Source organism: Streptomyces sp. NPDC002232 (assembly GCF_042890295.1).
Lineage (GTDB): Bacteria > Actinomycetota > Actinomycetes > Streptomycetales > Streptomycetaceae > Streptomyces.
Window position 1 is genome coordinate 1,075,076 of record NZ_JBIARV010000002.1, and the last position, 57,391, is coordinate 1,132,466.

At 73.3% G+C, this 57,391-nt stretch carries 46 protein-coding genes and 4 tRNA genes (1 of these 50 only partly in view); 27 read left to right on the forward strand and 23 right to left on the reverse strand.

What is annotated here, in order from left to right:
• From ACFYXU_RS11590 to ACFYXU_RS11610, 5 genes are all read left to right on the forward strand, one after another.
• On the forward strand, nt 1-395 hold the final stretch of the coding sequence (locus tag ACFYXU_RS11590) for a carboxyl transferase domain-containing protein (protein ID WP_376508061.1). The gene continues 1,213 nt to the left of window position 1, outside the view; the window shows 395 of its 1,608 coding nt (coding positions 1,214-1,608); its start codon lies off the left edge, out of view; its stop codon occupies nt 393-395.
• 23 nt (nt 396-418) lie between these two features.
• A complete protein-coding gene (locus ACFYXU_RS11595) occupies nt 419-2,413 on the forward strand; it encodes a biotin carboxylase N-terminal domain-containing protein (protein ID WP_389457443.1) in 1,995 nt (664 codons plus the stop codon).
• Nucleotides 2,410-3,345 carry a hydroxymethylglutaryl-CoA lyase gene (locus tag ACFYXU_RS11600; protein ID WP_389457445.1) on the forward strand — a complete coding sequence of 312 codons (936 nt, stop codon included), beginning with the start codon at nt 2,410-2,412 and terminating at the stop codon, nt 3,343-3,345. The genes ACFYXU_RS11595 and ACFYXU_RS11600 overlap by 4 nt, the downstream gene beginning before the upstream one ends.
• An 8-nt stretch (nt 3,346-3,353) precedes the next feature.
• A complete protein-coding gene (locus ACFYXU_RS11605) occupies nt 3,354-4,514 on the forward strand; it encodes an acyl-CoA dehydrogenase family protein (protein WP_329850949.1) in 1,161 nt (386 codons plus the stop codon).
• A gap of 200 nt (nt 4,515-4,714) precedes the next feature.
• Nucleotides 4,715-6,484 carry an IucA/IucC family protein gene (locus ACFYXU_RS11610; RefSeq protein ID WP_389457447.1) on the forward strand — a complete coding sequence of 590 codons (1,770 nt, stop codon included), beginning with the start codon at nt 4,715-4,717 and terminating at the stop codon, nt 6,482-6,484.
• A 64-nt stretch (nt 6,485-6,548) separates the two neighbouring features.
• On the opposite strand, the gene ACFYXU_RS11615 is transcribed toward ACFYXU_RS11610, so the two are convergent.
• The gene (locus ACFYXU_RS11615) at nt 6,549-8,189 is read right to left on the reverse strand and encodes a beta-N-acetylhexosaminidase (protein ID WP_389457449.1); all 1,641 of its coding nucleotides are present in this window, start codon (nt 8,187-8,189) and stop codon (nt 6,549-6,551) included.
• A gap of 193 nt (nt 8,190-8,382) precedes the next feature.
• Between ACFYXU_RS11615 and ACFYXU_RS11620 the strand changes: the two genes are divergently transcribed.
• Together ACFYXU_RS11620 and glmS are read left to right on the forward strand one after the other, a co-directional pair.
• Nucleotides 8,383-8,658, forward strand: coding sequence for a hypothetical protein (locus tag ACFYXU_RS11620; protein WP_329850954.1), 276 nt, complete (start codon nt 8,383-8,385; stop codon nt 8,656-8,658).
• Between the two features lie 37 nt (nt 8,659-8,695).
• Nucleotides 8,696-10,513, forward strand: coding sequence for a glutamine--fructose-6-phosphate transaminase (isomerizing) (gene glmS, locus ACFYXU_RS11625; RefSeq protein WP_376508056.1), 1,818 nt, complete (start codon nt 8,696-8,698; stop codon nt 10,511-10,513).
• Between the two features lie 154 nt (nt 10,514-10,667).
• Here the strand turns inward: glmS and ACFYXU_RS11630 are convergent, their stop codons facing one another.
• Nucleotides 10,668-11,234, reverse strand: a complete 567-nt coding sequence (locus tag ACFYXU_RS11630) for a GPR1/FUN34/YaaH family transporter (RefSeq protein WP_329850958.1) — start codon at nt 11,232-11,234, stop codon at nt 10,668-10,670.
• A gap of 174 nt (nt 11,235-11,408) precedes the next feature.
• Nucleotides 11,409-11,930, reverse strand: coding sequence for a universal stress protein (locus ACFYXU_RS11635; protein ID WP_376508055.1), 522 nt, complete (start codon nt 11,928-11,930; stop codon nt 11,409-11,411).
• 342 nt (nt 11,931-12,272) lie between these two features.
• Between ACFYXU_RS11635 and ACFYXU_RS11640 the strand changes: the two genes are divergently transcribed.
• From ACFYXU_RS11640 to ACFYXU_RS11670, 7 genes are all read left to right on the forward strand, one after another.
• Nucleotides 12,273-12,632, forward strand: a complete 360-nt coding sequence (locus tag ACFYXU_RS11640; RefSeq protein ID WP_376508054.1) for a hypothetical protein — start codon at nt 12,273-12,275, stop codon at nt 12,630-12,632.
• Between the two features lie 595 nt (nt 12,633-13,227).
• Nucleotides 13,228-14,391 (forward strand): helix-turn-helix domain-containing protein, encoded by a 1,164-nt coding sequence (locus ACFYXU_RS11645; protein WP_376508053.1) that lies wholly within the window; start codon nt 13,228-13,230, stop codon nt 14,389-14,391.
• 168 nt (nt 14,392-14,559) lie between these two features.
• On the forward strand, nt 14,560-15,162 hold the full coding sequence (orn, locus tag ACFYXU_RS11650) for an oligoribonuclease (RefSeq protein ID WP_361393462.1): 603 nt from the start codon (nt 14,560-14,562) through the stop codon (nt 15,160-15,162).
• 116 nt (nt 15,163-15,278) lie between these two features.
• A tRNA-His gene (locus tag ACFYXU_RS11655) sits at nt 15,279-15,351 on the forward strand.
• A gap of 199 nt (nt 15,352-15,550) precedes the next feature.
• The gene (aspT, locus tag ACFYXU_RS11660; RefSeq protein ID WP_376508051.1) at nt 15,551-17,233 is read left to right on the forward strand and encodes an aspartate-alanine antiporter; all 1,683 of its coding nucleotides are present in this window, start codon (nt 15,551-15,553) and stop codon (nt 17,231-17,233) included.
• Nucleotides 17,234-17,242: 9 nt separating this feature from the next.
• Nucleotides 17,243-18,946 (forward strand): aspartate-alanine antiporter, encoded by a 1,704-nt coding sequence (gene aspT, locus ACFYXU_RS11665; RefSeq protein ID WP_376508050.1) that lies wholly within the window; start codon nt 17,243-17,245, stop codon nt 18,944-18,946.
• Nucleotides 18,947-18,956: 10 nt separating this feature from the next.
• Nucleotides 18,957-20,612, forward strand: coding sequence for a bifunctional aspartate transaminase/aspartate 4-decarboxylase (locus ACFYXU_RS11670; RefSeq protein WP_376508049.1), 1,656 nt, complete (start codon nt 18,957-18,959; stop codon nt 20,610-20,612).
• A 99-nt stretch (nt 20,613-20,711) separates the two neighbouring features.
• Here ACFYXU_RS11670 and ACFYXU_RS11675 read toward each other — a convergent pair whose 3' ends face one another.
• The 3 genes from ACFYXU_RS11675 to ACFYXU_RS11685 form a co-directional block, all read right to left on the reverse strand.
• Nucleotides 20,712-22,241 (reverse strand): cellulose binding domain-containing protein, encoded by a 1,530-nt coding sequence (locus ACFYXU_RS11675; RefSeq protein WP_389457452.1) that lies wholly within the window; start codon nt 22,239-22,241, stop codon nt 20,712-20,714.
• A 320-nt stretch (nt 22,242-22,561) separates the two neighbouring features.
• Nucleotides 22,562-23,935 carry a HAMP domain-containing sensor histidine kinase gene (locus tag ACFYXU_RS11680; protein WP_361393458.1) on the reverse strand — a complete coding sequence of 458 codons (1,374 nt, stop codon included), beginning with the start codon at nt 23,933-23,935 and terminating at the stop codon, nt 22,562-22,564.
• Nucleotides 23,932-24,633: a response regulator transcription factor gene (locus ACFYXU_RS11685; RefSeq protein ID WP_389457454.1), complete on the reverse strand. Its 702-nt coding sequence runs from the start codon at nt 24,631-24,633 to the stop codon at nt 23,932-23,934. The genes ACFYXU_RS11680 and ACFYXU_RS11685 overlap by 4 nt, the downstream gene beginning before the upstream one ends.
• Nucleotides 24,634-24,720: 87 nt before the next feature.
• On the opposite strand from ACFYXU_RS11685, the gene ACFYXU_RS11690 reads away from it, so the two are divergent.
• Nucleotides 24,721-25,296, forward strand: coding sequence for a hypothetical protein (locus tag ACFYXU_RS11690; RefSeq protein ID WP_389457456.1), 576 nt, complete (start codon nt 24,721-24,723; stop codon nt 25,294-25,296).
• 7 nt (nt 25,297-25,303) lie between these two features.
• On the opposite strand, the gene ACFYXU_RS11695 is transcribed toward ACFYXU_RS11690, so the two are convergent.
• Both ACFYXU_RS11695 and ACFYXU_RS11700 read right to left on the reverse strand, forming a co-directional pair.
• Nucleotides 25,304-26,167 (reverse strand): spermidine synthase, encoded by an 864-nt coding sequence (locus ACFYXU_RS11695; RefSeq protein ID WP_389457458.1) that lies wholly within the window; start codon nt 26,165-26,167, stop codon nt 25,304-25,306.
• A 143-nt stretch (nt 26,168-26,310) separates the two neighbouring features.
• Nucleotides 26,311-26,763 (reverse strand): hypothetical protein, encoded by a 453-nt coding sequence (locus ACFYXU_RS11700; RefSeq protein ID WP_376508045.1) that lies wholly within the window; start codon nt 26,761-26,763, stop codon nt 26,311-26,313.
• A 224-nt stretch (nt 26,764-26,987) separates the two neighbouring features.
• Between ACFYXU_RS11700 and ACFYXU_RS11705 the strand changes: the two genes are divergently transcribed.
• Nucleotides 26,988-28,277, forward strand: a complete 1,290-nt coding sequence (locus tag ACFYXU_RS11705; protein ID WP_376508044.1) for a tetratricopeptide repeat protein — start codon at nt 26,988-26,990, stop codon at nt 28,275-28,277.
• Between the two features lie 87 nt (nt 28,278-28,364).
• Here the strand turns inward: ACFYXU_RS11705 and ACFYXU_RS11710 are convergent, their stop codons facing one another.
• Nucleotides 28,365-28,961: a histidine phosphatase family protein gene (locus tag ACFYXU_RS11710; protein WP_389457460.1), complete on the reverse strand. Its 597-nt coding sequence runs from the start codon at nt 28,959-28,961 to the stop codon at nt 28,365-28,367.
• A gap of 140 nt (nt 28,962-29,101) precedes the next feature.
• Between ACFYXU_RS11710 and ACFYXU_RS11715 the strand changes: the two genes are divergently transcribed.
• The 7 genes from ACFYXU_RS11715 to ACFYXU_RS11745 all read left to right on the forward strand — a co-directional run bounded on the left by ACFYXU_RS11715 (nt 29,102) and on the right by ACFYXU_RS11745 (nt 35,313).
• Complete coding sequence (locus tag ACFYXU_RS11715) at nt 29,102-29,941, forward strand: phosphatase PAP2 family protein (RefSeq protein WP_376508043.1); 840 nt, start codon at nt 29,102-29,104, stop codon at nt 29,939-29,941.
• Nucleotides 29,874-30,998 carry a hypothetical protein gene (locus ACFYXU_RS11720; protein ID WP_389457462.1) on the forward strand — a complete coding sequence of 375 codons (1,125 nt, stop codon included), beginning with the start codon at nt 29,874-29,876 and terminating at the stop codon, nt 30,996-30,998. Before ACFYXU_RS11715 ends, ACFYXU_RS11720 begins: the two co-directional genes overlap by 68 nt.
• Nucleotides 30,989-32,578, forward strand: coding sequence for a hypothetical protein (locus tag ACFYXU_RS11725; RefSeq protein ID WP_389457464.1), 1,590 nt, complete (start codon nt 30,989-30,991; stop codon nt 32,576-32,578). Before ACFYXU_RS11720 ends, ACFYXU_RS11725 begins: the two co-directional genes overlap by 10 nt.
• A complete protein-coding gene (locus tag ACFYXU_RS11730; RefSeq protein ID WP_389457466.1) occupies nt 32,575-33,912 on the forward strand; it encodes an AAA family ATPase in 1,338 nt (445 codons plus the stop codon). The genes ACFYXU_RS11725 and ACFYXU_RS11730 overlap by 4 nt, the downstream gene beginning before the upstream one ends.
• 169 nt (nt 33,913-34,081) lie before the next feature.
• On the forward strand, nt 34,082-34,438 hold the full coding sequence (locus ACFYXU_RS11735) for a hypothetical protein (protein ID WP_376508039.1): 357 nt from the start codon (nt 34,082-34,084) through the stop codon (nt 34,436-34,438).
• Nucleotides 34,439-34,619: 181 nt separating this feature from the next.
• On the forward strand, nt 34,620-35,249 hold the full coding sequence (locus tag ACFYXU_RS11740) for a hypothetical protein (RefSeq protein WP_329850985.1): 630 nt from the start codon (nt 34,620-34,622) through the stop codon (nt 35,247-35,249).
• A tRNA-Lys gene (locus ACFYXU_RS11745) sits at nt 35,240-35,313 on the forward strand. Before ACFYXU_RS11740 ends, ACFYXU_RS11745 begins: the two co-directional genes overlap by 10 nt.
• Before the next feature lie 70 nt (nt 35,314-35,383).
• Here the strand turns inward: ACFYXU_RS11745 and ACFYXU_RS11750 are convergent.
• Nucleotides 35,384-36,664: a M6 family metalloprotease domain-containing protein gene (locus tag ACFYXU_RS11750; RefSeq protein WP_376508038.1), complete on the reverse strand. Its 1,281-nt coding sequence runs from the start codon at nt 36,662-36,664 to the stop codon at nt 35,384-35,386.
• A 324-nt stretch (nt 36,665-36,988) separates the two neighbouring features.
• On the opposite strand from ACFYXU_RS11750, the gene ACFYXU_RS11755 reads away from it, so the two are divergent.
• Complete coding sequence (locus ACFYXU_RS11755) at nt 36,989-38,875, forward strand: putative bifunctional diguanylate cyclase/phosphodiesterase (RefSeq protein WP_389457469.1); 1,887 nt, start codon at nt 36,989-36,991, stop codon at nt 38,873-38,875.
• Nucleotides 38,876-38,974: 99 nt separating this feature from the next.
• Here ACFYXU_RS11755 and ACFYXU_RS11760 read toward each other — a convergent pair whose 3' ends face one another.
• Both ACFYXU_RS11760 and ACFYXU_RS11765 read right to left on the reverse strand, forming a co-directional pair.
• Complete coding sequence (locus tag ACFYXU_RS11760) at nt 38,975-40,675, reverse strand: glycosyl hydrolase family 18 protein (RefSeq protein WP_389457471.1); 1,701 nt, start codon at nt 40,673-40,675, stop codon at nt 38,975-38,977.
• A gap of 246 nt (nt 40,676-40,921) precedes the next feature.
• Nucleotides 40,922-42,007: an LLM class flavin-dependent oxidoreductase gene (locus tag ACFYXU_RS11765; RefSeq protein ID WP_376508036.1), complete on the reverse strand. Its 1,086-nt coding sequence runs from the start codon at nt 42,005-42,007 to the stop codon at nt 40,922-40,924.
• A 327-nt stretch (nt 42,008-42,334) separates the two neighbouring features.
• Here ACFYXU_RS11765 and ACFYXU_RS11770 point away from each other — a divergent pair, with 327 nt between their 5' ends.
• Together ACFYXU_RS11770 and ACFYXU_RS11775 are read left to right on the forward strand one after the other, a co-directional pair.
• Entirely contained in the window at nt 42,335-43,093 is a 759-nt protein-coding gene (locus ACFYXU_RS11770) for an IclR family transcriptional regulator C-terminal domain-containing protein (protein WP_361393448.1), read from the forward strand.
• Between the two features lie 105 nt (nt 43,094-43,198).
• Nucleotides 43,199-43,272, forward strand: a tRNA-Lys gene (locus tag ACFYXU_RS11775).
• Between the two features lie 43 nt (nt 43,273-43,315).
• Here the strand turns inward: ACFYXU_RS11775 and ACFYXU_RS11780 are convergent.
• The 6 genes from ACFYXU_RS11780 to ACFYXU_RS11805 form a co-directional block, all read right to left on the reverse strand.
• Nucleotides 43,316-43,978 (reverse strand): response regulator transcription factor, encoded by a 663-nt coding sequence (locus ACFYXU_RS11780; RefSeq protein ID WP_329850992.1) that lies wholly within the window; start codon nt 43,976-43,978, stop codon nt 43,316-43,318.
• Nucleotides 43,909-45,216 (reverse strand): sensor domain-containing protein, encoded by a 1,308-nt coding sequence (locus ACFYXU_RS11785; protein WP_389457473.1) that lies wholly within the window; start codon nt 45,214-45,216, stop codon nt 43,909-43,911. Before ACFYXU_RS11785 ends, ACFYXU_RS11780 begins: the two co-directional genes overlap by 70 nt.
• Nucleotides 45,217-45,843: 627 nt before the next feature.
• Entirely contained in the window at nt 45,844-47,505 is a 1,662-nt protein-coding gene (locus ACFYXU_RS11790; RefSeq protein ID WP_389407122.1) for an AMP-binding protein, read from the reverse strand.
• 53 nt (nt 47,506-47,558) lie between these two features.
• A complete protein-coding gene (locus ACFYXU_RS11795; RefSeq protein ID WP_361393445.1) occupies nt 47,559-48,152 on the reverse strand; it encodes a lytic polysaccharide monooxygenase in 594 nt (197 codons plus the stop codon).
• A gap of 129 nt (nt 48,153-48,281) precedes the next feature.
• Nucleotides 48,282-50,459, reverse strand: coding sequence for an SPFH domain-containing protein (locus ACFYXU_RS11800; RefSeq protein ID WP_389457475.1), 2,178 nt, complete (start codon nt 50,457-50,459; stop codon nt 48,282-48,284).
• A 25-nt stretch (nt 50,460-50,484) separates the two neighbouring features.
• Nucleotides 50,485-51,897, reverse strand: coding sequence for a peptidoglycan-binding protein (locus ACFYXU_RS11805; protein ID WP_389457477.1), 1,413 nt, complete (start codon nt 51,895-51,897; stop codon nt 50,485-50,487).
• Between the two features lie 183 nt (nt 51,898-52,080).
• On the opposite strand from ACFYXU_RS11805, the gene ACFYXU_RS11810 reads away from it, so the two are divergent.
• A tRNA-Lys gene (locus ACFYXU_RS11810) sits at nt 52,081-52,154 on the forward strand.
• Nucleotides 52,155-52,446: 292 nt separating this feature from the next.
• On the opposite strand, the gene ACFYXU_RS11815 is transcribed toward ACFYXU_RS11810, so the two are convergent.
• From ACFYXU_RS11815 to ACFYXU_RS11835, 5 genes are all read right to left on the reverse strand, one after another.
• Complete coding sequence (locus ACFYXU_RS11815) at nt 52,447-53,118, reverse strand: class F sortase (protein WP_389407120.1); 672 nt, start codon at nt 53,116-53,118, stop codon at nt 52,447-52,449.
• Nucleotides 53,115-53,711, reverse strand: coding sequence for a hypothetical protein (locus tag ACFYXU_RS11820; protein WP_389407119.1), 597 nt, complete (start codon nt 53,709-53,711; stop codon nt 53,115-53,117). The genes ACFYXU_RS11815 and ACFYXU_RS11820 overlap by 4 nt, the downstream gene beginning before the upstream one ends.
• 74 nt (nt 53,712-53,785) lie before the next feature.
• On the reverse strand, nt 53,786-54,565 hold the full coding sequence (locus tag ACFYXU_RS11825; RefSeq protein WP_329851004.1) for an HAD-IIA family hydrolase: 780 nt from the start codon (nt 54,563-54,565) through the stop codon (nt 53,786-53,788).
• A gap of 78 nt (nt 54,566-54,643) precedes the next feature.
• The gene (locus ACFYXU_RS11830) at nt 54,644-56,185 is read right to left on the reverse strand and encodes an alkaline phosphatase family protein (RefSeq protein WP_389407118.1); all 1,542 of its coding nucleotides are present in this window, start codon (nt 56,183-56,185) and stop codon (nt 54,644-54,646) included.
• Between the two features lie 131 nt (nt 56,186-56,316).
• A complete protein-coding gene (locus ACFYXU_RS11835; protein ID WP_376508027.1) occupies nt 56,317-57,375 on the reverse strand; it encodes a 2-aminoethylphosphonate ABC transporter substrate-binding protein in 1,059 nt (352 codons plus the stop codon).
• Nucleotides 57,376-57,391 lie beyond the last annotated feature (16 nt).

Consider the following 57,391-nt stretch of genomic DNA (forward strand, 5'->3'; position numbering starts at 1 on the left):
CCACCACCCGGGTGCCCAAGCTCACCGTGGTCGTCGGCGGTTCGTACGGCGCGGGCAACTACTCGATGTGCGGCCGGGCGTACTCCCCCCGCTTCCTGTGGATGTGGCCCAACGCCAAGATCTCGGTCATGGGCGGCGAGCAGGCCGCCTCGGTCCTCGCGACGGTCAAGCGCGACCAGCTCGGCGACGCGTGGAGCGCCGAGGACGAGGAGGCCTTCAAGGCCCCGATCCGCGAGCAGTACGAGACGCAGGGCAGCGCCTACTACGCGACCGCCCGGCTCTGGGACGACGGGGTCATCGACCCGACGGAGACCCGGCAGGTCCTCGGCCTCGCCCTGACCGCCTGTGCCAACGCGCCCCTGGGTGACCCCCAGTTCGGCGTCTTCCGGATGTGAGGGGCCCCCAGGAGATGCAGAGCATGTTCGACACCGTGCTCGTCGCCAACCGCGGCGAGATCGCCGTCCGCGTCATCCGCACCCTGCGGCAGCTGGGCGTGCGCTCGGTCGCCGTGTACAGCGACGCGGACGCCGACGCCCTGCACGTGCGGGAGGCGGACCTCGCGGTACGGATCGGTCCGCCGCCGGCGGCCGAGTCCTACCTGTCCGTGCCGGCGCTGCTCGACGCGGCCCGGCGGACCGGGGCGCAGGCGGTCCACCCCGGCTACGGCTTCCTCGCGGAGAACGCGGGCTTCGCGCGCGCCTGCGCCGAGGCCGGGCTCGTCTTCATCGGGCCCTCCGCCGAGGCGATCGCCCTCATGGGCGACAAGATCCGGGCGAAGGAGACCGTGAAGGCCGCGGGCGTGCCCGTGGTCCCCGGCGCGGCCGACCCCGAGCTCGCGGAGGCGGCCCGTGAGCTGGGCGCGCCCGTCCTGCTGAAGCCCAGCGCCGGCGGCGGCGGCAAGGGCATGCGGCTGGTGCGGGACCTGTCGGTCCTGGACGAGGAGATCGCGGCGGCCCGCCGGGAGGCGCGGGCGTCCTTCGGCGACGACACGCTGCTCGTGGAGCGGTGGATCGACCGGCCCCGGCACATCGAGATCCAGGTCTTGGCCGACACCCACGGGAACGTGGTGCACCTCGGCGAGCGCGAGTGCTCGCTCCAGCGGCGCCACCAGAAGATCATCGAGGAGGCGCCGAGCGTCCTCCTCGACGCGGAGACCCGCGCGGCGATGGGCGCGGCGGCCGTGGAGGCCGCCCGGTCCTGCGGCTATGTCGGCGCGGGCACGGTCGAGTTCATCGTGCCGGGCGGTGACCCGTCCGCGTACTGCTTCATGGAGATGAACACCCGGCTCCAGGTCGAGCACCCCGTGACCGAGCTGATCACGGGACTCGACCTGGTGGAGTGGCAGCTGCGGGTCGCCGCGGGAGAGCCGCTGGGGTTCGCGCAGGAGGACGTCCGGCTGGACGGCTGGGCGGTCGAGGCCCGCATCTGCGCCGAGGACCCCGCGCGCGGTTTCCTGCCCTCGGGCGGCACGGTCCTCGCGCTGAGCGAGCCGCGCGGCGACGGGGTGCGGACCGACTCGGGCCTGGTCGAGGGCAGCGAGGTCTCCTCCCTCTACGACCCGATGCTGTCGAAGGTCATCGTGCACGCGGCCGACCGGCCGGCGGCGCTGCGGAAGCTGCGCGCGGCCCTCGGCGGCCTGGTCACGCTGGGCGTCCCCACCAACGCGGGCTTCCTGCGGAGGCTGCTCGCCCATCCGGACGTCGTCTCGGGCGAGCTGGACACGGGGCTGGTGGAGCGGGACGCGGACGCGCTGGTCGACGCGACGGTCCCGGAGGAGGTGTACGCGGCGGCGGCGCTGCTGCGTCACTTCCCGCGTACCGCCGGCTCCGCCGGGGGGTGGGTCGACCCGTTCGGGTCCCGTGACGGCTGGCGTCTGGGCGGCACCCCGGCCTGGACCCCGCACCACTTCCGCGTGCCCGGCCACGAGCCGGTGCGCGTCGGCGTGCGCGGTACGGCCGGGAGCGCCGAGCTGCTGCGGGACGGCGCTCCCGCCGTCCCCGGCAGGCTGGCGGAGCGGGGCGGGCCCGGGGAGATCGCCCTCGACCTCGGCGGCGTCACCCACCGCTTCACCGTCGTCTCCTCCCCCGAGGGGCTCTGGCTCGGGCGGGACGGGGACTCCTGGCACGTGCTCGACCACGATCCCGTCGAGGCCGCCCTCTCCGGGGCCCGGCACGGCGGGGCCGACACGCTCGCGGCGCCCATGCCGGGGACGGTGACCGTCGTGAAGGTGGCCGTCGGGGACGAGGTGGAGGCCGGACAGAGCCTGCTGGTGGTCGAGGCGATGAAGATGGAGCACGTCATCTCCGCCCCGCACGCCGGCACCGTCACCGAGCTGGACGTCACGCCCGGCAGCACGGTCGCCATGGACCAGATCCTGGCCGTGGTGAAGCCCCGCGACGAGGAGGACGCATGACCACCGGGCTGCCCATGACCGTCCCCGACCCGGCGCTGCCCGCCCGGGTCCGGATCCACGAGGTCGGCGCGCGGGACGGGCTGCAGAACGAGAAGACGGCCGTCCCGACCGGGGTGAAGGCCGAGTTCGTGCGGCGGCTGGCGGCCGCGGGGCTGTCGACGATCGAGGCGACGAGCTTCGTGCACCCCAAGTGGGTGCCGCAGCTCGCCGACGCGGAGGAGCTGTTCCCGCGGGTCCGCGGCCTCCCCGTCCGGCTCCCGGTGCTGGTGCCGAACGAGCGGGGTCTCGACCGGGCGCTCGCCCTCGGGGCCCGTGAGGTCGCCGTGTTCGCCTCGGCGACCGAGTCCTTCGCGAAGGCCAATCTGAACCGGACCGTCGACGAGGCGCTCGCGATGTTCGCGCCGACCGTCACCCGGGCCATAGAGGCCGGGCTGAGGGTGCGCGGCTATCTGTCGATGTGCTTCGGCGACCCCTGGGAGGGCACCGTCCCCGTCGAGCAGGTCGTCCGGGTCACGAAGGCCCTCGCCGACATGGGCTGCGACGAGCTGAGCCTCGGCGACACCATCGGGGTGGCGACCCCGGGGCACGTCCAGGCGCTGCTGACGGCCCTGGGCGAGGGCGGCGTCCCCGTCTCCCGTCTCGCCGTGCACTTCCACGACACCTACGGACAGGCCCTGTCCAACACCCTGGCGGCGCTGCGCCTCGGGGTGACCACCGTCGACGCCTCCGCCGGCGGCCTCGGCGGCTGCCCGTACGCGAAGAGCGCGACGGGCAATCTCGCCACCGAGGACCTCGTGTGGATGCTCGACGGCCTCGGCATCGAGACCGGGGTCGATCTGGCCGCCCTCACCGCCACGAGCGTGTGGATGGCCGAACAGCTGGGCCGGCCCAGCCCCTCCCGTACCGTCCGCGCCCTCTCCCACAAGGAGTGACGAAAACCATGTCCCTCGACCACCGGCTCTCCGCAGAGCACGAGGAACTCCGCCGTACCGTCGAGGCGTTCGCCCACGACGTCGTGGCGCCGAAGATCGGCGACCTGTACGAGCGGCACGAGTTCCCGTACGAGATCGTCCGCGAGATGGGCCGCATGGGCCTGTTCGGGCTGCCGTTCCCCGAGGAGTACGGCGGCATGGGCGGCGACTACCTGGCGCTCGGGATCGCCCTGGAGGAGCTGGCCCGGGTCGACTCCTCGGTGGCCATCACCCTGGAGGCGGGCGTCTCGCTGGGCGCGATGCCGGTCTTCCGGTTCGGTACGGAGGAGCAGAAGCGGGAGTGGCTGCCGCGGCTGTGCGCCGGCGAGGTGCTGGGGGCCTTCGGTCTGACCGAGCCGGGGGCGGGCAGTGACGCCGGCGGCACCCGTACGACCGCCGTCCGGGACGGCGACGAGTGGGTCATCAACGGCTCGAAGTGCTTCATCACGAACTCCGGTACGGACATCACGGGTCTGGTGACGGTCACGGCGGTCACCGGCCGCAAGCCCGACGGGCGTCCGCTGATCTCCTCGATCATCGTGCCGTCCGGCACTCCGGGCTTCACGGTCGCGGCGCCGTACTCGAAGGTCGGCTGGAACGCCTCGGACACGCGTGAGCTCTCCTTCGCCGACGTCCGCGTCCCGGTGGGGAACCTGCTCGGCGAGGAGGGCCGGGGGTACGCGCAGTTCCTGCGGATCCTGGACGAGGGCCGGGTCGCGATCGCGGCGCTCGCGACGGGCCTCGCGCAGGGCTGTGTGGACGAGTCGGTGAAGTACGCGCAGGAACGTCACGCCTTCGGCTCGCCGATCAGCACCTACCAGGCCGTCCAGTTCAAGATCGCCGACATGGAGACGAAGGCGCACATGGCCCGGATCGGGTGGCGGGACGCGGCCTCCCGTCTCGTCCTGGGCGAGCCGTTCAAGAAGGAGGCGGCGATCGCCAAGCTGTACTCCTCCACGGTGGCGGTGGACAACGCCCGCGAGGCGACCCAGATCCACGGCGGCTACGGCTTCATGAACGAGTACCCGGTGGCCCGGATGTGGCGCGACTCGAAGATCCTGGAGATCGGCGAGGGCACCAGCGAGGTCCAGCGGATGCTGATCGCGCGGGAGTTGGGCCTCCCGGCCTGATCCGGTCGATGTGACGGATCGAGCCCGTCGTCCTCCGGGGCGGCGGGCTCCGCCGTGTCCCGGTGCGGTTTGATGAGGTGCACGCGCTCGACGGGGCCGTCGGCCCCGCGCCCGAAGGCGGGATCCACCCGCCGGAGAAGAGGGCCCCGCCGAGCCGTCCGCACCCGCGCCCTGTTCGAGACCGCCGTCGGAGCCGCGCCATGAACCCCGTCGCACACCTCACCCCCGAGCGCTGGGCCGCCGCGAACCGCGCCCTGATCCGCAAGGGCCTCGCCGAGTTCGCCCACGAGCGGCTGCTCGCGCCCCAGGAGCTGGGCGACAGCCGCTACCAGGTCCTCAGCGACGACGGCGGCACCGAGTACCGCTTCACCGCGGACCGCTTCGCGCTCGACCACTGGCAGGTCTACCCGGACTCGATCAGCCGCCACCGGGACGGCGAGCAGCTCCCGCTGGACGCGCTCCGGTTCATCGTCGAGCTGCGCGGCGCCCTCGGCCTGAGCGACGAGGTCCTGCCGGTCTACCTGGAGGAGATCTCCTCCACCCTGGCCGGTGCGGCCTACAAGGCGTCCAAGCCGCCCGTCACCTCCGCCGAGCTGGCCCGCGCCGGTTTCCAGGAGATCGAGACCGGGATGACCGAGGGCCACCCCTGCTTCGTCGCCAACAACGGACGGCTGGGCTTCGGCGTCGACGCCTACCGGGCGTACGCGCCCGAGGCGGCGAGCGGGATCCGGCTCGTCTGGCTGGCCGCGCACCGGGACCGGGCCACCTTCACGGCGGGCGCGGGCATCGAGTACGAGAGCTTCGTCCGGGCGGAGCTGGGGGAGGCGACGGTCGGCGCCTTCGCCGCGGCCCTCGCCGCGCGGGGCCTGGACCCGGCCGACTACCTCCTCGTGCCGGCCCACCCCTGGCAGTGGTGGAACAAGCTGTCCGTGGCCTTCGCCGCCGAGGTGGCGCAGCAACGCCTGGTGTATCTGGGCGAGGGCGACGACACCTATCTGGCGCAGCAGTCGATCCGTACCCTCTTCAACACCTCGGATCCGGCGAAGCACTACGTCAAGACGGCCCTTTCGATCCTCAACATGGGCTTCGTGCGGGGCCTTTCGGCCGCGTACGCGGAGGCGACCCCGGCGATCAACGACTGGCTGCACGGCCTGGTCGAGGCGGACCGGACCCTGAAGGCGGCCCGTTTCTCGATCGTCCGCGAGCGGGCGGCGGTCGGCTACCGGCACCTGGAGTACGAGGCCGCCACCGACCGCTACTCCCCCTACCGCAGGATGCTGGCCGCGCTCTGGCGCGAGTCCCCGGTGCCGGGCCTCGCCGAGGGCGAGCGCCTGGCGACGATGGCCTCGCTGCTCCACGTGGACCACGCGGGCGCGTCCTTCGCGGGCGCGCTGGTCGGGGCGTCGGGCCTGGAGCCGGGGGTGTGGCTGCGCCGCTACCTGGACGCGTACCTCCTCCCGGTCCTGCACTGCTTCTACGCCTACGGCCTGGTCTACATGCCGCACGGGGAGAACGTGGTCCTGGTCCTGGACGGGCGGGGCGCGGTCGACCGGGTGGTCTTCAAGGACATCGCCGAGGAGATCTGTGTGCTGGATCCGTCGGCGGTCCTGCCGCCGGAGGTGGAGCGCGTCCGCGCCGAGGTCCCGGAGGACCGCAGGCTCCTCCCGGTCCTCACGGACGTCTTCGACTGCTTCTTCCGCTTCCTGGGCGCGACCCTGGCGGCGGAGGGCGTGCTGGCGGAGGACGACTTCTGGCGGACGGTGGCGGCGTGCGTGCGGGGCTACCAGGAGGCGAGACCGGAGCTGTCGGACCGCTTCGCGCGCTACGACCTCTTCGCGGAGACCTTCGCCCTGTCGGCGCTGAACCGCCTCCAGCTCCGCGACAACCGGCAGATGGTCGACCTGGCGGACCCGTCGGCGGCGACCCAGCTGGTCGGCGAGCTGGTGAACCCGATCGCCCGGTTCGCCTGACCTCACGGGACGGCCGAGTGCCCCGGCCGGGGCGGCTGCTCCGGCCGGGGCCTCGGCGCGCCTTCTAGGCCGCGGGCCAGGGCACCTCGGGCGAGCGGTACCAGCTGATGCCCAGCGCGTCGAAGCGCGGGGCCTGTTCGGCGAGGCGGACCTTGTACGCGTCCCAGTCGTGGGTCGACTGCGGGGACCAGCCCAGCTCCGCCACGCCCGGCAGGCGCGGGAAGGCCATGACGTCGAGGTCGCCGGTGGAGGCGAGCGTCTCGGTCCACAGCGGGGCCTCGACGCCCTTGACGGCGCTCTCCGGGGCGCCGGGGAGGTAGGTGGCCGGGTTCCAGTCGTAGGAGCGGCGCACCTCGACGTATCCGGCCCAGGCCAGGCCGAGCGGGGTGTCCTTCGTGTACTTCATGTCGAGGTAGGTGCGGTCGGCGGGCGAGAGGATCAGGCCGGTGCCGTTGCGGGCGGCGGCCGCGACCCGCTCCTTCTCCGCGGCGGGGGTGCGGTCGAGGCCCCAGTACTGGACGAGGGCGCCCTTCGCGGGGGTGGCGCCGGTGAGCTGGTGCCAGCCGACGACGGTCTTGCCGTACCGGGCGACGACCGGCTGCACCTTGTCCATGAAGGTCACGTAGTCCGCGTGGCTGGTGGAGTGGGCCTCGTCGCCGCCGATGTGGAGGTAGCGGCCGGGGGTGAGGGCGGCGATCTCCCGTACGACGTCGTCGACGAAGTCGTAGGTGACGGGCTTGGGCACGCACAGGGAGCTGAAGCCGACCTTGGTGCCGGTGTAGAGGGGCGGGGCGACGCCGTCGCAGGTCAGGTCGGCGTAGGAGGCGAGCGCGGCGTTGGTGTGGCCGGGCATATCGATCTCGGGGATCACCTCCTGGTAGCGGGAGGCCGCGTACTCGACGATCTCCCGGTACTGCGCCTTGGTGTAGAAGCCGCCGGGGCCGGCGCCGACCTCGGTGGAGCCGCCGTGGGTGGTGAGCCGGGGCCAGGAGTCGATGGCGATGCGCCAGCCCTGGTCGTCGGAGAGGTGCAGGTGGAGGGTGTTGACCTTGTAGAGGGCGAGCTGGTCGATGTACCGCTTCACCTCGTCGACGGTGAAGAAGTGGCGGGCGACGTCGAGCATGGCGCCCCGGTAGGCGTAGCGGGGGGTGTCGACGACGGTGCCGCCGGCGATCTTCCAGGGTCCGGGCTGGACGCTCTTGCGCTCGACGGCGGCGGGCAGCTGCTGGCGCAGGGTCTGGACGCCGCGGAAGAGGCCGGCGGGTGCGCGGGCGGTGAGGGTGAGGCCCCCGGGGCCGGAGCTGAGGCGGTAGCCCTCGCCGCCGAGGCCGGTCTCGCCGGGGTCGAGGCGGAGGCGGATGCCGCGCCCGGCGGCCGCGTCGTCGACGACGGGCAGCGGGAAGCCGGTGGCGGGGCGGAGGAGTCCGGCGAGGTAGCGGCCGATGGCCCGGGACTCCACGGAGTCCTCGTCGATGCCGATGCGGGTGGCGGCGGTGAGGGTGTAGGGCTCGCCGCCGGGGGCGACGGAGGCGGGTACGGGCACGATCCGGCCGAGCGGGCGGACCTCGGGTTCGGCCGCGGCCCTGCCGGGCGCTTTGGAGTCGACGCCGTCGCCGTCGGCGGCGGCCTCGCCGCAGCCGACTCCGGCGGTCGCGAACAGGAGCAGGGATCCGATCAGGCGCGGAATCGTTCGACGCTGTCTCACAGGCGGGGTCCCCTTCGGGTGATCGACACGTCCGTCGTTCTGTATATCCCCTCGACCACCCTGCGTACCGCTCCCCCTCCTCGGGGTCAAGGTCTGGACCAAGTGGCCGTTTCATCGTGTCGATCATGGCCGCCCTGCCCGAAATCGGGCAGGATTCTTGCGGTGGGCGCGGATGACCCCGCAGTATGCACGGGTGCTCGAACGCCGCCCGTCGCACGACGACCTCATCGACCACCTGGTCCGCAGCACCGCGCTCCAGCGCGGTGAGGCCGCCCGGGTGGTGCTCGACGTGCTGGCGTACTTCGACGAGTCGACCGAGGCGTTCGTCCGCCGCCGCCACCGCGAGTTGCAGTCCGGCGGCGCCGTGAACGCCGAGATCTTCGAACGGATCGCGGCGGAGCTGCCGCACCGGGCGGTGGCACCGCCGGAGCTCTCGCTCCGGCAGCTGCGCCGCATCGTCTACGGCTGAGCGGCAGTCATCACCAACCTGGAGGGGTTACACCTTTATGTGCGGAATTGTCGGTTACATCGGTAAGCGCGACGTGGCTCCGCTGCTCCTGGAGGGCCTGGCCCGCCTGGAGTACCGCGGCTACGACTCGGCCGGCATGGTCATCACCAGCCCGAAGGCCGCCGGCCTGAAGATGGTGAAGGCCAAGGGCCGTGTCCGCGACCTGGAGGCCAAGGTCCCCAAGCGCTTCACCGGCACCACCGGCATCGCCCACACCCGCTGGGCCACGCACGGCGCCCCGAGCGACATCAACTCGCACCCGCACCTCGACCCCGAGAACAAGGTCGCGGTCGTCCACAACGGCATCGTGGACAACGCCCAGGAGCTCCGCGCCAAGCTGGAGGCCGACGGCGTCGTCTTCGCCTCCGAGACGGACACCGAGGTCATCACCCACCTCGTCGCCCGCTCCCAGGCCGAGACGCTGGAGGAGAAGGTCCGCGAGGCGCTCAAGGTCATCGAGGGCACCTACGGCATCGCCGTGATGCACGCCGACTTCAACGACCGCATCGTGGTGGCCCGCAACGGCTCGCCGGTCATCCTCGGCATCGGCGAGAAGGAGATGCTCGTCGCCTCCGACGTCGCCGCCCTGATCGCCCACACCCGCCAGGTCGTCACCCTCGACGACGGCGAGATGGCCACGCTCAAGGCCGACGACTTCCGCACCTACACGACCTCGGGCGCGACCACCACCGCCACCCCCGAGACCGTCGAGTGGGAGGCCGCCTCCTACGACATGGGCGGCCACGACACGTTCATGCACAAGGAGATCTCCGAGCAGCCCGACGCGGTCGACCGCGTGCTGCGCGGCCGGATCGACGACCGCTTCTCCACCGTGCACCTGGGCGGCCTGAACCTGGACCCGCGCGAGGCCCGCACCATCCGCCGCATCAAGATCCTCGGCTGCGGCACCTCGTACCACGCCGGTCTGATCGGCGCCGGGCTCATCGAGTCGATGGCCCGGATCCCCGCCGACGCCGAGCCGGCCTCGGAGTTCCGCTACCGCAACCCGGTCGTGGACCCCGACACCCTCTACATCGCCGTCTCCCAGTCCGGTGAGACCTACGACGTGCTCGCCGCCGTCCAGGAGCTCAAGCGGAAGGGCGCCCGCGTCCTCGGCGTCGTCAACGTCGTCGGCTCGGCCATCGCCCGCGAGGCCGACGGCGGCGTGTACGTCCACGCCGGCCCCGAGGTCTGCGTCGTCTCCACCAAGTGCTTCACCAACACGGTCACCGCCTTCGCGCTGCTCGCCCTGCACCTGGGCCGCATCCGCGACCTGTCCGTCACCGACGGCAAGCGGATCATCGAGGGCCTGCGCAAGCTGCCCGCGCAGATCCAGGAGATCCTGGAGACCGAGGACGAGATCAAGAAGATCGCCGCGGAGTACGCCGGCGCCCAGTCGATGATGTTCATCGGCCGTGTGCGCGGCTACCCGGTCGCCCTGGAGGCCTCCCTCAAGCTGAAGGAGATCTCCTACATCCACGCCGAGGCGTACCCGGCCTCCGAGCTGAAGCACGGCCCGCTCGCCCTCATCGAGCCGGCCCTGCCGACCGTCGCTATCGTCCCCGACGACGACCTGCTGGAGAAGAACCGCGCCGCCCTGGAGGAGATCAAGGCCCGCAGCGGCCGCATCCTCGCCGTCGCGCACCAGCCGCAGGCGAAGGCCGACCACACCATCGTCGTCCCGAAGAACGAGGACGAGCTGGACCCGATCCTCATGGGCATCCCGCTCCAGCTCCTCGCCTACCACACGGCGCTCGCCATGGGCCGTGACATCGACAAGCCGCGCAACCTGGCGAAGTCCGTCACCGTCGAGTAGGCCCCACCCCCAGCCGTCGCGGCCGAGGCGCGCGTCCGGGCCTGTCCCCCGGGCGCCGCGCTCCTCCGGGCCTGTCCCCCGGAACCTCGGCCGGACACATGGCGGTCCCCGTGCACACCTCCCGTGCACGGGGACCGCCGTCTTTCCGGGTGGATCAGCCCGCGGCCGGCGCGCTGCCGCCCGCCGAGCGGCGCACCGCCGTCGGCCAGCCGGCGACCGCGGCCGTGGCGCCGTACCAGGCGGCGAGGCCCGCGACGGCGGCCACCCAGCCGCCCGCCTCGGCGAGCCCGCCGTTGTCGGCGAGGGCGCCGATGCCGAGCAGCACCAGCGCGACGAACAGCAGCCCGTACACGCCCTGACCGAAGAGTCCGCTGCCCGCGGCCGCCACGGTCAGGGTGAGCGCGAGGAGCGCCCACAGGAGCAGGAAGAGCCCCATGGCCTCGGCCGAGGCGTGCCCGCCGGCGCCGCTGCCCCAGGTGAACCAGAAGGCGCCGAGCGCCGCGTACGCCGTGCCCTCGCCCCGGTCGCCCGCGCGCAGGGCGAGCAGTCCGACGAGGAAGAGCGTCACGCCGCCGACCCAGGTGGCGAGACCCGCGGCATCCGCTGCCGCGACGTTGTCGATGACACCGGTTCCGCCCAGGCCGAAGGCCAGCAGGGTCAGTCCGAGTGCCAGGTGTCCGAGCGTGGAGGTGGTGTTTCCCGCGGCGACCTCGTTGTCCACGGCGGGCTCCCTTCAGGTGTGCAGTTGTCCTGCGTGAGCTGCTTGTTCCGGTGACCTTTATGTACCCTTCACAAGCGCACAAATCACCTGAGGAAGGCCGAATTTATGGCCGAATGACGGCAGTTGGGCCGGAGACCTGACGGGGCGCACGGAAGAGGGGTGCGCCCGGGGGCGTTACGGGATGACGATCACGGGCCGCTGGGCGCGGCGCGCGAGGCGGCCGGCGACCGAGCCGAAGATCCGGCCGACGATCCCGTGCGTGGAGCCGACCACGATCGCGTCGGCCGAGTACTCCCGGCCGACCTCCTCCAGCTCGTGGCAGATGTCCCCGCCGCGCTCCACCAGGATCCACGGCACCTCGGCGAGGTGCTCGGCGCAGGCCAGCTCCAGACCGAGGACCTCGGTGCGGTGGTCGGGCACGTCGACGAAGACCGGGGGCTCGCAGCCGGCCCACACCGTGGTGGGCAGCCGGTTGGCGACGTGCACGATGATCAGGCCCGATGCGGAGCGGCGGGCCATGCCGATGGCGTACGCGAGGGCGCGCTCACTGGACATGGAGCCGTCGAAGCCGACGACCACCCCGTGCCGGAAGGCCGGGTCGCAGGCATGACGTGGCTGTTCGACCGCGAGGGGGTCGACCGTGGAGTCGGCGACGCGCTTGCGGTCCGCGGGTTCGGGGAATTCGTGACCGGCCATCGGTGTCTCGGCGAAGAGGGTCCTCGTGGGAAGGGACGGGGAAAGGGGGGACGAACGACGGGTGGCGGCGGAGCTGTGTCCGGGAATCATCTTCCCAAGCCCATACCCCCAAGGGTACGGCGACACTCCTCTCCTGCCCAGAGCCCGCCGTGCCACACCCGGCGTGCCCGCCGCTCGCGCACGGCGTTCCAGGGAGCATGCACGAGGGATTCGGGATCTGGCAATGCCGGATGTGCCCTACAGGCGTCCGTACGGGGGCCAAACGGACGTCGCCGAGAGTGACCGGAACGTTCCGTTCCTCGTTCCCCACAGGTCCGGCCCACCAACGCAGGGAGACCGCCCGTGCCCGCACGACCGCCCGCCGCCGGCCCGACCCCCACCGTCTCCGTCCCCTCCCTCGGCGCGCCCCGCGGCCGTCGCCGGACCCCCGCGCTCCCCCCGCCCCCGGCCGCCGGCGCGGCCCCGGAGCCGGGGACGGCGGCGGGCGCGGACGCGGCGGACGAGGCCGGCGACGTCGTCCGCTGGGCGGCCTTCTGCTGCGTGCTGGTCCCCGTGGTGCTCGTCGCCTACGGCGCCTCGCTCGGCGGGGCCGCCGGGACCGCGCTGGGACTCGTCTCCGTGACGGCGGCCTGCCGGCTGCTGCTGCGCCGCTCGGAGCGCGGGCTGCGCGCGGAGGCGGTCCGGCCGCGGCGCCGGAACTAGGGCGTGTCGTCACACTCCCGTCGTCGCCCGGAGGGCGGCCCCGCGGCGTCTGGTGCGTGCTCTCGGTGCGCCGGGTGGAAGCACGCGTACTGGACGTACTCGGCTTTCGCCCGGTGCGGCGAGAGCGCGTGCCAGGCGTCGCGGGGCAGACGGGAGTGTGACGACACGCCCTAGTCGCGAAGGGGGCGTCGGGTCGCCCCGCCCCTCTTCGAGTTGACAGGTTCGCACACCCGACCCCATACGTTTTCAGCCAACTTCCGGCCATCGGCGCGTCCTTGGCGGAACGGTTGGCCAACCCCGGCGCCGGAGGCCTCGGAAGCCCTGTTCCAGGGGCCCGCACCCCCCGCGTACGGGGACGTTCGTCACGCCGCGCCCCTCCCCGGGGGGCTCCGGGCGCGCGACTTCGCGATCGATCGCTTCACGCCAAGTTGCCTTGTCGACAATCCACCGGATGGAGAACTTGTCACGCCGGCGCCACGGGACACAGTAGATTCGATCATGGGTACCGAAGACTGGGGTCTCGTGCAAAACCGAGGGGAAACGTGCAGGAGCGACACGACCAGGGAGACGCGAACACCGAGGGGGGCTTAGCGTCATGAGCCAGGACTCCGCCGCACCGGAGGTCGCACGGAAGCTGTCCGGGCGCCGCCGTCGCGAAGTCGTCGCGGTGCTGCTGTTCAGCGGCGGCCCCATCTTCGAGAGCTCCATCCCGCTCTCCGTGTTCGGCATCGACCGGCAGGACGCCGGAGTGCCCCGCTACCGGCTGCTCGTCTGCGCCGGCGAGGAGGGCCCGCTGCGGACCACCGGTGGGCTCGAACTCACCGCGCCGTACGGCCTGGAGGCCATCGGCCGGGCGGGCACCGTCGTCGTCCCGGCCTGGCGGTCGATCACCTCGCCGCCGCCACCGGAGGCGCTCGACGCGCTGCGCCGCGCACACGAGGAGGGGGCCAGGATCGTCGGGCTGTGCACCGGGGCGTTCGTCCTGGCCGCGGCCGGACTGCTCGACGGCCGCCCGGCGACGACGCACTGGATGTACGCGCCGACGCTCGCCAAGCGCTACCCGTCGGTCCACGTGGACCCCCGGGAGCTCTTCGTCGACGACGGGGACGTGCTGACCTCCGCCGGCACCGCGGCCGGAATCGATCTGTGTCTGCACATCGTGCGGACCGACCACGGCACGGAGGCCGCGGGCGCGCTGGCGCGCCGGCTGGTCGTCCCGCCGCGGCGCAGCGGCGGTCAGGAGCGCTACCTCGACAGGTCTTTACCCGAGGAGATCGGCGCCGACCCGCTGGCCGAGGTCGTCGCCTGGGCGCTGGAGCACCTCCACGAGCAGTTCGACGTGGAGACGCTCGCCGCGCGCGCCTACATGTCACGGCGGACCTTCGACCGCCGGTTCCGCTCGCTGACGGGCTCCGCCCCGCTCCAGTGGCTGATCACCCAGCGGGTGCTACAGGCGCAGCGGCTGCTCGAGACCTCCGACTACTCGGTCGACGAGGTCGCGGGCCGCTGCGGCTTCCGGTCCCCGGTGGCGCTGCGCGGCCACTTCCGGCGGCAGCTGGGCTCCTCGCCGGCCGCCTACCGGGCGGCGTACCGTGCCCGGCGTCCGCAGGGCGAGACGGGCACGGCCGTGCTCGAAACGGCCGCGGTTCCGGCGCAGGGCCCCGCGGGGCTCCGCAGGCCGCCGGAGCCGGGCAAGCCGCAGTCGGACGCGTACGCGCCGGGCCGCCCGGCCCTGCCGGGCCAGCGCACCGCGCCGTAAGGACCGCCGCCGCCACAAGCGGCGCGACGCAGGAACGAAGGGCCCCCGGGGACACCTCCCCCGGGGGCCCTTCGCCGCGCCGAGGAGGCGCCCCCGTCCGAGACCGGGAGCCCCGGCTCCGGCCCGCCCTCTGGGGCGGGACGCTGATCACGTCTTAGGGTAGGACGCATGAACGATCGCATGGTGTGGATCGACTGCGAGATGACCGGGCTCTCGCTGACGGACGACGCACTCATCGAGGTGGCCGCACTGGTCACCGACTCGGAACTGAACGTGCTCGGCGAAGGGGTGGACATCGTGATCCGCCCGCCGGACGCGGCCCTGGAGACCATGCCCGAGATCGTGCGCCAGATGCACACGACCTCGGGGCTGCTCGACGCGCTCGCCGGCGGCACCACGCTCGCCGACGCGGAGGCCCAGGTCCTCGCGTACATCCGCGAGCACGTCAAGGAGCCGGGCAAGGCGCCGCTGTGCGGCAACTCGGTCTCCACGGACCGCGGCTTCCTCGCGCGCGACATGCCCGCCCTGGAGAGCCATCTGCACTACCGGATCGTCGATGTCTCCTCGGTCAAGGAGCTGGCCCGCCGCTGGTACCCGAGGGCGTACTTCAACAGTCCGGAGAAGAACGGCAACCACCGGGCGCTCGCCGACATCCGCGAGTCCATCGCCGAGCTGCGCTACTACCGCGAGGCCGTCTTCGTCCCGCAGCCCGGCCCCGACTCGGAGACGGCGAAGCGGATCGCCGCCCGCCACGTCGTACCCGCCGAATAACCGATCGAACGGGGCCGCTCGCGCCCGCCGCGGAATGCGTGCGCGAGCACCCCTCGGAACCCTGTAGACTTCTTCTCGGCCGGTCAGGGAAACCTTCGGGAAAACCGCCGGGCATGGTGGGTATAGCTCAGCTGGCAGAGCACCTGGTTGTGGTCCAGGATGTCGCGGGTTCAAGTCCCGTTACTCACCCTGACGACTGAGGCCCCGGTTCGAATGAACCGGGGCCTCAGTCGTTCCCGCGTGCGCGGACTCCCCGGGAGCGCTCCCCGCGCCAGGACACGCTCACCCGTACGGGCGAGGCATGGATCCACTCCCCCTCTCGCCCTGTTAGCTTCCCCCTATGTCCTATATCTCCAGAATTACCCCTTCCGGGGTGGGGTGAGGCCGCGTGGGAGTCCTCCGTGACCACCCCGAATTCGCCCTCTTCCTCTGCCTCTCGGCGGGCTACCTGCTCGGCAAGCTGCGGGTCGGCCCCATCACCCTCGGCGGGATCTGCGGGACGCTGATCGTCTCGCTCCTCGTCGGGGCCTGGACGAAGGTCACCGTCTCCGACGACGTGAAGACGATCTTCTTCGCGCTCTTCATCTTCTCGCTGGGCTACCTGGCGGGCCCCCAGTTCATCAACAACCTCAACAGGAAGAGCCTGCGCTACTTCGCCCTCTGTCTCATCGAGGTCGTCTGCGTCGTCGGCATCGCCCTCGGACTCGCCGAGGCCTTCGACCTCGACGTCGGCACCGCCGCGGGCATCCTCGCCGGGGCCGCCACCGAGTCCGCGGTCGTCGGCACCGCCACCGAGGCCATCGGGGAGCTGTCCGGCCTGACCCAGCAGCAGATCACCCAGTACCAGGGGCACGTCGCCACCGCGTACACCGTCTGCTACCTCTTCGGCCTCGTCACCATCGTCATCTACACCAGCCAGATCATGCCGATGCTGATGCGGATCAACCTCCGCGACGCCTCCCGCGAGCTCTGGGAGAGGATGCGTGGCACCGGCGGCGGCCTGGAGTCCGACGAGCGCGAGGCGCTCCCCGGACTGGTCGGCCGGACCTTCCTGGTCACGCTCGCCGACGGAGCCACCGTCTCCGAGCTGGAGCGGCGCAGCGGCAGCCGCGTCACCGTCGAGGCCGTGAAGCGGGGCAGCGAGATCCTCACCGCTCCCGAGCCGGACTTCGAGCTGACCCTCTCCGACCTCGTCCTCATCGTGGGCCGGAGGGCCAACATCATCGAGGCCGGGCGGCTCGTCGGCCCCGAGACCCCGGCGATCCCCGGCCTCGACACCCCGCTCGCCACCACCCAGGTCTCCCTGACCGACAAGACGGCGGACGGCAAGTCGCTCGACACCCTCACCCGGGAGCACCCGGAGTTCGCCTCCGGCGGGGTGTACGTGACGGAGGTCCTGCGCAGTGAGCAGCCCCTGCCGGCGACCCCGGAGACGGTCGTGCACCGGGGGGACGTGCTCACCCTCGTCGGCGCCCGCTCCGGCCTCGGGAGGCTGGCGGCGAAGGTCGGCGCGACCGTGAAGAACGACGCCACCGACTTCATCTACCTGGGCCTCGGCATCGCCTGCGGTTCGCTGCTCGGGCAGGTCGTCGTGACCTTCGGCGACGTCCCGATGTCCCTCGGCACCGGCGGCGGCTGCCTGATCTCCGGGCTGCTCTTCGGCTGGTTCCGCTCGCGCACCCAGACCTTCGGCGCCTTCCCGCCGCAGGCCGCGACCACGCTCAAGGACATGGGCCTCGCGATCTTCATCGCCTGCACCGGCCTGGTGTCGGGACCGCAGGCCTGGCCGCTGCTCAAGGAGTACGGGGCGCTGCTGCCGTTCGCGGGGATCGCGATGGTCCTCGTCCCGGCGACGATCTCGCTGGTCGTCGGGCGGAAGTTCCTGAAGATCGACAAGCCGCTGCTCATCGGCGCCATCGCGGGCCAGCAGTGCTCGACCCCGGCGATCACCTCGGTGACGCAGGTCGCGCAGAGCTCGGTCCCGATGCTCGGCTACACCGTGACGTACACGCTCTCCAACTTCCTGCTCCCGCTGACCGGGCCCCTGCTCGTCGGCATCCTGGGAGCGTGAGGAGCCGCGATGATCGACTTCCTCAACCGGAACATCTTCCAGCCCCACCCCGAACTGCTCGTCTTCCTCACCGTCGCGCTCGGCTTCCTCTTCGGCCGGCTCCGCTACAAGGCGATCGCGCTCGGCGCCGTCACCGGCTGCCTGGTGGCCGGGCTGCTGCTCGGCGCCCAGTTCAAGGTCACCATCGACGGCACGGTGAAGAACCTGTTCTTCACGATGTTCCTCTTCGCCCTCGGCTACAAGGTGGGGCCCCAGTTCTTCCGGGGCCTGAAGAAGGACGGCCTGCCGCAGGTGGTCAACGCCGTCGTGGTCTGTGTGACCGGCCTCCTGGTCTCCTGGGGCTTCGCCGTCATGCTCGGGTACGGACCCGGCCTCTCCGCCGGTCTGCTCGGCGGCGCGCTCACCCAGTCCGCCGTCATCGGCGTCGCCCAGGACGCGATCGGGAACCTGCCGGGGCTCTCCGCCGGCCAGATGAAGACCGAGGAGAACCTCGTCGCGATCGGCTACGCCGTCACGTACCCGCTCGGCACGATCCTCTGCGCGATGCTCCTCGCCAACGTCCTGCCCAAGCTCTACAAGGTGGACCTGGCCGCCGAGTCGGCGCGGATGGCGAAGGAGCTGGACGCGCCCGGCGACGACCCCGACCTGGCGGAGGGGTACTACGAGGTCGTCCTGCGCGCCTACCGGATGGACCACTCCCCGCTCGCCGGCCGGACCATCGACGACTTCGAGAACCAGCAGAAGGAGCTCGGCCACCGCATCTACCTCACCCGGGTGCGGCGCGACGGGCAGATCCTGGACCACACCCAGCAGACCGTGCTGCGGGACGGGGACGTGCTCGCGGTCAGCGCCCTGCGCGGCTCGCTCATCGACTTCGACGCACGGACGCACATCGGGCCCGAGACCGACGACGTCGAACTGCTCGGCTACCAGACCGAGTCCCTGCACGTGGTCGCCTCGGAGAAGGCGCAGCTGGGCCGGACGGTCGCGGAGCTGCGCCGCGAGCCCTTCATGGTCGGGGTCTACATCGACCGGATCTACCGCTCGGGCGCCGAGTTCCCGTACCGCCTCTCGACGAAGCTGGAGCGCGGCGACACGGTGGTGCTGACCGGTCCGAAGCGGCTGGTGGACCCGGCGGGCCGGGCGATCGGCAGACCCGTGCCGACGTCGTTCGCGACCGACATGCTGTGGGTGGGGCTCGGGATCTTCCTCGGCGGCTGCATCGGCATCCCGGCCCTGACGGTCTCCGGCGTCCCGATCTCGCTGTCCACCTCCGGCGGGGCGCTCATCATGGGCCTGGTCTTCGGCTGGATCCGCGGCAAGTACCCGACGTACGGGAACGTGCCACCGGGCGCCCAGTGGTTCATGGACACCCTCGGGCTCTGTCTTTTCGTCGCGGTCGTCGGCATCAACGCCGGGCCGAGCTTCACCAGCGGCCTGTCGTCGGCCGGCTGGGGGCTGCTCGTCTGGGGCGCGGTGGCGACGGTGGTCCCGCTGATCGTCGGCTTCCTCGTCGGTCACTACGTACAGAAGATCCGCTTCCCGATCCTCATGGGCGTCCTGGCCGGCGGTCAGACGACGACCGCGGCGATCGGCGCGATCAACGAGCAGTCCAAGTCCCAGATCCCGACCCTCGGCTACACGATCCCCTACGCGGTGGGCAACGTCCTGCTGACCATCTGGGGCGCCGTGATCGTCATCCTCAACCACTAAGGACGCCGTCGTGCCCAAGACCACGTTCAGCCGCCAGGAGATCCAGTCCTTCGCGCGGCTCTCGCCGTTCGAGCTGAAGGACAAGTTCATCCAGATCGCGCAGGCCGCCCAGGCCGACCGGCCGGGCCAGAAGGAGAAGTCGCAGACGCAGATGCTCAACGCGGGCCGCGGCAACCCGAACTGGGTCGCCACCGGCCCCCGCGAGGCCTTCCACGCGCTGGGCTACTTCGCGCTCTCCGAGTCCCGCCGGGTGTGGACCGCCGACAACCTGGGCGGCATGCCCGAGCTGCGCGGCTCCGGGGACCGCTTCGACGCCTTCGCGCGGCAGCACCCCGGTCTGCCCGGGATCGAGCTGCTCCAGAAGTGCGTGACGTACGCGGTCGAGCGCTTCGGCTTCGACCGGGACGCGTTCGTGCACGAGCTGACCGACAGCTCGATCGGTGACAACTACCCCGTGCCGGACCGGATCCTGGCGCACACCGAGCAGATCGTCCGCGGCTACCTGCACGACGAGATGTTCGACGGGCGTCCGCCGGCGGGGAACCTGTCGCTGTTCGCGACCGAGGGCGGCACTGCGGCGATGTGCTACGTCTTCGACTCCCTGATGAAGAACGGGATCCTGCGCAAGGGCGACCGGATCGCGCTGATGGTGCCCGTCTTCACCCCGTACATCGAGATCCCGGAGCTCGACACCTACGAGTTCGACGTGGTCACCGTGAACGCGAGCCTCTTCGCGGAGACCGGGGTGCGGGAGTGGCGCTACCCGGAGGAGGAGGTCGCGAAGCTGGCCGACCCGTCGGTCCGGCTCGTCTGCGTCGTCAACCCGTCCAACCCGCCCTCGCTGGCGATGAGCCGGCGGGTCGCCGACCAGATCAAGGACATCGTCGCCGGGCCCAACCCGGATCTGATGATCGTCACGGACGACGTCTATGGCACCTTCGTGGAGGGCTTCCGCTCGCTCGCGGCCGACATCCCGCGCAACACGCTGCTGGTGTACTCGTACTCCAAGCACTACGGCTGCACCGGCCACCGGCTCGGGGTCATCGCCCTGGCCGACGACAACGTCGTGGACGAGATGATCGCGCGCCTGCCGCAGCCGGAGAAGGACCGGCTCGACCGGCGCTACGGCACCCTCAGCCTGGAGCCGGAGAAGATCCGCTTCATCGACCGGCTGGTGGCCGACTCGCGCCAGGTGGCCCTCAACCACACCGCCGGGCTCTCCCTCCCCCAGCAGGTGATGATGGCGCTGTTCTCCCTCTTCGACCTGCTGGAGGAGGGCCAGGCCTACAAGCACAAGATCCGGGAGATCGTGCGCCGGCGGCTCGACCTGCTGCTCGAAGGCGCCCAGATGCAGATCGCCGAGGACCCGCAGCGGGCCGCGTACTACGTCGAGCTGGACCTCCTCGCGGAGGCGGAGCGGGTGCACGGCAAGGACTTCGCGGACTTCCTGGAGAAGGACTACGAGCCGGTCGACCCGCTCTTCCGGCTCGCCGAGCAGACCGGCGTGGTGCTGCTGAACGGCGGCGGCTTCGACGGCCCCGAGTGGTCCGTCCGCGTCTCGCTGGCGAACCTCGACGACCTGGACTACCTGAAGATCGGCCACCACCTGCGGGCGATCTTCAACGACTACGCGGAGGAGTGGAGGGCGTCCCGCGCGGGCTCCTGACGCACGGGAGCGCGCCCCGGCCGGAGGGGGGGGTGGGGGTGGTCCGGCCGGGGCGCGCGGTGTGGGGGGCGCGGTGGCGTGCGGCGGCGGGCGTGCGGCCTACCGGTAGGCGCCGAAGGCCTTCGTGAAGGCCAGCGGCTGCTGGAGCACCGAGGAGCAGGTGGGGTCGGCGTAGGTCACGGCGCCGGCCGCGCACTGCTTGTCGCGGGTCGCGGACCACATGGAGAGCCAGGCGAGGCCCTTGGACTTCGCGAAGTCGACGAGCTGGGTGGCGTCGTCGACCCGGAAGACCTCGCTGCTGACGTCGTTCACGCCGATCATCGGAGTGACGGCGACGGCCTTCCAGGCGGCCGCGTCGGAGAGCCCGAGGACGCCCTTGATCTGGGCCTGCGTCGCGGTGGCCGCCTGGATCGCGTAGGTGCCCATGTCGGCGCTGTAGGCGGGCCCGTAGTCCATCGCCATGACGTTGACGGCGTCGACGCGGACCCCGTTGCGGCGGGCGTCGGCGAGCAGGTCGACGCCGGGCTGGGTGAGGCCCTCGGGCATGACCGGCAGCGTGAAGGAGACGTTCAGGCCCGGGTGGGACTTCTGGAGCTGGGCGATCGCCTGGGAGCGGCGGGTGTTGGCGGCGGTGTCGGGCAGGGCGGCGCCCTCGATGTCGAAGTCGACCTTGGTGAGCTTGTACTGGTCGACGGCCTTGCCGTACGCGGCGGCGAGCGCCGGGGCGGTCGGGCAGTTCAGGGCCAGCTCGTGGCCGGCGGCGCCGCCGAAGGAGACCCGGACGTCACCGCCCTTGGCGCGCAGGGCGCCGATCTGGGAGGCGACCCGGTCGTTCGCCAGGTCGGTGACGCCGCCCCACAGCGGGGCGCAGGAGCCGCCGGAGGTGAGGAAGGCGAGGGTGAACTCCTTCACGCCGGTGGCGTCGGCGGTCGCGAGCAGGTCGTACGCCGGATAGAGCGAGGTGTCGACGTACGGGGCGAACCGGGCGGCCGTGACGGGACCGCCGGTCGTGCTGGGGGTGGGGGTGGGGGCGGGGGTGGAGGTCGGCGCCGTGGTGGCGGTGGCCGTGGGCTTCGGGCTCGTGGTCGCCGTGACGGTGGGCTTCGGGCTCGTGGTCGCCGTGGCCGTCGGCTTCGGGGAGGCCGTGGCGGTGGGCGGATCGGTGGGGCGGCCGCTGGGGGTGGGGGCGGTGCCTCCGGCGGAGCAGGCCGCGCCGTCGATCCGGCAGCCGGCGGGGTCGCCCGCCGGGCCGGTGGCGGAGGTGACGAAGCCGACGGTGACGGACTGGCCGGGCGCCAGCCGCCGGTTCCAGTTCGCGGGCTTCACGGTGACGTGTCCGCCGGAGACGGTGTGCTCGCCGTTCCAGAGGGAGCCGAGGGTGGTGCCGGCCGGGAGGTCGAACTCCAGGGTCCAGTCGGACCGGGCGGCGGAGGTCTCGTTGGTGACGACGTACTGGCCGGTGTATCCGCCGGTCCAGGAGCTGGTGCGGGTGTAGGCGGCGCCGACGCCGGAGGCCTGGGCGGTGCCGGTGAGCGCGAGGACCGTGCCTCCGGCGACGGCCGCCGCGACGACGGCTCCGACGACCTTGGTCCGGGTGCTCGTCCTGCGCCGGTGCGAACTGCTGCCCATCGCGTGCCTGCCTCTGCGTGCCGGGGTGTGGGGGTGGGGTGCGGCAGCACGCTAGCGACCGGGAAGCGGACAAACCGGGCTTCGGGGACCGGGCCCGGGATCCTTAGGGTCCGCTTAAGGAACCCATCGGAGCCAGGAAAGGTTGGGGGGGTCCGGTCCCTCAGGCCTTGCGGCGGCGGTACGAGGGGGGCCGGGCCCCTCAGACCTCGCGGCGGCGGTACGAGGGGGGTCCGGGTCCCTCAGGCCTCGCGGCGGTGGCGGCCCGGGGGAGGTCCGGGTCCTTCAGCCTCGCGGCGCCGACCCGAGGAAGGCCCGGTCCCTCAGGCCTTGCGGCGGCGGCCCCGGCGGCCCGCGCCCCGGCCCGTACCGGCCGTGCGTCCGTCGAGGCTGATCCAGATCCTCACCTCGGTGCCGCCGAGGACGGAGTGGCCGATGCGGACGTCGCCGCCCGTCGACTCGGCCATGCGGCGCACGATGTCGAGGCCCAGGCCGGTGGAGCCGTCGCGTCCGCTGCCCGCGCCCCGCGCGAGCGCGGCGGCGGGGTCGGCGATGCCGGGGCCCGCGTCGGAGACCAGGACGATGACGGCGTCCTCGCCGTTGTGGACGTCGAGGGAGAAGGCCGTGGCCTCGGGGGTGTGCCGGAAGACGTTGCCGAGCAGGGCGTCGAGGGCGGCGACGAGTTCGGGACGGGCGACGGGGATGCGGACCGGGCGGTCGACGCCCGCGACCCGCACCAGGCGGCCCTCGTCCTCGGCGAGCGCCGACCAGAACTCCATCCGCTCGCGGACCACTTCGGCGGCGTCGCAGCCCGCGCCGGGGCCGGTCGCCTGGGTCTGCGGCTTGGCGTCGCGGGCCGTGCGGATGATGATGTCGACCTCGCGCTCCAGCTGCTCGACGGCGGCGCGCGTCTGCTCGGCGGCCGGCCCCGAGCCGAGGGAGGCCGCGTTGAGCCGGAGCACCGTCAGCGGGGTGCGGAGCCGGTGGGAGAGGTCGGCGGCCAGCTCGCGTTCGTTGGCGAGGAGTTGGACGACCTGGTCGGCCATCGAGTTGAAGGCGACGGCGGCCGACTTGAGTTCGGGCGGCCCCTCCTCGGGGACGCGGGCGCCCAGCCGACCCTCGCCGAGGTCGTGGGCGGCGCCCGCGAGCCGCTGGGCGGGCTGGACCATGCGGACGCCGAGGCGGTCGGCGACGGCGACGGAGCCGACGATCAGGGCGATGCCGACGCCGGCGAGGACGAGCCAGGCGGTGGCGACGCCGTTGCTGACCTCGCCCTCGGGGACGAAGAGTTCGACGACGGCGACCTGGGCGTTGCTGAGCGCGGTGGGCTGGAGCAGGGCGAAGCCGCCGGGCACCTCGGCGATGGAGGCGCGGCCGAGGGTGCGGGTGGCGGCGAGCTCCGCCGGGTCGGCCCGGCGGGTGCCGATCTCCAGGGCGGTCCCGTCGGGTCCGTCGGCGGGCACGTGGATGGCGAGCCGGCCGGCGGCGCCGTCCTCCGTGGTGGCGACGGCCTTGTCGAGCTTGTCGCGGTCGGTGGTGATCGCGAGGACGGGGGCGAGCCCGGCGGCCCGCCGTTCGGCGTTGGAGAAGGCCCGGTCGCGGGCCATCTCCTTGACGACGAGCCCGAGGGGGACGGCGAAGGCGAAGACGACCATGACGGTGACGGCCAGCGACACCTTGACGAGCGCCCATCTCACGGCTGCGGCTCCCGGGGCGGCTCCAGCTTCACGCCCACCCCGCGCAGGGTGTGCAGATAGCGGGGCCGGGCGGCCGTCTCCCCCAGCTTCCGCCGGAGCCATGACAGATGTACGTCGATGGTCTGGTCGTCCCCGTACGACTGCTGCCAGACCTCGGCGAGCAGCTCCTTGCGCGGGACGACGACACCGGGCCGTCCGGCGAGGAAGGCGAGCAGGTCGAACTCGCGCCGGGTCAGGTCCAACGGCGCCCCGTCGAGCTCCGCCTGACGGCGCAGCGGGTCGACGGTGAGCCCGCCGACCTGGATGACCTGGGACGGCGGGGTCTCGCCCGCGCCGCCGCGGGAGCGGCGCAGGACGGCGGCCATGCGGGCCGTCAGATGGTCGACGGAGAAGGGCTTCACGAGGTAGTCGTCGGCCCCCGCGTGGAGGAGCCGGACGATCTCCGCCTCGTCGTCCCGGGCGGTCGCGATGATCACCGGGACGTCGGTGATCCCGCGCAGCATCTTGAGCGCCTCGGACCCGTCGAGATCGGGCAGACCGAGGTCCAGGATCACGACGTCGAAGCGGAAATGGGCGACCTCGCGCAGCGCCTCCAGGGCCGTGCCGACGCTCCGTACGGTGTGGGAGGCCTCGGTCAGCTGCCGAATGAGGGCGGAGCGCACGAACTGGTCGTCCTCGACCACGAGCACACTTGCCATGGGCGGCACCGTACGCCATCCGGGTGAAGCTCCGGACCGGGTGCACCCTCCGGTACGGAGATTCGCCCGGTGGTGCACTATGTCCCGGTGCGAAGAGGACTCGTTCACGCCCTGGCCTGGTCGCTCGCCACCGGTGCCGCGGTCACCCTGTCCTGGTGGGGAGTGCACACGGTGCTGTCCGGCACGGTGTACGACCCGCCGCGCGCCCTGCCCCTGCCGGCCGGCCCCGCCGAGCTCCCGGCCCTGGCCGGCGGCGACCCGCGGACTTCCTCGACCCACAGCCCCTCGACGGCCCCGCCGACCGAGCCCACGCCCCCGAAGTCCACGCCGAGCGAGGCCCGCACGACCCCGGCGACCCCGTCCGCGCGCCCCTCGCGCGCCCCCGACCCCACGACGGAGCCGCCCCCGGCGCCGTCCTCGGAGACGGGCTTCGGCTCGGGCGTGAAGAGCTACCCGGTGGACGGCGGCCGGGTCACCTTCGACCTGGGCGAGACCTCGGCCGAACTGGTCTCGGCGACGCCCGCGTCCGGCTGGCAGATGCAGGTGTGGAAGCAGCCGACGTGGATCCGGGTCACCTTCACGAAGGACGGGCGCGAACTGTCGGTCTTCTGCCTCTGGCACGACACCGCGCCCCGCGTGGAGATCGAGGACCGGCAGGCCTGACGGCCGGTCAGCGGAAGACGGACGCCGGCGGTACGGGGGAGGGCTTGGCGCTCGCGTCGGTGACGGGTGCCGCTCCCCCGGCGAAGTCGGCGAGCGCCCTGCCGTGTTCCACGCGCCCGGGGTGCGGGTCGGTGGCGACCCGGCGGGTCAGTTCGGCCACCGGCAGTTCGCGGTCCGAGGCGAGCAGCACCGCGTTCCCGAAGCGGCGGCCGCGCAGGACCGTCGGGTCGGCGGTGAGCGCCAGTTCGGGGAAGACGGCGGCGGCGGTGGCGATCTGGCCGCGCAGGTGGGTGAGCGGCGGGCCGTCGGCGAGGTTCGCCGCGTAGAGGCCGCCGGGGCGCAGCACCCGCCGCACGTCGGCGAGGAACTCGGTGCTGGTGAGGTGGGCCGGGGTGCGGGCCCCGCTGAACACGTCGGCGATGACGAGGTCGGCCCAGCCGTCCTGGACCTTGGCGAGCCCGGCGCGGGCGTCGGTGGAGCGGACCCGGATGCGGGCCCCCGCGTCGAGGGGCAGCTCCCTGCGGACGAGCTGGACCAGGAGTCCGTCGAGCTCGACGATCTGCTGGGTGGAGCGGGGCCGGGTGGCGGCGACGTACCGGGCGAGGGTGAAGGCGCCGCCGCCGAGGTGCACGACCTGGAGCGGCCGGTTCGGCGGGGCGGCGAGGTCGGCGATGTGCCCCAGGCGCCGCTGGTACTCGAAGGTCAGGCTGGCCGGGTCGTCGAGGTCGACGTGCGACTGCGGGGCTCCGTCGATGAGCAGCGTCCAGCCGCGTGGGCGCTCCCGGTCGGGTATGAGTTCGGCGAGGCCGCCGTCGACGGTCTCGACGACGGGGGCGGCGGCCGCCCTGTCCCGCTGCTTGTTCCTGGCCACAGGCCCATTATCGGCACAAGCCGGAACGCGAGCTCAGCGGCGGCCGTGCGAGGACTCAGCGGGGGCCGCACTCCCGGCCCGGCGACTGCTCCGCGCGACCTCGGCGGGCGCCGCACCGGGGCCCGGTGCCTGCCGTGCGGGGCTCAGTGGCAGCCGTCGGCGGCCTCGATGAGCCGGGCCGCCTCGCCGAGCGCCTCGCGCAGCACGGCGGGATCGGTGACGGGGTCGGTGTCGCCCGGGGGCAGCAGCCACCCGGCCGGGCGGGGCGCGTCCCCGGCCGGTTCGGGGAGCTCGGGCAGCTCGGGGAGCCGCAGGCCGCGCCCCGAGGTCCGGGTACAGGCGCTGCCCGGCATGTCCCAGGCGGCGGCGGTGCCCGGCGGCACCAGGAAGCCGAGGGTGTCGCAGCTGCCGTCGTGGACGACGGGGCCGACGGCGGGGGCGGCGGCGCGGCGCAGGATGTCGACGGCCTCCAGGCCCTGGCGGGCCGGGACGGTCACCAGGTCCCAGGCTCCGGCCGCGTCCGGGACGGTCACGGGGCACGTGGCCTCCGGCGCGGGCACGTGGCGCGTGGCCGACTGCGAACCGATCTCCGACATGGGGACCCCTCCTCGCTCCAGAGGAGACACGTTCCGTCTCTCCCTTACGGTTCAACGCCCGTGCGCGTCAACGGCTACGGCGGGATGCCGCCGCAAAGGATGGCAGTTCATGGCAGATCGCAGGCGAGATATCCGATTTGTAGCCAAACTCTGCGTGTCCGTCCGGTCACAGCAGGTACGTTCTTGCCGCCGGACACCCGGCAGCACCAGGAGAGGGCTCGGCCATGGCGATGTCACGGGCAGTTCCCAATCTCGCCTTCCGCCGGCTCCGCGGACAGCAGTCGCCGGCGGAGTTCGCCGCGGCGGTCCGCCGGGCGGCGCGGGAGATCGGCGAACAGGTCGCGTGCGACGCCCGCTACATCGGGCGCGTGGAGGCGGGCGAGATCCGCTGCCCCAACTACGCGTACGAGCGGGTCTTCCTGCACATGTTCCCCGGTCTGGGCCTCGCTGACCTGGGATTCTCCGCGCGGGAGACGGTCCGCGGCCGGCGGCAGGCCGTCCCGGCCGGGGCAGCGCCCCCCGCCGCCATCACCACCCGGAACGATGAGGAGAGCGACGTGCTGCGTCGCGCATTCATGACGAGCGGCTCCGCCACCCTGGCGGCCGCCTCGCTGGGACTCGGCGGCCCCGCCGTCGCGATCCCCTCCCCCCGCGGCACCCGCAGGATCGGCGAGGCCGAGGTGCGGGCCGTCGAGGACGCCGTGCGGCGGATCCGGCTGCTGGACGACCGGCACGGCGCCGACGGGCTCTACAAGGTGGCCGCCCAGCCGCTCCGTACCGCGTACGCGCTCCTCGACACCGGCACCATGTCCCGCCGTTCCACCGAGGACCGGCTGCACGCGGGCGCGGGCGAGCTCTCCCTCTCCGTCGGCTGGCTGGCCCACGACTCGGGCCGGCACGAGGACGCGCGCTCGCACTACGCCGAGGCCCTGGCCACCGCGCGCGTGGCGGGTAACGCGGCCCTGGAGGCGCACGCCTTCTGCAACACCTCGTTCCTGGCGCGTGACACCGGCCGGTTCCGGGAGGCGGTGCGCGCGGCGCAGGCCGGTCTGCGGGCCGCCCAGCCGCTGGACTCGGCCCGGCTGCTGTCGCTGCTCTCGCTGCGGGAGGCGGGCGCGTGGGCCGGGCTCGGCGACCGGTCCGCCTGCGAGCAGGCGCTCGGCCGCGCGCACGGCTGGTTCGACCGGGGCCCGGCCGAGGACGATCCCGAGTGGATGTCCTTCTTCGGGGAGCCGGAGCGGGAGGCCCTGGAGGCCGGGTGCTGGGCGGCGCTGGGCGACTGGGGCCGGGCGGCCCGGCACGCCCACCGGGCTGCGGTCCTTCAGAACCAGCACTTCGCCCGGAACCTGGCCCTCTACCGCGCGCACCTCGCCCAGGCCCTGGCGCACGCGGGCCGCCCGGACGAGGCGGCGGCGGAGGCGCGGCGCGTCGCGGAGTCCCTCGACGGCATCGCCTCGGCCCGGATCCGCGGCCTGCTGTCGGAGACGGGCCGGGCCCTGGCCGGAAGGTACTGAGCCGGGCCGGTCTGGGCAGGTACTGAGCCCGGCCGGCCCTGGGCAGCAGATACTGCCGGGCCCGCCCCGCGCGGGTACGGCCCCGGGCTAGCCCTCCAGGTGGCCGGTGTCGTTCCAGCGTTCGAGCGCCGGGGCGCCGTACGCCCAGCCCAGGACCGAGAGGCTCGTCGGGTCCAGGCGGATGCGGGAGGCGAAGGAGATGTCCTCGCCCAGCCAGCGCGCGCCGATCGTGCGCAGGATGTGGCCGTGCGCGAAGACCAGGACGTCGCGGTCGGCGGAGCGCGCCCACTCCACGATCTCGTCGGCGCGGGCCGACACCTGGGCGAGGGACTCGCCCTCGGGGACGGCGTCGCGCCAGATGAACCAGCCGGGGCGGAGGTCCTGGATCTGGGCCGGGGTGAGGCCCTCGTACGCCCCGTAGTCCCACTCCATCAGCGCGTCCCAGGGCTCGGCCCGGTCGCCGAGACCGGCCAGATCGCAGGTCTCGGAGGCCCGGACCAGCGGGCTGGTGCGCACCTCGACGCCGGGCAGCCCCCGCCAGGGTCCGCCGCGCAGCCGCTCGCCGAGCAGCTTCGCGCCGCGCCGCCCCTCGTCGAGCAGGGGTATGTCGGTCCTGCCGGTGTGCCGGCCGAGAAGTGACCACTCGGTCTGGCCGTGCCGGGCGAGCAGGATGCGCGGTGCCATGGGAAGGACGCTCCAGGGGTTCACGGTGCTGACGTGCCTCTCCCATCATCGCCCACGTGAATCCGCGGTGGCCTCCGGGCAACCCCCGGGGGCCGTGCGGCGTCCCCTCCCCCGGGCCGATCACCGACTGGGGGACTGTCATGCGCAAGCCACGCTGGTGGGCGGAGCTCTCCCTGATCGCGGTCGTGTACGCGGCCTACTCCGGCGGACGGCTCCTGGTGCGGGGGGACGAGGCCTCGGCCGTGGCGCACGGGCTCGCGATCCTGCGGTTCGAGGAGCGCCTCGGGATCGACGCCGAGCACCCGCTGAACCGGCTCTTCACGGACGTCGCCGCGCTCGGGGTCCCCGCGGACTTCGCGTACGCCTCGCTGCACTACCTGGTGACCCCGGCGGTCCTCGTGTGGCTCTTCCGCCGCCGCCCCGCGCACTACCGGGCGGCCAGGACCTGGCTGATGCTCGCCACGCTGCTCGGGCTGGTCGGCTTCACGCTCCTGCCGACCTGTCCGCCCCGGCTGCTGGACGCGGCGCACGGCTTCACGGACACGATGGCCCACTTCGCCTCGTACGGCTGGTGGGGCGGGGAGGCGAGCGCGCCGCGCGGGCTCGGCGGGCTGACGAACCAGTACGCGGCGATGCCCAGCCTGCACGTCGGCTGGGCCCTGTGGTGCGGGGTGATGCTGTGGCGGTACGGGCGGACGGCGCCGACGAAGGCGCTCGGGGCCGCGTATCCGCTGGTCACCACGCTCGTCGTGATGGGCACCGCCAACCACTACCTGCTGGACGCGGTCGCCGGGGCGGCCGTGCTGGGCGCCGGTCTGCTGCTGACGCCGTACGCGCTGCGGCTCGCCGACCGGGTCCGCGGAAGGACGGAAGCGCCCCCGGTTGTCAGTGGCGGATGCGAGACTTCCACGGGTGAGCGCATCCCTGGACAGCGGTCTGTCCGCAGCACCGCAGACGACACCTCGAAAGCTGCTCGCTGAGCTGCGTGGACCGGGCGTCGTGCCGCGCCCGCTGGACGCCCGTGCCCTCGCGGCGCTCGCGGCGAACCCGGGGTGCAGACGGCGGGCCGTCCTCGACGGCGCCGGGGTCGACAAGTCGGCACTGGCCGCGAAGCTCGGCTCGCCGGCCCCGTTCGGCCAGTCGCAGTTCGCGATCGTCCGGGGCAACTCCTTCGAGGCGAAGGTCAAGGCGGACGGCGGCCGTGAGCTGCTGCGGCTGATCGGGATCGAGGAGCCGGGCGAGGTGTCCCTGCCCGAGTTGGCGGCGGCCGGTCCCGAGGGGCGCGTGGCGCGCACCGCGCTCGCGCTGCGGGAGGCGACCTCGGCCGGGACCTGGTCGCTGCTCGACCATCCGCTGCTCGCCCTGGAGGTCGCCGGTTCCCCGGTGTACCTGGAGCCGGACGCGGTGGTGGTGCGCCCGGACGGCGGGTGGACGGTGGTGGAGATCAAGTCGTTCCCGATGATCGACGGCTCGGCCGACGCCTCGAAGGTGGGCGCCGCGGCGCGTCAGGCCGCGGTGTACGTGCTGGCCCTGGAGCGGGTGGCGGCGCGCACCGAGGGCGCGCGGGTCGCCCCGTTGGTGCTCCTGGTCTGCCCGAAGGACTTCTCGAACGTGCCGACGGCCTCCGTCGTCGACGTGCGCAAGCAGCGCTCGGTGACCCGGCGGCAGCTGGCCCGGCTGACCCGCGTCGACGAGATCGCGCGGGCGCTTCCCGAGGGCACCAGCTTCGACGTGGTGGAGCGGTCGGTGGAGGAGCTGACGGCGGCCGTGGAGCGCGTGCCCCATCAGTACGCGCCGGAGTGCCTGGCCGCCTGCGAGCTGGCCTTCCACTGCCGGTCCCGCTCCCGGGACGCGGGCGCGGTGGAGACCCTGGGCCGTTCGGTGCGGGGTGAGCTGGGCGGGCTGACGACGGTCGGCGCGGTCCTGGCGGCCGCGCGCGGCGAGCAGGGCGACCCGGACGATCCGGCCGTGGCGGCGCTGCGCCGGGCCCGGGCGCTGCGCGACGAGGCCCTCGCGGGGGTGTCGGCGTGTCGCTGATCTCCACGCTGGCCCGAATGGAGGCCGTCGAGTCGGGCCGGGCGCAGCCGCTCGCGACCGTCCGGCACCGGCGGGTGTCCGACCGGCCGCTCGTCCTCGTGCCGCTGACCACCGCCGGTGAGGCGGGCGCCCCGCTGGGCGCGCTCGTCGGCACCGACCCCGAGGAGCCCCGGCTGCTCGTGGTGGCGCAGCCCCGGGACCGTGACCTGCGGTTCGCGTTCCTCGCCGAGCTGGCCGAGGAGGTCCTGCCGTACGTCGACGGGTTCGCGGACGTCGTCGAGGCGGTGGAGCGCAGCGAGGTCGACCCCGAGACCGGCAAGAAGGTGAAGGTCGAGGTCGAGCTGTGCGCCGACGCGCCGCAGCTGATCGTGCCGAGCCGGGCGGGCGTCGAGTACGTCCGGCTGCTCGGCCGGTCGACGCGGTTCCGGCGCACGGCCGAGCAGGACCCGGAGACGCCGTTCCCCGCGCCGCCGCGCGTCCCGCTGCTGGGGCGGTGGCTGACGCACTTCGGCGAGCGGGCCCGGGTGCCCGGCTCCTCGCTGCTGCTCGCGGCGACCGACCTGCTCAACCGGCACTGGGCGACCGGCCAGTCCTCCCTGGAGGACCAGCACCTGGGCGCGCTGCTCGCCTGGATCGACCCGTACGACGACGAGCCGGGCGCGGAGGCGGCGCTGCGGGCCGAGGTGGGCCGCGACGCCCGGGGGCAGCTGCTCTGCCCGCCGGCCGGTCCGGCCACGGACCCCGCCTTCGACAACGGGCTGCTCGCGCCCGCGATCGAGCGGTACGACAAGGCCCGGCAGGCGCTGGGCGCGGCCGAGGACGGCGGGAGCGCCGACACGGGTCTCGGCGAGCTGCACGCGGCCGAGCGGGAGCTGCGCCGTCTGGTCGTCTCGCAGCTGAAGCCGACGTGGGACGCGGTCTGGCGGGCGGTCGGCCTGCTGCGGGAGCTGCCGGAGGGGGCCAGGGTCGAGGACCGCTGGACCCGGGACCGCTGGTCCTTCACCGGCCACCGGGACCGGATCGCGGCGGGTGAGCCGCCGCAGCCGCGCCGGGACGACGCGGTGACGGCGGCGCAGAAGCTGGCCGCCCGCGAGCAGGCGCAGGGGCAGCTGGAGGCGCAGGAGGCCCTGGACGATCCGCTGGTCCTGGCGGGGCGGCGGCTCGCGGGCGAGGCGTTCACGGCGGAGGTGGTCGAGGTGACCATGGCGTGGACGGAGTCGAAGCGGCCCGCGCCGCGCCCACTCGTCACGGTCCGCACGGACGACCGGCCGCACCTGGGCGAGCGGGTGAAGGTGTACCGCTCGCTCGACGGCAAGCCGCAGACGGCCGAGTTCGTGCGGTACGAGGAGGACGGCTCGCTGCTCCTGCGGATCCTGGACCGGATGGGACGCTCGAAGGAGCCCGCCGAGGGTTCGGTGCCGGAGAAGGGCGAGCGGTTCGCCTGGACGCTCTTCGAGCACGACCAGCGGGTGGGGCCGAAGCTGCCGGACCCGGAGGAGACCCCCTGGACGCACGGCGGCCCGCCCCGCTCGGACGCCGTGGAACCGCCCGACGCCGTGACCCCCGAGGACGTGCTGTGAGCCGCGAGACCTTCGACCCCTCGGCGGAGGCCGCCCGGGCGACCGGCGCCATCCTCGCGGACACCCTGCACGGCACCGCGCGGGGCGTGGTCGTCGATTCGCCCCCGGGCGCCGGCAAGTCGACCCTCGTGGTGCGGGCCGCGCTCGAACTGGCGGCCGCCGGGCGACCCCTGATGGTGGTCGCCCAGACGAACGCGCAGGTGGACGATCTGGTGCTGCGGCTCGCCGAGAAGGAGCCGGGCCTTGAGGTCGGCCGGCTGCACTCCAGCGACTCCGATCCGTACGACAAGGCGCTCGACGACCTGGAGAACCTACGGAAGTCGGCGAAGGCGGGTGAGCTGGCCGGGCTGCCGGTCGTGCTGTCCACGGCGGCCAAGTGGGGGCACGTCAAGAACGTGGAGCCGTGGGCGCACGCGATCGTCGACGAGGCGTACCAGATGCGCTCGGACGCGCTGCTCGCCGTGGCGGGCCTCTTCGAGCGGGCGCTGTTCGTGGGCGACCCGGGGCAGCTGGACCCCTTCTCGGTGGTGGGCGCGGAGCAGTGGGCGGGGCTCACGTACGACCCGTCGGCGAGCGCCGTGTCCACGCTGCTCGCGCACAACCCCGAGCTGCCGCAGCACCGGCTGCCGGTCTCCTGGCGGCTGCCGGCCTCGGCGGCGCCGCTGGTGTCGGACGCCTTCTACCCGTACACGCCGTTCCGCAGCGGCACCGGGCACGGCGACCGGAGGCTGTCCTTCGGCGTGCCCTCGGACGGTTCGGGTCCCGACCGGGTCCTGGACGAGGCGGCGGAGTCCGGCTGGGGCCTGCTCGAACTCCCGGCCCGGCACACCCCGCGCACCGATCCCGAGGCGGTCGGCGCGATCGCGCTGGTCGTCCGGCGCCTCCTGGACCGGGGCGGCGCGGCGGTCTCGGAGCGCTCGGAGAACCCGGTGCCGCTCACCCCGGACCGGATCGCGGTCGGCACCGCCCACCGCGACCAGGCGGCGGCGGTGCGGGCGGCGCTCGCGGGGCTGGGCGTGACGGGCGTGACGGTGGACACGGCGAACCGGCTGCAAGGCCGGGAGTACGACGTGACGGTCGTGCTCCATCCGCTGTCGGGGCGCCCGGACGCGACCGCGTTCCACCTGGAGACGGGCCGGCTGTGCGTCCTGGCCTCGCGGCACCGGCACGCGTGCGTGGTGGTGTGCCGGGCGGGCGTGGCGGAGCTCCTCGACGAGCACCCGTCGACGGACCCGGTGCGGCTGGGGGTCGCCGTGTCCTTCCCGGACGGCTGGGAGGCCAACCACGCGGTCCTGTCGCACCTGGAGGAGCACCGGGTGGCGTGGGCGCCGTGAGGGGGCGCCGGATGGCAGGGGCGCCGTGAGCGGGGCCGGGCGGCTGGGCGCCGTGAGGGGGCGCGGCGACCGGGGGCGCACGGGCAGGGGTTCGCGCTCTTGCGGGGCGCGGGACAATGGAACACGGCCCGGGATTCCGGGCCGTGCCTGTGCGAGGAGGAGAAGGACGATGGCGGAACCCGCGGAGCGGAGCGCACAGCGACGGCTTCGGCCGGCACCGCTGATCTTCGAGCCTGCCGAGGCGACCGCCGATCCGGAGCACTTCTTCGACCTGGAGTCGATGGAGGATCCCCGCGAGCTGCTGTCCCGGGCGACGGAGCTGACGCTCGCCTTCCGGGCGGCCACGGACCGGGCGACGGAGTTCCAGGCGATGGCGGCGGCGCAGCTGGCGGATCCGCGCCGGTTCGACCGGCTGACGGCGGCGGACGTCGCCGAGCGGGCGGGGTGGACCGAGGACTACGCGCTGAAGATGATCGAGTTCGGCCGTGACCTGATCCGTACGAACGGCCGTCCGGCGGAGGACTGAGGCCGTCCGGCCGAGCGGCCGTCTCGTACGGCTCGTGGCGTCTCGCCACGACTCGCCTGTCTGGCTGAAAAAGCTCCCCTGGCATATGCCGAGGGGGCACGATACTCCTCCCCCACCCCTCCTGTCCGGGATTCCGGGAACTGTCGGCCATCGGGTCGTCACTCCCGGTACATCTGGATCCATGACGACCTGGCTGCGCGACGAGACCCCGCACGACATCTTCCGGTTCCTCCGGGAGGGCGACGAGGGACGCCACCAGACGGCCCGGGTGACCGCCGACGGGGCCGCCTGGCTCGCCTCGGCCGCCGGGGGCCGCGCGGGCGCCGCGCTCACCCGCTGGGAGTCCCGGCCGGCCACCGCGGCGGCGCTGCCCTGCGGGACGGTCTTCGACGTCGTCAACGTGGACCCGGTCTTCGGGCGCCGGATGCTGGACCGGCTGTGGGAGGAGGGCCCGGGCTCGGGGCCGGTGGCGGTGCACCGGGGCCGGATGATGCTCTTCGCCGCGCCGGGGACGGCCCAGCGGCTGCCGGCGCTGCTGGACTGGGAGGAGTGGGGGGACTCGGTCCCCCGGCCGCTGTGTCACGGCCGCGGGGACGCGGTGACCGTGCCGCCGCTCGTGCCGTCCGGCTCCGCCGGGCCCCGCTGGCTGGTGGCCCCGGACACCCGGCATCCGTGGCTGCCCGGGCCCGAGGTCGTGCTCTGGGCCTGCGTGCGGGCCGTCCGGGCGGCCTCCGCCGCCGACGTGCGCGTATCGATTTTTCCTCCCGCCGTTCCGGGTGCTAATGTCTACGACGTCAGCAGGCGCCGCTAGCTCAGTTGGTTAGAGCAGCTGACTCTTAATCAGCGGGTCCGGGGTTCGAGTCCCTGGCGGCGCACAGACAGGGAAGGCCCCCTCACTCCGGTGAGGGGGCCTTCTTCGTACGTCCGGTCACTGCCGTGCGTCAGTCACTGTCGGCCCGGCGGGGTGATCTTCACGGTCCAGACGCCCGCCGGTGAGCGGTCCGTGACCTCCACCCGGACGCCCGACCCGGGCACGGTCAGCGTCTCGCCCTCCTCGACGGGGGCGTCCGCGAGCGGCGGGTAGACCGAGCGCTCCGCACACGCCTCGGTGTCCGGGTGCGCGTCCACGACCTCGACCGGACCCTCCCCGGACGCCGCGTCGTTGCGGACCCGGTAGACGAGCACGCCCTCGGTGCAGGTGTCGGCGTCGCTCCCGGACGTGCTGCGGGCCTCGATCGCCAGGACGCTGTCGGGTCCGGTGCGGACGACGGCCAGCCGGGTGCCGAGGGTGCCGCCGACCGGGGGCGGGGCGTCCGTCGGCTCCAGGCTGACGAGCCGGGGGCCGGAGCCCTGGACGCAGGTCACCTGGGCCCGGGAGAGCCAGCCGAGCTTCCACTTCTGCCAGCCGAAGAGGTCCGGGGCGAGCCCGAACTGACTTCCCATGACGTCCCAGTCGCCCACATGGGTGTCCCAGTCGCCCTTGCCGTCCATCGGGCGGCGGTAGAGGTCGGGCAGGTCGAAGACGTGGCCGGTCTCGTGGGCGAGGACGTTGCGGTCCGGCGGGTGCCGCTCGAAGACGGTCACGACCCGCTTGATCTCGGTGCCGTCGGCCTCCAGCGGGCGGTCCAGGTTGACGACCTTCGTCGCGTCGGAGTCCACGCCGGGCGCGTCCGGGTCGGCGACCAGGTAGACGATGTCGTACCGGGAGAAGTCGACGTCCTTGTCGGCGGCGGCGATCGCGTCCCGGAGGTAGGCGGCCCGCTTCCCCGCGTCCCAGTCCCGCCTTATGCCGTACGAGCTGGAATCGTGCGGCATCGGGGTCCAGACGTTCCTGGGGTGCGGGCGCAGGCTGAACCGCCCGTAGGAGGCGCGGTCGAAGAACGCGCTGGTCGCGGGGAAGTGGTCGGCCGCGAGTTCGGCCGGCGTGGTCAGCGGCTCCGAGTCCGGGAAGGACAGGAAGACCATCACTGCGTCGAGGGTCTGGTTCGGTCGCGGATAGGAGCCGTTCCAGGTGTCGAGGCCGAGCGAGTGGTGCGCGGCGGTACGGGGCAGGACGCAGGGACTCGCCGAGGTCGCGCCGACGGCGGGACCCGCGACGAGCCCGGTGGCGGCCAGGGCGGCGAGCGAGGTGAAGGCCGCCGCACCGGCACGCAGCCGTGGGCGTTCCACTCCCCCGGGTGGCTGCTGAGCCCTCACGTGGACCTCCGGATCGGGAATGCGGGACACCTCACCCACCTTGTGACGGTTCGCGGTGTTTCGCATGTTTCCGCTGCCCCGGTCGGGTGAGGGCACGCCACGGGGTCGACGCGACACGAGCGCACTTCAGCTCACGGAAAGTCACATTCGGTCAGGGACCCGACGGGCCGTGTCAGACCTGCGCAGAAACGATCGGGCGCCTCGCCCGGACGGGCACCCGGACGGCCCCCGGACCGCTTCCCGGACGCCCGGGAGCTGGAACGCTCCCCCGGCTGGCTCTATGATCGGCTCACTCTTCCTCGGCCGACCGTCCCGACCACATGTGACCGGCCCGACTGCACACGGGAGCGAGCGGTGAGCGGAACCCCCGAAGGACCGGTTCACCCAGAGCCGACGGCGACACACGCGGCCGAGCCCGCACTCACGGAGCGTCACCTCGCGCGACGGGCGGCCGAGCTCCGCGACTACCGCGCCGCCTTCCGGGTCTCCCAGCTCGCCATGGCCGTCGTCGACGAGGACGGCGTCGTCGTCGCCGCCAACGACTCCTTCGGCGCCCTCCTCGGCACCGACCCCTCGTCGCTCCGCGAGCAGGCCGCGGCCGACCTGGTCGACCTCGCCTCGGACGGACGCACCTGGCACGCCTACCGCGAGGTGCTCGGCGGCCGCCGCTCCCGCTTCCGCTGCACCCGCCGCCTCAAGCAGGCCGACGGACACTCCCTGTGGGCCGAGGTCACGGTCGCCCCCGTGCCCGGCAGCCGGCGCGTGCTGCTCTCCCTCGCCGACATCAGCGACCGGCGCGAGCTCCAGGCCCGGCTGCGCCACCTCCAGATGCACGACCCGGTGACCCGGCTGCCCAACCGCGCGCTGTTCTTCGAGCGCCTCTCCTGCGCCCTGGAGGGCGCGGCCCAGGACGTCGCCGCGGGCGCCGGACCGGCGGGCCCGTCACCCGAGCCGCCCGAGTCATACGAGTCGTACGAGTCCTACGGCCATGGCAGAACAGGGCGGATCGGTCTCTGCTACCTGGACCTCGACGGCTTCAAGGCGGTCAACGACACCCTCGGCCACCGGGTCGGCGACCGGCTGCTCGCCGCCGCCGCCACCCGCCTGACGGAGTGCGCGGACAGCGACGGCTACACCCGCAACGGCGGTCACCTCGTGGCGCGGCTCGGCGGCGACGAGTTCGCGATCCTCGTCGAGGACTCCACCGGCACGGAACAACTGGCCGACCTGGCCCGCGCGGTGCTCGACGCCTTCCAGCGCCCCTTCGACCTGGGCGGCCAGCGGGTCACGGTCTCCGCCTCGATCGGCGTGGTCGAGCGCGCGGGGCACGGGACGACGGCGACCGCCCTCATGCAGGCCGCCGACACCACGCTGTACTGGGCCAAGGCCGACGGCAAGGCCCGCTGGACGCTCTTCGACCCCGAGCGCAACGCCCACCGGATGACCCGGCAGTCGCTCTCCTCGACCCTGCGGCCCGCAGTGGAGCGCGGGGAGTTCGCCCTGGAGTACCAGCCGCTCGTGGATCTGGCCGACGGGGCGGTGCGCGGCGTGGAGGCGCTGGTGCGCTGGAACCACCCGCAGTTCGGCTCGCTCGCGCCGAATCGGTTCATCGGGATCGCCGAGGAGGACGGCTCCATCGTCGAGCTGGGCCGCTGGGTGCTGAACACCGCCTGCCGGCAGGCCCGGCAGTGGCAGAAGGACCATCCGCGCGAGCGTCCGATCTTCGTGAGCGTCAACGTGGCGGTCCGCCAGGTCTGGGACTCCGACCTGGTCGCGGACGTGGCCGGGATCCTCGCCGAGACCGGGCTGGCGCCGCACCTGCTCCAGCTGGAGCTGACCGAGTCCGCCGTGATGGGCTCGAACGGCCGGCCCCTCCAGGCGCTCCAGGCGCTGAGCGACATGGGCGTACGGATCGCGATCGACGACTTCGGCACCGGATACTCGAACCTCGCCTATCTGAGCCGGCTGCCGGTCTCCGTGCTCAAGCTGGACGGTTCCTTCGTCCGGGGCTTCCAGGACGAGGAGCACGCCAACCCGGCGGACGAGCTGATCGTGGAGGCGCTCGTGCACCTCGCGCACCGGCTGGGTCTCACCGTGACCGCCGAGTGCGTCGAGACGGCCGGGCAGGCCAGCCGGCTGCGCCGGATCGGCTGCGACACCGGGCAGGGCTGGCTGTACTCCCGGGCGGTGGCGCCGGACCGGATCGCCGAACTGATCGGCACGGAGCCGCTGCCGGTGTGACACGGGCGCGGCGCGCGGTGCGTGGGCGTCCTGGGCATGGAACTGCCCCCGGCCGGAGGGACATTCCGGGCGGGGGCAGTGGTCATGCGGCGGGGAGGGTCAGCAGGCGCCGAGGTCCTGCCAGACGCCCCACTCGCCGGTGGTGCCGGGGGCCTCGTTCTGCGTCCACCACTTGGCCTTCCACTTGTGGCCGTTGGCGGAAACCTGGTTGCCCGCGTTGTAGACCGTGCCGGCCACGTACGCCGGGACCGAGCCGCAGCCCGTGGTGGGCGGGGTCGTCGGCGGCGTGGTGGGCGGGGTGGTCGGCGGCGTCGTCGGCGGGGTGGTCGGCGGCGTCGTGGTGGGCGGGGTGGTGGTGCCGCCGAGCGCGGTGTTGATCTGCTTCAGCAGGGTGGCGTTGTCGTCCAGGCCGAGCAGGGAGTACATCATCGCGCCGGCCAGTCCGCGCTGCTTGCCGTAGTCGACGCGGGCCTGGATGGACTTCTGGTTCAGGCCGGTGAAGAACTCGCCGTCCTTGTAGAAGTACGAGGACTTGGCCTGGTCGTCCCAGAAGGTGGTCGACGGGTTGTCGACGATGCCGCCGAGCTCCTTGTAGTGCGCGATGCCGGCCTGCTGGCTCAGCGGGCGGACGTTGGAGCCGCCGGTCGCGGTCTGCGCGAGGCCGTTGGTGGTCCCGGCGGGGACGCCCTTCCAGCCGCGGTAGTAGAACTCGTAGCCCAGCGTCAGCTTGTTGGCGGGGAAGCCGCCGGTGATGCCGTAGGTGGGGTTGCCGTCGATCCAGGAGTCGATGGCGGCGTCGACGCTGTACTTCTCGGTGCCCGGCTTGATGACGTCGGTCGGGTCGTTCGTGCCCGAGTACAGCGGCGACTGGTGGTACGTCGGCCCGTCGCCGTCCCAGGCGCCGTGCATGTCGTACGTCATGATGTTCGCGTAGTCGAGGTACGCGCCGATCTTGTTCGTCTCGATGTACTTGATCTTGTCCTGGCCGGCCGGGAGCGCCGCGGTCAGGAGGTACTTCTTGCCGCCGTTGGCGGTGCCGTACTCGTCGAGCTGCTTGCGGAACTCGGCCAGGAGCAGCGTGAAGTTCTGCTTGTCCTCGGGGGCGTAGTGGTTGCCGAGGTGGCCGCCGTCCGAGCCGGGGTACTCCCAGTCGATGTCGATGCCGTCGAAGATCCCGGCCGCCGAGCCCGCGCCGCCGAAGCCGCCCTCGACCGGCAGGTTGCCCTTGATGTACTGGTCGATGCAGGAGGACACGAGCTTCTTGCGGGAGGCGTCGGTCTTGGCCGCGTCGCTGAAGAACTTCGAGTACGTCCAGCCGCCGATCGAGATGTTGATCTTGAGGTTGGGGTACTTCGCCTTCAGCTGCTTGAACTGGTTGAAGACGCCCACGATCGGCTGGTCCCACTTGTCGGCGACACCGCTGACGCTGTCGGCCGCGCTGAAGGACTTCTGGTAGTCGGCGTACGAGTCGCCCGCGCCGTCACCCGCGTTGGGGTTGTTGTCGTCACCCGCGGCCTTGTTCGCCTCGAAACAGGTGAGGTTCGTCGGGTGGATGTTGCCGAACGAGTAGTTGATGACGTCCAGCTGGCCCGCGATGCCCCGGGTGTCGAGGTGCTTGGGGTAGAACGCGTTGCCGTAGACGCTCCACTGGTCGTAGTACGCGATGCGCACGTTGCCCGCAGAGGCGGTGGTCGACGTGGAGGCGGCCTGGGCGGAGCCGAGGCCGACGGTCGCGGCGAGGGCGCCGCCGGCGAGGGCCGTGCTGAGAAGCGCGGCGATCAAAGGCTTACGGGGGTGCACGTGCTGCCTCCGGGAGGGGGTGGCGGTACGGGAGTTGGAGCAGTGATATCCGCCGCATGAACAGCGCGTCAATGGTCTGAACCAGATTGAGGACTAGACCAATTCGGCGGAGAAAGACCTCGTCAGAGCCGCACAGCACAAAACGGAACCGCCCGCCACCATCGGTGACGAGCGGTTTAAGGTTCACTTAGGGCGAGACGGTGGTTCGTTCGGGAGTGAACCAACCGGCCTCCGAAATCTCGCGGTTCACGCCTCCGGCAGGTGCTCCGGGAGCTCCGGGAGGTCGTACGCGTCGGCGATCAGCTCGTAGCTCCGCACCCGCTCCGGGCCGCCGTGGCCGTTGGCCGTGATCATCAGCTCGTCCGCGCCCGTCCGCTTCCGCAGGTCGTCCAGACCGGTCCGGACCTCGTCCGGGGAGCCGTACACGACGTTCGCGAGCCAGCCGTCCACGAACTCCCGCTCGGCGGGGCTGAATCCGTACGCCTCCGCCTCCTCCGGCGTCGGAACCAGACCGGGGCGCCCGGTGCGCAGCCGCAGCATGGCGAGCGCGCCCGCGAGGACCTGGCGGCGGGCCTGCGCGGCCTCCTCGGCGGCGAAGGCCGAGACGCCGATCATCGCGTAGGGGGCGTCGAGGACCCCGGAAGGGCGGAAGGAGTCCCGGTAGAGGTCGAGGGCCGGGATCGTGTTCCTGGCCGAGAAGTGATGGGCGAAGGCGAAGGGCAGCCCGAGCAGTCCCGCGAGGCGGGCGCTGAAGCCGGAGGAGCCGAGCAGCCAGATCGGCGGGCGCCCCTCCGGGCCCTGGACCGGCCCCGGCACGGCGTGGATCCTGGCGTACCGGTGCCCGTCCGGGAAGTCGTCGTCCAGGAAGCGGGTCAGCTCGGCGAGCTGCTCGGGGAAGTCGTCCGCGCCCTCGTGGAGCGTGTCGCTGCGGCGCAGGGCGGCGGCCGTCGCGCCGTCGGTACCGGGCGCGCGGCCGAGGCCGAGGTCGATCCGGCCCGGGGCGAGCGCCTCCAGGGTGCCGAACTGCTCGGCGACGACGAGCGGCGCGTGATTGGGCAGCATGACGCCGCCCGAGCCGAGCCGGATGCGGCGGGTGTGGGCGGCGAGGTGGGCGAGGATCACGGCCGGCGAGGAGGAGGCGACCCCGGGCATGGAGTGGTGCTCGGCCACCCAGTGCCGGTGGAAGCCGCGCCGCTCGGCGAGCCGGCTGAGCTCGACGCTGGTGGCGAGCGCCTGGGACGCGGTCCGCCCGCTGCCGACGGTCACCAGGTCCAGGACGGACAGCGGTACGGGCGCGGTCCCCCGCACCTCTCCTCGAATAGCGTCGGTCACCTTCGGGACCCTCCTCGGCACACGTGCGAATGCATCCGGATACTTCGCAGGAAGAACAGGAGGGATCCTCCGCTTATTCCGCTCCGGGCGTGTGGCGCGGATTTCGCCCCTCGGAGGGTGGCCGAACACTGATGCCCCGCACCCCGGCGCACGCCCCTGACCTGAGACTCTGCGCATCAGTCATGACGTGGGCATATGCCAGAGTGGCGCGCCCCAGCCCAGGGCACCGGCCCTCCGCATCATTCTCGCCAACAGCCGCCCCGTAAAGGGTCCTTGGCGGCTATCGTGGTACGAAAGCTTGCGGTCACAACCTGGTAGGGGGAAACCGTGGCGCTGAAGCCCGAGCCCACCGCGCCGTTCCACTCGGTGCAGTACGCCCTTCGCGTCCTCGAGACGGTCTCACGGCACGGCGGCGGAGTGACGGACGTCCAGATCGCCCGCGAGACCGGCCTGCCCGTCGCCCACCTGACCTCCCTGCTCCTCATGCTGCGCCGCGAGGGGTACGTCGAGCAGGTCGCCGACGGCGCGTACGTGATCGGGGACTCGCTCGTGCTCCTCGGCTCCGGCCTGACCCGCCGCGAGGCCCTGGAGGCCAAGCTCCAGGAGACCCTGACCGAGCTCCGCGACTCCGTCGGCGCCGCGGTCTACATCAGCCGGTACATCGACGGCGAGGTGAAGATCACGCAGTTCGCCGACGGCCCGCTCACGCCCAGGGTCAACGAGTGGGTCGACTTCCGCTCGGCGGCGCACGCCAGCGCGGTCGGCAAGTGCCTGCTCACCCAGCTCGACCAGAACGGCCGCCGGGACCACCTCTCGCGCCACAAGATCGCCCGGCTGACGTCCCGGACGATCACCAGCGAGCGGGTCCTCTTCTCCACGCTCGACAGCCAGCCGGCGACCGTCCCCGTGCTCGACCTCCAGGAGTACGCGGTGGGCACGGTCTGCGCGGCCGTCCCGCTGACGGCGGGCTCGGCCGTGGGCTGCCTCGCGCTCTCCCTGCCGATCGAGCACGCCCACCGGCTGCGCGCGGCGGCCGACACGCTCAACCGGAACGCGGCACCGGTGGTGCTGTCGCTGGCGATCTGAGCCCCGGAGACCCTGTCCCTCGCGACGGAGACGGCGGACGGGCCCAGGCCCGCGGGGTGGTCGGAAGCACCCCCCGGGACCAGGTAGTATTTTCTCTGTCAGCAGGCGCCGCTAGCTCAGTTGGTTAGAGCAGCTGACTCTTAATCAGCGGGTCCGGGGTTCGAGTCCCTGGCGGCGCACAGACGGGGAGAGCCCCCTCACTTCGGTGAGGGGGCTTTCTCGTCATGCCCGCAGGTAGGTCAGGACGGCCAGGACCCGGCGATGGGTGTCCCCCGCCGGAGGCAGGTCCAGCTTCGCCAGGATGTTGCCGATGTGCTTGCCCACGGCGGCCTCGGTCACGACGAGCCGGCGGGCGATCGCCCCGTTCGAGCGGCCCTCCGCGACCAGGCCCAGGACCTCGCGCTCGCGCGGGGTCAGCGCCTCCAGCGGGTCCCGGTGCCGGCGCAGCAGCTGCCGCACGACCTCCGGGTCGACGACCGTGCCGCCGTCCGCGACCCGGGCCAGGGCGTCCGCGAACTCCTCCACCTGCCCGACCCGGTCCTTGAGGAGATAGCCGACGCCGGTGCCGTCCCCCGCGTCCAGGAGGTCCGCGGCGTAGCTGCGCTGCACGTACTGGCTGAGCACCAGGACCGGCAGGGCGGGCCGCTCGGCGCGGAGCGCGACCGCCGCCCGCAGCCCCTCGTCCTGGAAGCCGGGCGGCATCCTGACGTCGGTCACCACGATGTCCGGCTCATGGGCGGCGACCGCCTCGCGCAGCTCCTCGGCGTCACCGACCGCGGCGACGACCTCGTGGCCGAAACGCGCCAGGAGCCCGATCAGCCCCTCCCGGAGGAGGACGCTGTCCTCGGCGAGGACGACACGGAGCTTTCGGACAGTGCGGGACAAGGGATCTCCACTCGCAGGAGGGTCGGCCCGCCCGGCGGGCTCATGATCGTCAGTGTGCCATCGAGGACCGCGATCCGGTCCGCGAGTCCGGTAAGGCCGGAGCCCCGGGACGGGTCGGCGCCGCCGCGCCCGTCGTCCTCCACGTCCAGCCGGAGGACGCCGTCCGCGTGCCGGGCCGTGACCCGCGCCCGGCGCGCGCCGCTGTGCCTGCCGACGTTGGCGAGGGCCTCGCAGCCCGCGAAGTACGCGGCGCTCTCCACCGCGCGGGGCAGCCGGGGCGTCCCGGCGGTGTCCGTGTCCACGGGGACGGCGGAGCGGTCGGCGGCGTCGGCGAGCGCCGGGCCCAGACCGTAGTCGGCGAGGACCTGGGGGTGGATGCCGTGGATCAGCTCGCGCAGCTCCGTCAGGACCTGCCCGGCCTCCGCGTGGGCCTTCGCCAGCTGCGCGGCGAGCGCACCGCCCGGCGGGGCGTCCAGCCGGGCCAGGCCCAGGGTCATGGTGAGGGCCACCAGCCGCTGCTGGGCCCCGTCGTGGAGGTCGCGCTCGATGCGGCGCCGCTCGGCCTCGAAGGCGTCGACGAGCCGGGCGCGGGAGGCGATCACCTCGCCGATGCCGTCCCGCCGCTCGCTCTCCCGGGGGGTGAGCAGGGCCCGCGCGAGGGCGGCGCGGGCACCGGCGACGGCGGCCAGCGGATAGGCGAGGGCCACGAGCAGGACGGCGCCCAGGAGCGCGGCGCCGAGCGCCTCCGGATACGAGGTGACCAGATACGCCTTGACGACCTTCGTCTCGTGCCCGTCCGCCGCCAGCCGGAAGGGGGCGCTGAGCAGCGCGGCCGGGAGGCCGACGCCCACGGCGAGCGCGAGGAGGTCCAGCGGCCACAGGACGGTGCCGAGCAGCAGCGCGTACGCGAGCTCCCGCCAGGTGGCCTGCTCCGCGGTCCGGGTCCGGAGCCAGGCGGCCAGGCCGGGCGCTGCGGGGACGCGGTGCGGGTCGGGGACGGGGTCGAGGTCGGCGATCCTCAGCCGGAGGCGCTCCGCGTGCCCGACGGCGATCCCGGCGAACAGGAGCAGCGGCAGCCCGACGAGGAACAGCGAGAACACCCCGAGCACCAGCAGCACGGCCCCGACGGCGGCCCCGGCGAGCCCCCCGGACCCGAGGTACCCCACGGCCCGCCACGGCCAGGGCCCGAACGCGAACCGGGGTCGGGTGAGGGCTTGCCAGGGGGTACGGGGGTCCATGGGGCCCCACGCTAGGCCGCGGGCCGCCGACGAACCATGGCGCTGCTGGGCGTGCGGGGGGTGGGGCGGGCCCTACCTTGTCCGGCGCGGACCGCGCCCCGCCGGGGCGGCGCCCCCGCCGGCCCGTTGCGGGCCCGCGCCCTCCGTTGTGGGCCCGCGCCCGGCCCGTTGCGGGCCCGCGCCCGGCCCGTTGTGGGCAGGCGTTCCGCAAGGGGCGGAACGGGTGGGCACAACGGACCCGCGCCCTGCCGGCGCCAGAGGCTGCTGTGCCTGGACCCGCACCGGGAGGGTGCGGTCACTGGGCGGTGCGGGTCAGGGCGCAGGACGCGGAGGCGCCGCGAAGGGCGCCGTCCCGTGTGCCCACCCGTCCCGCCCCAGCGGGACGATTGCCCACACGGGGGCGGGGCGAAGGCCCGGCCGAAAGCGCGGGTCCGCCCAGGCGTGGGGCACGGGCGGGCGAGGGCGGGGGCCCCGCGCGAAGCGGGCGCGGGCGGGCAGCCGGTCCGGGCGGGCAGCGGGTCCGGGCGGGCAGCGGGTGCGGGCGGGCAGCGGGTGCGGGCGTCGGCGGGCAAGTGCCGCGGGGCCCGGGTGGCGCACGTGGTGCGGGTCCGGGTGGAGAAGGTCGCGCTAGCGGACGTCCCGGGCGTGTGTCGCGTACTCCCTCAGGAGGCTCGTCGTGGACTCCGGCGTCAGGGCTTCGTACGGGCCCCCCGGTGTCCGGCGCCACCACACCGGGTCCCCGCAGAGGAACGACTCGCGCCGCAGCGCCACCCGGTGGATCTTGTTCGTGGCCGTGAGGGGCAGCTCCCGCGTCACCCGTACGAACCGCGGCGGCATCTTCGTCCCCAGGTCGCGCTGGGCGGCGAGGAAGCCCGCGAAGGCCGCCGGGTCGAACGTCTCCCCCTCCCGCAGCGCCAGCGCCGCCATCACCTGGTCCCCCGCCGCCGGGTCGGGTATCGCGTAGACCGCGACGCCCGCCACCCGGTCCCAGCGCGCCAGGATGTTCTCGATCATCGCCGCGGCCAGGTTCTCGCTGTCGACCCGCAGCCGGTCGTCCGTGCGGCCCGCGAAGTACAGGAAGCCGGCCGCGTCCCGGTAGAAGAGGTCGCCCGTCCAGTACCAGCCGTCGCGCAGCCGCGCGGCCTCCGCCTCCGGGTTGCGCCAGTAGCCCTCGAAGGGCGAGCGGCCCCGGTTGACGAGCTCGCCGACCGCCTCGTCGGCGTTGAGGAGGCGTCCGCCGGGCGCGAAGCGGGCCGGCGGGCACACGGCGCCCGTCTCGGACGAGACGACCGCCAGGTCGTCGCCCGGCGCCGCCCTCCCGATCGCGCCCGTCGGCGTGTCCGGGGTCCGCTGGATCGCCGCGCCGCCCTCGGAGGAGCCGTACCCCTCCACGAGCGGGACCCCGAAGCGTTCCCGGAAGCGGGCCGCGTCCACCGCGCCCGCCTCCGTCCCGAAGCCGAGCCGCAGCGGGTGCGCGCGGTCGTCGGCGCCGGGCGGGGTGGCCAGGAGGTACTGCACCGCCCTGCCCACGTATGTGAAGTAGGTCGCGCCGAAGCGCCGGACGTCCGGGAGGAAGCGGGAGGCGGAGAAGCGGGCCCGCAGCGCCACCCCGGCCCCGGCGGCGAGCGCGGGCGCCCAGTCGGCGATCACGGCGTTGCCGTGGAACATCGGCATGCAGACGTAGTGGACGTCGTCCGGGCCGACGGAGAAGTGGGAGACGAGCGAGGCACCGGCGGCCGCGAGCCGCCCCTGGCTGCACAGCGCCGCCTTCGGCGCGCCGGTGGAGCCGGAGGTGAAGGAGAGCAGGAAGCGGCTGTCGGGACGCACGGGTCCGAGCCGCGCCTCCCCGGGACGGGCGTCCGCGTAGGGGGCGAGGAGCTCCCGGTACGCCTCGGTGTCGGTGACCAGGATCCGCAGGCCCGGCAGCGCGAGCCCGTCGAGCAGCGGCAGGTGGGCGCGCTGGGTGACGAGGACCCGGCAGGCGGTGTGCCGGATGTCCCGGGCGAGTTCGGCGCCGCGCCGGGTGGGGTTGATCCCGGCGACGGCGGCCCCCGCGAGGGCCGCCGCGCTGAGCCAGAGCGGATACTCCGGCGTGTTGTCGAGCAGGACGCCGAGGTGCGGCTCGGCCCCCGGCAGGGGTGGCATCAGGTCCACGAGCAGCGCGGCCCGCGCGGCGGCGCCCGCGGCGACCTGGTGGTGGGTGAGGGTGTGGTGCTCGTCCCTCAGGCCGGTCCGGTGGTCGCCCCATTGGCGCCGTACGAGCTCCGCGACGGTGTCCGCGCTCCTCATGGGCCGGACTGTAACTGACGGCTCGTCAGAACTGAACGGTCAGAGTCGAACCGTCAGAACTTGACGTCCGAGCACGCGTAGAAGGCGTTCCCGGTGTCCGCGATCGTCCACACCGCCAGGATGATGTGCCGGCCCGTCTTGCCCGCCGGGACGGTCCCGGAGTGCGAGAGCGTCGACGGCGGCTGCTGGTTGTTGTAGGGGACGGTGAGGAACGGCTGGGGGTCGAGCGAGGCCCGGGTCAGCTTCTGACTCGGGTCCCAGCCGTTCTTGGTGATGTAGTACTTGAAGTCGGTGGTGGCGTGCCGGGCGGTGAACTGCCACCGGAAGCTGTAGCTCTGCCCCGCCGTGAGCTGCGTCGCCGGCCAGGCGCCGCCTCTCGGGTCGTCGAGCTGCGAGAACTGCGAGAGCCCCGCCGAGCAGATCTTCCCGTCGGCGGGACCGCCGGACGGGAAGCCCTTCGGCCCCTCGACCGACTGCGGCTCCCACTGGATGGATCCGCAGTTGCTCACGGTGCCGTTGGCGCAGAGCTTCTGACGGCTGATCGGCGCGTCGGTGTAGCCGTGGCTGCCGGCGGTGCCGGTGCCCAGGAAGGTGACGCCGGCGACGCCGAGCGCCACCACCGCCGACCCGACTGACTTTTTGCGCATGCTGTCGCTCCAGGAGAACGTGGGGGAGTTCCTTGTGGGCCGTGCGCGCGCGTACGGTACTGCTTCACTTCACTTTGGTCTGGACCAAGTACCAAGGTATGGACGGAAGTTGAACCTGTCCATCCCCCCTCACGCACCCTCCACGGGTCCCGTCCTGCCCGTGTAGAACGCCACCGTCAGGTCCTTGACCAGCGCCTTGCGCTCGTAGTCGTCCAGCTCGACCAGACCACGACTGGTCAGCCGGTGGACCACGTCGTCCACCGCGTCCACCACCGAGGTGAGAACGCTGTCCCGGTGCTTCGCGTCGATCGCCGCGATCCGGCGCCGGCGCATCGCCGCCGCCACCTCCGGCGCGTACTCGATGCGCGTCGGCTGCGCCGAGAACACGTCCACGCCGACCGGTGCGCACTCCGCCGACAGCATCCGCGTCAGCGCCTCGCCGACGGCCTCGGCGTCCCGCAGCGTCGGCGCGTCCTCGTGGAACGCGTCCGCCGGAAGCTGCGACAGCACCCGGGCCATCGCCGCCTCCACCTGCTCCCGCAGGTAGTCCTCGTGCCCGTCGACCCCGAGCGCGGCACGGACCGTGTCCCGCACCCGCCACACCACCAGGACGGTCACGTCCAGCGCGGTGCCCTTCGCGTCCACCGCCGACAGCGGCTCGCTGCGCCAGTGCCGCAGCCGGACGTCCACCCGGCGGCGGAGCAGCAGCGGGCTGACCCACAGCAGGCCCGTACGGCGGACCGTTCCCCGGTAGTCGCCGTACAGCGTCAGCACCCAGGCGTACCCGACCCGGCCCCGGCCGAGACCGCCCAGCGAGAAGAGGGCGAGCACCACGCCCAGTGCCAGGAGGGCCCACTGTCCGAGATGAATGCCGTGGTACGGACGCGTCGGCAGCCGCAGCATCCGCGCCGCCTCGGCGGGCACCGCCCCGGCCCACCACACGACCGCCGCGCACCCGGCGACCGCCAGCGCCCCGCCGACCACGCCCACCCACCCGGGCAGCACCGGCGCGGCCCGCTCGACGAGATCGGGATCGGCGGTGGGCGCGGGCCGGGAGGCGGACCGGCTCTCGGGCCGGTCCTTCGCCCGCCGCTCGGGCGCGGCCCCGGGGCGCGGCCCGGGTTCCGGCTTCGCCGGGGCCTGGACCTTGGAGGGGGCCGGGATGGCGGGCCTGCGGCCCGTCCCCGACGGGGTGGGCGCGTCCATGGAGATGGTGTCGGGGCCGCCGTCGTCGCCCCCGGTGACGGGTACGGCGGTCTCCGGCTCGTCGCGGAAGAGGAGGTGCACGGGGATGGAGCCGGTGGTCTCGGCACCGATCACGTTCCGCCGGCGCGCGACCCGCGTCACGGCGGCCACGGGAAGCGCGACGGCACCGACCCGCGCCCCCTTGACGCGCTCGAAGTCGAGGGCGGGAGCGGCGGAAGCCGAGGCGGGGGCGGTGGGGGCCGGGGCGGGGGCGGGGGTCGCCTCGGCGGGGGGCCTCCCGGATGTCGCGGCGCCGGTCTTGGCAAGCTCGGGGGTTGCGGCCTTGGCGAGCTCGGGGGTGGCGGCCTTGGGGGCGGCGGCCTTGGCGAGGCTCGGGGCGTCGGACGTGGCGAGCTTCGGGGCGTCGGTCTTGGCAAGCTTCGGGGCGTCGGCCCTGACGACGCCCGGGGCGCCACCGCCGGCGACGCTCGGCGCGTCAGCCTTGGCCATGTCCAGGCCGCCCGTCCCGCCGAGGGGCTCGTCGGCCTTCTCCTCGGCGGCCCCGTCCGCGCTCGCGTCGGTCGTTCCGTCGGGCGCTCCGGCGACCGCCGTCGCGGCCGGACGCCCGACCGGCTCGGTGACCGCCCTATCAGTGACCGCCGCCTCCGTGACCGCCGTCGCCGTCGGACGCCCGGCCGTCTCCGCGGCCGGCTTCTCGACGGCCTCGACGGCCCCGTCGGCCGTCCCTCCCCCGGGCCCCTCGCCGCTCGGGGCCCGGGCGGGTTCCGGTACCCCCGCCGCGGGTCGCGCGGGGAGCGCCGTCGGCACACCCGCCTCCGGGACGACCGCCCCCGGCCCCGTCGGGCGCACCGGCGCCGCCGCGGGCGCGGAACCCGCCGCCACGAGCCCCGGTCCGGCGGACACGGGAGCCGTCCGCGCCCCCTCCGGCCCGGCCGGCGGGCCCGGCTCCGGAGCCGGTGCGGGTGTCCGCTCGCGGAGCTGGTCCGGGTCGGGTGGGGACGTGCGCGGGAGGGTGCCGTCCGTGAGACGTCGGGCCGTGCGGGCCGCGTCACGCGAGGCCGCCGCTCCGGAGTCCGCGGGGTTCGGGGTCGATGCCGTCATTCGGGTCCACCTCATGCTCTCGGGGTCATCGGAACAAACGCCGCCAGGTCTCCGGGCCCGGGTAGCCGTCGGCGGCCGCGCCGCGCCAGCCCTGAGCCCGCTGGAACGCCTCGACGTTGCGGCGGTCCGCCTCCGTCCAGCGCGGACCGGGTCCCGACAGGTAGTGCTTGCCGAAGCCCCGCTTCACCAGTTGTTCGCCCAGCTTCTCCACATATGCGTTGGATTGGCCCGGACGGAAGGAGCCACGCCCGGGAAACCCCGTCGCATGCGCGCTCGGACCGCCCGAACCACTCGAACCGCCGATGTCCTTGCCCCCGTGGGTCATGAGGAGCTTCCACGTGTCGGGGCCCGGCAGCCCGTCCGCCTCCTTGCCCTTCCAGCCCTGCGCGAGCTGGAAGGCCTGGGTCGCCCTGCGGTCCGCCTCGCCCCACTTCGGGCCGGGGCCCCGGCTGTAGTACTTCTTGCCGCCGCGCTCGACGAGGAGCTGCCCGAGCCGGGTGACGTACGCGTTGTCCGCCCCGGGGCCGAACTTCCCCGCCCCGGGGAACGGCGTCGCCTCCGTGGGCTGCGCCCCGCCGCCGGTGCTGCCGCCGCTGACCACGGCCAGGTAGCGGTAGGGCACGTACCGGTCGGAGTTCTCCCAGTACGCCATGGGCGTCGCCTGCTTCCGCGTGCGCGGCTTCGTCTGCTCGTAGGCGATGTAGGAGGTGTGGGTGTAGTCGGTCCAGCCGCCGAAGATCGTGACGTGGGAGCCCCGCGTCGGGTTGGCCGGGTTGTGGAAGAGCAGGATGTCGCCGGGCTGGAGTTCGGAGCGGTCGATCCGGACGGCGAAGCGGTCGAGGCTGCCGGTCCACTCGTTGCTGCGCAGGTTCCAGGCCATGGAGATGAAGCCGGAGCAGTCCTGGCGGTAGCCGTCCGACCAGTACTTCTCCATCGAGTACGGGACCTGGGCGGAGACCCACTGCTTGGCCCGGTTGATGATCTCCGCCCGGGTGGTCTGCCGCAGCGTCCCGGGCGCGACCTGACCGGTCGTCGGGACGGTGTTCGGGGCCGGGTCCGCGCCGGGGCCCGGCGCGCCGTGCAGCGGCCCCCGCCCGCCCTGCGGCGTCTCGGGCCCGGGCCAGGGGGTGTCTACCCCACCGGCCCCGTCCACCCCATCAGCTCCATCCACCACATAGGCCCCGCCCGCCGCGTCCGCCGGCGCCGCGTCCACCGGGCCCGCCGGGCCGGTGAGGGCCGTCGCCGCTCCGGCCCCGCCCCCGCCGAGGACCACTCCCGCCGCCGTCACCAGGACCAGCGCGCGGCGGGCGCCGTGGGCCGCCGGGTGGCCGCCCTGCCGGACGGGCAGGCCCAGGGCGAGATCGCGCCGCTGCCGGGCGCATCCCGGGCAGCCGCAGTCGGCCGCGGGTTCGAACTCCTCGAAGACCGGCACGCTCATGCGCATCCCCTCCACACTCGTCAAGATCTTTTGACCCTTGTGATGGGCGTCAGTGTCTCAACTGTCCGGACAAATCGCATTTTGACGGATCGAAGGCCTCATACGACCATCCGACAGGCCGGAGGCGACCGGTATCGGTCACGAGCACGGCTTCGCGTCAGGTAGAGTTCTCTCTGTCAGCAGGCGCCGCTAGCTCAGTTGGTTAGAGCAGCTGACTCTTAATCAGCGGGTCCGGGGTTCGAGTCCCTGGCGGCGCACGCAGAGTCAAGACCCCCTCACCGATGGTGAGGGGGTCTTGGTCTTTCTCCGGAGCTTCCGCGCCAACCACCGTGCGTGGTGGGCCGGTTACCGCCGTTTCCTGGGCCGGGCGGGGTCCCGGCCCCTACAGTGTGCGGAACCTCGACCTCCCGCGGCGGCACCGGGCTCCTCCCGCGGCCCGTGAGCCCCGCGGTCGAGGACCGGCCCGGCCGGCGGCGGCCGGGACGCGCCCCGCCGGCCGGGTCCGGGTCCGGGTCGTCCCCCCTGGGCGCCCTGGCGGAGCCCGAGGGCTCAGGCGCCCGTCCCCGTCAGGTACGCCGAGACCACCACGTTCGCCGTGTACGTCCCCGCCGCCCGGTCGAAGGTGCCGCCGCAGGTGATCAGGCGCAGCTCGGCGCGGTGGGGGTCGCGGGCTCCGTAGACCCGGGCCGCGTCGAAGCCCTCGCGCGGGTGGACCTGGACGTCGTCGACGGTGAACTCGGCGACCGATCCGTCCGTCCGGGTGACGCGGACCTTCGCCCCGGGGCGGGCCGCGCTCAGTCCGTAGAAGACGGCGGGGCGGGTCTCGGTGTCGACGTGTCCGACGAGGAGGGCGGCGCCGGCCGCACCCGGGCGGGTGCCGGAACCGAACCAGCCGACCGTGTGCGGCATCGCGTAGGGCGGCGGATCGACGGCGCCCGTGTCGTCCAGGCCGCGCGCCACGACGGGCGCGCTGATGCCGAGGGAGGGGATGTCGACGCGGCGGGGTTCGACGGGCGACAGCGGGGCGCGCGCCGGGGGCAGCTCGACGCCGGGCGGGCGGCCGACCGCGGCGATGTCGCCGGTGGTGGGGGCGGAACTGCCGCCGGGTCCGTCGGTGGCCTCGCGGCCCCAGAGCCAGAGGCCGGAGAGCAGGAGCGCCCAGGTCACGCCGGTGACGAGTCGCCCGGCGCCCGCCGGGCGGGTGCCGGACGGCACGGTCACTCGCCGTCGCCGCCGGTGCCCGTGCGGCGGCGCGAGCTGCGGAAGGCGACCGCGACGGCGGCGACGGCCGCCATGCCGAGCCCGAGCAGCGTGTACGGGGTGCCGAGGCCGCTCTCGGAGGTGGTCTGGGCGACGCCGGGGGCCGCGGGCGCGGCGAAGGCCGCGGCGCCTCCCCCGCCGGCGCGGACCGGGGCGACCGGGGTCGGCGGGTGCGTCGGCCGGTGGCTGGGCTCCTCGTGGCGCCCGACCCGCACGGTGCCGGCGTTCCGGTGGTCGTGGCCGTCGCAGACCACGGTGACCGGGTAGGCGCCGGCTTCGAGGCCGGAGCGGATCATGGTGTCGCCGAAGAGCGGGCTGCCCCCGCCGTCCCGGCCGGTCAGCTCCGCGTCGGCGACGAACGCCGCGGACGTGGCGGCGCCGGTCGTGCCCTGGCAGCCCTGGACGCGGACGTCGACGTCGGCGCCCGGCGCGGCGGTGGACGGGGTGACGGTGGCCTTCACCCCGTCGTGGGCGTACGCGCCGCCGGCCGCCGGTGCCAGGACGAGCACCAGGGCCGCCCCTGCGGCACGGAGAGCAATGGGACCTGAACGCATCGTGACCTCCTGATACTGGCAGGGTCACCCGGATCGGCGCTTCTCGCATCCGCAGGGGGCGGCGGGCGGGTCCGTCAGACGCGGTCGACGATGTCCGCGATCGAGTCGACGATCTTCGACGGGCGGAACGGGAAGCGGTCGATCTCCGCCTGCGAGGTCAGCCCGGTCAGGACCAGGAAGGTCTGCATGCCCGCCTCCAGACCGGCCAGGATGTCGGTGTCCATCCGGTCGCCGATCATCGCGCTGGACTCGGAGTGGGCTCCGATCGCGTTGAGGCCGGTGCGCATCATGAGCGGGTTCGGCTTGCCCGCGAAGTACGGCTCCTTGCCGGTGGCCTTCGTGATGAGGGCGGCGACGGAGCCGGTGGCGGGGAGCGGGCCCTCCAGGGACGGGCCGGTCTCGTCGGGGTTGGTGCAGATGAACCGGGCGCCGCCGTTGATGAGGCGGACGGCCTTGGTCATCGCCTCGAAGGAGTACGTACGGGTCTCGCCGAGCACCACGTAGTCCGGCTCGTGGTCGGTGAGGACGTAGCCGATGTCGTGCAGGGCGGTGGTGAGGCCGGCTTCGCCGATGACGTACGCGGTGCCGCCCGGGCGCTGGTCGTCGAGGAACTTGGCGGTGGCGAGGGCCGAGGTCCAGATGTTCTCGACGGGCACGTCGAGGCCCATGCGGCGGAGGCGGGCGTGCAGGTCGCGGGCCGTGTAGATCGAGTTGTTGGTGAGGACCAGGAAGGGCTTCCCGGTCTCCCGCAGCTTCTTGATGAACGCGTCGGCGCCGGGGATCGGCACGCCCTCGTGGATGAGGACGCCGTCCATGTCGGTCAGCCAGGATTCGATCGGCTTGCGCTCTGCCATGGGTGCGGGACTCCTGCCGTACAAGGTGCGGTGTGCTGGGGGCGCCGCGACAGCGCTGTGGCGACGCCCCCAGGGTAGTCAGGATGCGCTGATCTTGACCCCGTCGATCGTCCAGTACCAGTTGTTGGAGCCGGTGTAGCGGAAGCGGAAGCTCACGCTGGAGGCGCCCGCCGGGACGGCGACGGTGACGGACTGGGGCTGGGAGAGGACGTCGGCGGTGTAGCTCCGGACGAGCGTGGGGGTGCCGCCGTTGAAGCTCGCGAGGATCTGGGCGATCTGGCTGCCCTCCTGGCGGTAGAGGGTCGTGAAGTCGAGCCTCACGGAGGACGCGCCGGAGACCGCGTGCGCGGGCGTGACCAGCGTCGAGTCGTACGTGCCGGAGAAGGACTTGTCGGCCCACTCGTCGGAGTCGGCGACGGCGAAGACGCCCCGGGCGCGGACGTTGAGCTCGCGGGACTGGTCGCGCTGGGTGCGGGACCAGAACTCGTCGGTGGCGAAGGCCCAGCCGCGCCACTCGGTCATGCCGCCGGTGCCCATGGCGTTGTTGACGACGGACCACCCGCTGGGCGGGGTGTGCGTGAAGCCGAGGATCCCGGCGGGGATGCCGGTCTCGTCGACGCGGCCGGTCAGGGCGGACTGGAGGGTGTCGAAGGGGTCGGTGGAGCGGTCCTGGACCGGCTTGCCGTCGAGGCCCCAGGACGGGTCCGGCACGATGCCGAGCTGCCGGAAGACGGTGGCGGCGACGTCGACGAGCCGGGTGTCGAGGGGGCGGGCGCCGGCGGCGATGCCGGGGCCCTGGGCGAGGACGAAGGTCCGCCGCTCCTCGATGCTGGAGCCGCCGTGGCCGCCGGCGTCGGTGTGGCCGTGGTCGGTGGCGACGATGACCGTCCAGCGCTCGGTGGCGTAGGCCGGTCGGGCCTGGATCGCGGCGAGGAGCCGGCCGAGGTAGCCGTCCTGGACGTCGATGGCGTCGAGGTACTTGGGGCTGGCGGCGCCGTTGTTGTGGCCGATCTCGTCGGTCTCGCCGAAGTAGACGAAGAGGACGTCGGGGTTCTGGTGGCGCAGGACGTCCTCGGTGATGTCGGTGATCACCTTGTCGTTGACCGCGTAGTCGTTGTCGTAGACGAGCTTGGCGTCGGCACCGGGGGTGACCGTGCCGTGGGTGTCGAGCTCGGGCCAGTCGACGGCGGCGAAGAGCGACAGCTCGGGGCGGACCTGGTGCAGGCGGGCGAGGAAGCCGGGGTACTGGCCGTAGTTCTTGCCGGTGAAGGTGTTGTCCTTCACGCCGTGCTTGTCGGGCCAGACGCCGGTGGAGATCGTGGACCAGCCGGGGCCGGAGGAGGTCGCGGCCATCGGGCTCGCGTAGAGCAGGGAGCGGCCGTAGGTGCCGTTCGCCATCAGGGACTTGAGGGTGGGTGCCTGGGCCGCGTCGATCCGGTCGTGGCGCAGGCCGTCCATGCCGACGACGAGCACCTTGTCCTTGCTGGTGCCGTTCGGGAGCGTCGGGGCGGTGCCGGCTGCCCGGGCGCCGGGGGCGGTGGCGAGTCCGGTGGCGGCGGCGGCCGCGGTGGCACCGGCGGCGGCGAGCACGGTGCGGCGGGAGATGCCGTGGAGCGGCATGTCGGAGTCCTCCGTGGAGTCCGTGGAAGGGGTCGGGACGTGCCAACGCCCCTGACTCCTCAGGGGCGTTGGTCCGTACCCGTTATCTTTCCGCGATGTTCGGAGGCTTTCCAGAGTCGTACGGTGAACTCTTAGCTTCCGGTGGCGGACTTCCACGCGTCGACGTACGCCGCGAGGTTCTTGTCGATGTCGGCCCAGTCGGGCTCGAAGACCTCGACGCCGTCCATCAGCTTCGCCAGCGCGAGGGCGTTGGCGTCGGTGGTCCTGACGTCCTTGCGGGCCGGGAAGCCGCCGCCGATCGCGCTGACCTCCCGCTGGGCGCCCTCGCTCAGCATGAAGTCGAGGAGCTTGCGGCCGTTCTCGGTGTGGGGGGCCTTGTTCACCAGTCCCGCGGCGTAGGGCAGGGCGAAGGTGGTCGGCTTGCCGCCGTCCTTCGCCGGGAACCAGATGCCGAGGTTCGGCATGGACTTGGACTGGGCGTAGTTCATCTGGACGTCGCCGTTGGCGACGAGGAGTTCGCCCTTGTCCACCTTGGGGGCGAGCTTGGAGGTGGAGGAGGACGGGCCCACGTTGTTGGCCTGGAGCTTCTTCAGGTACTCCAGGGCGGGCTCCTTGCCGCCGAAGTCGTGCATCGCCTTGATGAGGACGGCGGTCCCGTCACCGGCGACGCCGGGGGTGGAGTACTGGAGCTTGTCCTTGTACTTCGCGTCGAGCAGCTCCTCCCAGGTCTTCGGGGCGCCGGGGAGCTCCTTCTTGTTGTGGACGAAGCCGAAGTAGTTGTTGACGACGGAGGTCCAGGTGCCGTCGCCGGACTTGTCGGCGCCGTCGACGTGGTCGGCGCCCTTCGGCTCGTACGACTGGAGCAGGCCCTTCGAACCGGCCTGCTGGATGAAGGGCGGCAGGGTGACGAGCACGTCGGCCTGGGTGTTGGACTTCTCGCGGAGGGCGCGCTGCACCATCTCGCCGGAGCCGCCCTCGACGTACTCGACCTTGATGCCGGTCTGCTTCTCGAAGTCGGCGAAGACCTTGTCGTACCAGCCGTCGCCCGCCTCGCCCTTGAGGCCGTCGGCGCTGTAGACGGTGACGACCTTCTCGTCGGAGGCGGCGGAGGAGCCGGAGCAGGCGGTGAGCGGGGCGGCGAGGAGGAGGGCCCCGGTGACGGCGGCGACCGGCTTGGCGTACGTACGCATAACGTTGTTCTCTCCT

Bases quoted from the DNA above. Each gene is read 5' to 3' on its own strand.
- ACFYXU_RS11595 (WP_389457443.1), top strand. From the start codon at position 419: ATGTTCGACACCGTGCTCGTCGCCAACCGCGGCGAGATCGCCGTCCGC.
- ACFYXU_RS11600 (WP_389457445.1), top strand. From the start codon at position 2,410: ATGACCACCGGGCTGCCCATGACCGTCCCCGACCCGGCGCTGCCCGCC.
- ACFYXU_RS11605 (WP_329850949.1), top strand. From the start codon at position 3,354: ATGTCCCTCGACCACCGGCTCTCCGCAGAGCACGAGGAACTCCGCCGT.
- ACFYXU_RS11610 (WP_389457447.1), top strand. From the start codon at position 4,715: ATGAACCCCGTCGCACACCTCACCCCCGAGCGCTGGGCCGCCGCGAAC.
- glmS (WP_376508056.1), top strand. From the start codon at position 8,696: ATGTGCGGAATTGTCGGTTACATCGGTAAGCGCGACGTGGCTCCGCTG.
- ACFYXU_RS11635 (WP_376508055.1), bottom strand. From the start codon at position 11,930: ATGGCCGGTCACGAATTCCCCGAACCCGCGGACCGCAAGCGCGTCGCC.
- ACFYXU_RS11645 (WP_376508053.1), top strand. From the start codon at position 13,228: ATGAGCCAGGACTCCGCCGCACCGGAGGTCGCACGGAAGCTGTCCGGG.
- orn (WP_361393462.1), top strand. From the start codon at position 14,560: ATGAACGATCGCATGGTGTGGATCGACTGCGAGATGACCGGGCTCTCG.
- aspT (WP_376508050.1), top strand. From the start codon at position 17,243: ATGATCGACTTCCTCAACCGGAACATCTTCCAGCCCCACCCCGAACTG.
- ACFYXU_RS11675 (WP_389457452.1), bottom strand. From the start codon at position 22,241: ATGGGCAGCAGTTCGCACCGGCGCAGGACGAGCACCCGGACCAAGGTC.
- ACFYXU_RS11685 (WP_389457454.1), bottom strand. From the start codon at position 24,633: ATGGCAAGTGTGCTCGTGGTCGAGGACGACCAGTTCGTGCGCTCCGCC.
- ACFYXU_RS11700 (WP_376508045.1), bottom strand. From the start codon at position 26,763: ATGTCGGAGATCGGTTCGCAGTCGGCCACGCGCCACGTGCCCGCGCCG.
- ACFYXU_RS11705 (WP_376508044.1), top strand. From the start codon at position 26,988: ATGGCGATGTCACGGGCAGTTCCCAATCTCGCCTTCCGCCGGCTCCGC.
- ACFYXU_RS11710 (WP_389457460.1), bottom strand. From the start codon at position 28,961: ATGGCACCGCGCATCCTGCTCGCCCGGCACGGCCAGACCGAGTGGTCA.
- ACFYXU_RS11715 (WP_376508043.1), top strand. From the start codon at position 29,102: ATGCGCAAGCCACGCTGGTGGGCGGAGCTCTCCCTGATCGCGGTCGTG.
- ACFYXU_RS11735 (WP_376508039.1), top strand. From the start codon at position 34,082: ATGGCGGAACCCGCGGAGCGGAGCGCACAGCGACGGCTTCGGCCGGCA.
- ACFYXU_RS11740 (WP_329850985.1), top strand. From the start codon at position 34,620: ATGACGACCTGGCTGCGCGACGAGACCCCGCACGACATCTTCCGGTTC.
- ACFYXU_RS11785 (WP_389457473.1), bottom strand. From the start codon at position 45,216: ATGGACCCCCGTACCCCCTGGCAAGCCCTCACCCGACCCCGGTTCGCG.
- ACFYXU_RS11790 (WP_389407122.1), bottom strand. From the start codon at position 47,505: ATGAGGAGCGCGGACACCGTCGCGGAGCTCGTACGGCGCCAATGGGGC.
- ACFYXU_RS11795 (WP_361393445.1), bottom strand. From the start codon at position 48,152: ATGCGCAAAAAGTCAGTCGGGTCGGCGGTGGTGGCGCTCGGCGTCGCC.
- ACFYXU_RS11800 (WP_389457475.1), bottom strand. From the start codon at position 50,459: ATGACGGCATCGACCCCGAACCCCGCGGACTCCGGAGCGGCGGCCTCG.
- ACFYXU_RS11805 (WP_389457477.1), bottom strand. From the start codon at position 51,897: ATGAGCGTGCCGGTCTTCGAGGAGTTCGAACCCGCGGCCGACTGCGGC.
- ACFYXU_RS11820 (WP_389407119.1), bottom strand. From the start codon at position 53,711: ATGCGTTCAGGTCCCATTGCTCTCCGTGCCGCAGGGGCGGCCCTGGTG.
- ACFYXU_RS11825 (WP_329851004.1), bottom strand. From the start codon at position 54,565: ATGGCAGAGCGCAAGCCGATCGAATCCTGGCTGACCGACATGGACGGC.
- ACFYXU_RS11830 (WP_389407118.1), bottom strand. From the start codon at position 56,185: ATGCCGCTCCACGGCATCTCCCGCCGCACCGTGCTCGCCGCCGCCGGT.
- ACFYXU_RS11835 (WP_376508027.1), bottom strand. From the start codon at position 57,375: ATGCGTACGTACGCCAAGCCGGTCGCCGCCGTCACCGGGGCCCTCCTC.